Raw genomic sequence first — 55,712 nt, forward strand, 5'->3', positions numbered from 1 at the left:
GGCCGCCGAGGACAAGAAGATCGCCGACAACGAGGAGTTCAAGAAGCGCCTGGCGTTCGCCCGCAACCGGCTGCTGATGGACAGCCTGCTCGCCCAGGAAGGCAAGGCCGCGAACACCCCCGACGCCATGAAGAAGGTCTACGAGGAGGCCTCCAAGCAGATCACCGGCGAGCAGGAGGTGCATGCCCGCCACATCCTGGTCGAGACCGAGGACGAGGCCAAGGCGGTGAAGGCCGAGCTCGACAAGGGCGCCGATTTCGCCGAGCTCGCCAAGAAGAAGTCCAAGGATCCGGGCTCCGCCGACGGCGGCGACCTCGGCTTCTTCACCAAGGAGCAGATGGTACCGGAGTTCTCCGCGGTCGCCTTCGCGCTCGAGCCGGGCAAGATCTCCGACCCCGTGAAGTCGCAGTTCGGCTGGCACATCATCAAGGTCGAGGAAAAGCGCAGCCGCAAGGCGCCGGATTTCGACCAGGTCAAGGCCCAGATCGAGAACTACGTCACCCGCAAGGCCCAGGCCGATTACGTCGCAAAACTCCGCGCGGAGGCCAAGGTCGAGCGGCTCGACCAGCCGGCGGCGGACGCCAAGCCGGCCGATGCGGCGAAGCCCTCCGACAGCAAGATGGCTCCCCCGGCGAAGAAGTAAGAATTCGCTGTCACTTCGCTGACGCCAAGAGTATCTAAGCATCGCAATGGCCGGGCATCGCCCGGCCATCTGCATATTCAGACCCCACCAAGGCGCTCGGCGATGTCCTCTTCCGTCTCCCCCCTCGCCCCGAAAAACGTTCCCGACATGCCCGCCATCGCAGGCGTCAGGTTAGCGACGGCCGAGGCCGGCATCCGCTACAAGAACCGCACCGACGTGCTGCTCGCGCTGCTGGACCCGGGCACCGCGGTCGCCGGCGTCTTCACCACGTCGAAATGCCCGTCCGCGCCGGTGGAATGGTGCCGCGCCAAGCTCAAAGGCGGCAAGGCGCGCGCCCTCGTCGTCAATTCCGGCAATGCCAATGCCTTCACCGGCAAGACCGGCCGGGCGTCGACCGCGCTGACCGCGAAGATCGCGGCCAAAGCCGTCGGCTGTAGCGAAAGCGAGATTTTCCTGGCCTCGACCGGCGTGATCGGCGAGCCGCTGGATGCGACCAAGTTCGACGGCGTGCTCGGCCGCCTCGCCGAGAGCGCCGCGCCCGCCGACTGGTTGAGCGCCGCCAAGGCGATCATGACCACCGACACCTTCCCGAAGGTCGCGACCGCGACCGTGAAGCTCGGCAAGGCCAAGGTCACCATCAACGGCATGGCCAAGGGCGCCGGCATGATCGCCCCTGACATGGCCACGATGCTGTCCTTCATCTTCACCGACGCGCCGATCGCGCCTGCCGCGCTGCAAGCGCTGCTCAAGAGCGGTGTCGAGGATACGTTCAACGCGGTGACGATCGACGGCGACACCTCGACCTCCGACACGTTGCTGGCCTTTGCTACCGGCGCTGCCGCCGAGCACGGCGCGCCGAAAATCAGCCGTGCCAGCGACCCGCGCCTGAAGGCCTTCACCAAGGCGTTCCACCAGGTGCTGGCCAACCTCGCCGAGCAGGTTGCCCGCGACGGCGAAGGTGCGCGCAAGCTGGTCGAGATCACCGTCGAGGGCGCCAAGACCAAGGCTTCTGCGCGCAGGATCGCGATGTCGATTGCGAACTCGCCACTGGTGAAGACCGCGATCGCCGGTGAGGACGCCAATTGGGGCCGCGTGGTCATGGCGGTCGGCAAGGCCGGTGAGCCCGCCGATCGCGACAAGCTGTCGATCTCCTTCAACGGCATCCGCGTTGCGAAAAGCGGCGCGCGCGATCCATCTTACGACGAGGCGCAGGTGTCGGAGGCGATGAAGGCGCCTGAGATCGCAATCAAGGTCTCGCTCGGCCTCGGCAAGGGCCGCGACCGCGTGCTGACCTGCGACCTCACCAAGGAATATGTCGCGATCAACGGCGACTATCGGTCGTAAGTTCAGGCATGGCCGAACTCAAGCTGACATTGGTGGTGGCCTGCGCCCTTGTTGACGCCGACAAGCGCGTCCTGATCGCGCAACGCCCCGAGGGCAAGACGCTCGCCGGCCTCTGGGAGTTTCCCGGCGGCAAGCTCGAGCCCGGCGAGCGGCCGGAGCAGAGCCTCATCCGCGAGCTGCACGAGGAGCTCGGCATCACCGTCAGCGAGCCGTGCCTGGCGCCGCTGACCTTCGCGAGCCACGCCTACGAGACATTCCACCTGTTGATGCCGCTCTACATCTGCCGCCGCTGGGAAGGCACGGTGACGGCACGCGAAGGCCAGACCCTCGCCTGGGTCCGCGCCAACAAGCTGCGCGATTATCCGATGCCGCCGGCGGACATTCCGCTGATCCCGCATTTGATCGATTTGCTGATGTGACCCAGGACACGACTTCATCCTGAGGAGACCGCGAAGCGGTCGTCTCGAAGGATGGCCGCGCGCGGGCCTTCATGGTTCGAGACGCGCGCTCCTCACCATGGGGGTCAGGCCTAAGTCTTCCCCGCCTTCCGCACCGCCTCCGCAAGGCTCGCCTTGGCCGAGCCGGGCTTGAGCGGCTGCTGCTGGCTGGCATGCGGCGCCCAGCCGGAGAGCCAGATGATGTCGAACGTCGCGCGGATGCGGCCATCGGGATCGGCAAAGCGCTCGGCATAGATCTCGGCCATTCGCAGCATTGTCGCGCGCCGCGTCGGCGTGCGCCGCCTCTCGATCAGCACGTTGGCTGCGCCCATGCGCCGCAAATCCTGCATCAGCGCGAAGGCATTCGCGTAACGCACCACGATGCGATCGACATCGGTGACCGGCAATGCAAAGCCCGCCCGCTGCAACAGCGCGCCGATGTCGCGCAGGTCAGCGAATGGCGCGACGCGCGGCGACACGCCGCCCTCGCATTCGGCCTCAGCCGCCGCAAAGGCCTGGCGCAGCTCGGTCAGGCTGTCACCGCCGATCATTGCGGCGAGCAACAGACCGTCAGGCTTCAACGCACGACGGATTTGCGCGATCACGCCCGGCAAATCGTTGACGAATTGCAGCGCCAGCGCCGACGCCACGAGATCGAGACTTTCCGGTGCCAGTGGCAGCTTCTCTTCGCCCGCAGCATCGAGCTCGATCCGCTGCACCGTGCCGAAGCGTGCGCGCAGCGCTGATAGGCCCTCGCCGGGAGTCCAGAGATCGGCAATTGCGCCGAATTCGCGCATCACCGCGGCCAGCCGATCGGCCATGTCCTCGTCGACGCGGTCGAGCAGGAAGCTGGCAGGCCCCTGCACGCGCGCACGCCGCTGCCGCATATGCAGCAGCGCGCGATCGAACAGGGCGGGCGGGGTTTGGGGGTTTTGCGCCATGCCGCTGGTTACGCCGATCCGAGTCGTTCTGGCAATCTCTCCTCTCGTGCCCCGGACGCTGCGCAGCGCGAAGCGGTGCGCTGCAGAGCCGGGGCCCAGAGAGGCTGGGTCCCGGCTCTGCGGCGCGTCACGACGTGCCGCACCGCGTCCGGGACACGAGACCCAAGCGCGGCTTGAGCAACTCGCGATGCGGCGCTAGCCTTCCCTCATGGAAGCCGAAACCGCCCCGTCCCGTTCCATCTCCGCCCATTGGCGTGGCGCGCTCGCGGCCGGCCACCACATGCTCGCGCGCGCGGCGCGGCTTGCGCTCGACATTGCGCTGCCGACCTTGTGCGTATCCTGCCGCGAGCCGGTTGATGGCGAAGGCGTGTGTGCGGCGTGCTGGGCGAGACTGTCGTTCATCGCCCCGCCCTACTGTCCGCGGCTCGGAATCCCTTTCGTCTACGATCCGGGCCCCGACATGCTGTCGATGAAGGCCATCGCGAGCCCGCCCGCCTACCATCGGGCCCGCGCCGCGGTGCGCTATGACGACGTCGCGCGCACGCTGGTGCATTCGCTGAAATACCAGGACCGCACCGATCTGGCGCCGGCCATGGGCCGCTGGATGGCGCGCGCGGGACGCGAGCTGCTCAGCGAGGCGGACATGCTGGTGCCGGTGCCCCTGCATTGGCGGCGGGCCTGGCGACGCCGCTACAACCAGTCGGGCGCGCTGGCACGCGTGATCGAGCGGCAGACCGGGGTCAAGGTGAAAGGCGACGTCTTGCGCCGGCTCCGCGCCACCGAGCAGCAGATCGGGCTGTCGCGCGCCCAGCGCGCCACCAATGTGCAGGGCGCATTCCAGGTATCTGCCGACCGCCAAGCCGAGGTGCAGGGCCGGCGTATCGTCCTCATAGATGACGTCTTGACCTCCGGTGCGACACTGGACGCCTGCGCCCGGGCCTTGCTCCGCGCCAAGGCGGCGCAGGTCGACGCACTGGTCTTTGCCCGGGTTGTGGAGACCGGGTCACGTCCCATATAATTCAATCAATTCATGAATGAGAGCGCCACCCGACATGACTGATGCTGTCGAGATCTACACCCGGCCGGGCTGCGGCTATTGTTCCGCGGCCAGGTCGCTGTTGACCCGCAAGAAAGCCGCCTTCACCGAGTTCGACATCGCCAAGAACCCGTCGTGGCGCCAGGAGATGTATGACCGCGCCGGCGAGGGCTCGACATTCCCGCAGATCTGGATCGGCGGGAAGCATGTCGGCGGCTGCGACGAGCTCTATTCGCTCGATCGCGAAGGCAAGCTCGATGCACTGCTCGAAAGCGTCAAGGCCGTCTCATGAGCCAGAATCAAGCTCAAGCTCAGGATCGTACCTTCACCGCCGCCATGGTGCAGATGCGCACCGGCCTCCTGCCTGAACCGAGTTTCGAACAGGCGAGCAAGCTGATTCGAAAGGCGGCGGCGAACGGCGCGAACTACGTGCAGACGCCCGAAGTCAGCAACATGATGCAGCTGAACCGCAAGGCGCTGTTCGACCACCTCGCCAGCGAAGAGGACGACAAATCGCTGAAAGCCTATCGCGCTCTCGCCGCCGAATTGAAGATCCATCTGCACATCGGCTCGCTGGCGCTGCGCTACTCGCCGGAGAAGGCGGTCAACCGCTCCTTCCTGCTCGGGCCCGACGGTAAGCTGCTGGCGAGCTACGACAAGATCCATATGTTCGACATCGAGCTGCCGGACGGCGAGAGCTATCGCGAATCCGCCAACTACCAGCCGGGCGAGACGGCGGTGATCTCCGACCTGCCCTGGGGCCGTGTCGGGCTCACGATCTGCTACGACGTGCGCTTCCCCGCGCTCTATCGCGCGCTCGCCGAGGCCGGCGCGTCGTTCATCACCGTGCCCTCCGCCTTCACCCGCAAGACCGGCGAAGCGCATTGGCATGTGCTGCTGCGCTCGCGCGCGATCGAGACCGGCTGCTTCGTGTTTGCCGCGGCGCAGGCCGGCCTGCATGAGAACAAGCGCGAGACTTTTGGTCACTCCCTGATCATCGATCCCTGGGGCGAGATCCTCGCCGAGGGCGATGTCGAGCCCGGCATCATCATGGCCAAGATCGATCCGGCCAAGGTCGAGACCGCGCGCAGGGCGATCCCATCGCTGCAACACGGCCGCCGCTTCGGCGTCGCCGATCCGAAGGCCGGTCCTGATCATCTGCATCTGGTGCGGGGATCGGCATGATCCGCTATGCGCTCCGCTGCGAGCGGGACCACGAGTTCGAAAGCTGGTTCCAGAGCTCGTCGGCTTACGATCAGCAGGTCAAGCGCAAGCTCGTGACCTGCCCGATCTGCGGCTCGGCCAAGGTCGACAAGGCGATCATGGCGCCGCGCATCGTCGGCAAGAAGGGCCGCGAGCGCGCCGCACCCGAGCCGACCGCGCCCGCGCCGACGACGGAGGTCGCGCAGCAGACGCCGACGTCGCTGATGCTGGCGCAGGAGCGCGAGCTGCGCACCAAGCTGAAGGAATTGCGCGACCACATCGTGAAGCATGCCGACAATGTCGGCGAACGCTTCCCGAACGAAGCCCGCGCCATGCATTATGGCGACAAGGAGCACCGCCCGATCTACGGCGAGGCCTCGCCCGATGAGGCCAAGGCGCTGATCGACGAAGGCATCGAGGTGTCCCCGCTGCCGGTGCTGCCGGAAGACCGGAATTAGGCGCCGATAAGTACCGCAACACCGATCACGATCAGCACGATTCCTGCGAGCTCGCGCGGTGAGACCGGCTGCTTGAACGAGTAGTAGGCCACGCCCTGCGCGAACAGCACCTCGATCAGCGCGAGCGTGCGCACATTGGCCGCGGCCGTCAGCGCGAACGCCAGGAACCAGAATTGCGAGGCGAAGGCGCCCATGAAGCCGGCGAGCAGCGACGGCTTCCAGAGGCCGAGGATGGCCTGCAAGATTTTTGGTGCGCGCCAGAGCAGGTAGACCGTCAGGATCAGCGTCTGCACGAACAGGCCCAGCACCAGCGTGAACGAGGACGCCGTCACGAAGGAGACGCCGGGCACCGTGATGATCGCGCCGCGGAAGCCGACGGCTGACAGCGCGAACGCCGCCGCGGCAACGAGGCCGATGATGGTCGGCTTCAATTCGGCAAAGCTCTTCTCGCCGCCGGGGCGCAGCGCTGTGATGACGACACCGACGGTCGCGATCACGATCGCCAGCACTTTGAGCCAGGTCAGGTGATCGCCAAGGAAGACGAAGCCGAAGATCGCGGTCTGGATCGCTTCGGTCTTCAAATAAGCCGTCGTCACCACGAAGGAACGGTCGTTCATGGCAAGCAGCATCAAGCCGGTGGCGACGATCTGGCTGAGCGCACCGAGCAGGAGCCACGGCCAGAACTCGGATGGCGGCATGCTGAGATGATCGCCGGAAACGACCAGCACCAGGCCTAAGAACAGCACCGAGAACGGGAAGCCGAAGAGGAAGCGGATGTTAGTCGCGCCCCAGGTGCCCAGCGGCTTCGTGAGCGACCGCTGCATCGCATTGCGCGCGACCTGCCCGAGCGCAGCAATGACGGTGAAGGGAATCCAGAGGCTGGTGACGGTGAGCATGGGCGGGGGAGGACACTAGAGCAATATTCGTTGCTCAAACTGCCGACACGGCCTCAAGAGGTCAATTGGGGCCGAGTCATAGGAGCGATGCTTTCGGACCCAATTCTGTCGTCGTCCTGGACAAGCGAAGCGCAGATCCAGGCCCCATATGTGGACGGCCCCGTCTTTGTTGCTGCAGCGGGCCTCTTGCAGGCAGCTCGGCCTGTACGGGCAATCCCCTCACACCATCCCTTCCGCCACGACCATGTAGTTCACGTCCATGTCGGAGGAGAGGCCCCATTTGTCGGCGAAGGGCGAGTAGACGACGCCGGTCTGCTCGGTGATGACGAGGCGGTTGTCGAGGAGATGTTTGGCGAGCTCGTCGGGGGTCACGAACTTGTTCCACTCATGGGTGCCGCGCGGCAGCCAGCGCAGCACGTATTCGGCGCCGACGATGGCGAGCGCAAAGCTCTTCCAGTTGCGGTTCAACGTCGAGACCACCATCAGCCCGTTCGGCTTCAGCATGGAAGCACAGCGGCTCAAGAACATGCCGACGTCGATGACGTGCTCCACCACCTCCATCGCCAGCACGATGTCGAAGCGCTCACGCGGATCGACCTCCTCCACCGTGGTGCAGCGATAGTCGATCGACAAATGCCCCTTGTTGGCATGCAGCTTTGCGGCCGCGATATTGCTTGCCGAGGGATCGATGCCGATGACCTGCGCCCCGAGCCGCGACAGCGGCTCGCAGAGCAGGCCCGCGCCGCAGCCGATGTCGAGCACGCGCAGGCCTCCGAGGCAGTTGAGGCTGCGCACGTTACGCTCGAACTTGCGGCAGGCCGCGTCGCGGATATAGCCGAGCCGCAGCGGATTGATCTTGTGCAGCGGCGCCATCTTGCCGTTGGGGTCCCACCACTCGGCCGAGAGCTTCGAGAACTTGGCGACCTCGCCGGCGTCGACGCTCGAGGCCTGGCTAACAATCGTGGGGGCGGAACTATTCTGCTGCATGTTCATGACAATGCGCCGTCCTACCGCACGGTGATCGAATTGCGGAAGGCGAGTGGAGACGAGATGGTCCGGATCTTCTCGACCCCCTCGCCCACGCCGCGGATCGTCACATCGCCGTAGTTCAAGATGCGGCCCAGAATCGTCTGGTCGACATCGACACTTTCGACCTTGTCGAGGCTCATTTCAAAGGTCTTCCGGGTGATGAACCCGGTCTTATGCACAACCCTGAAATTGGTCACGTCGGTCTCGGTGGTGAAGCGGTGGAACCAGCCCTTCAGCGTCCAATAGAGGGCGCCCAGCGCCACCAGGCCCGAAGCCGCAAGACACAGCAGCACGAGGCCCTCTGTGGTCGTCTGCCGAGACATCAGAAGCAGAACCAGGGCCACGATCCAGGCCAGAATCGCCGGGAAATAGAAGATCCAGTGCGCATTGGTCGAATACAGCACCTTCTCGCCGGGCTGCAGGATCTCGTCGATATAACGCGCCATAACCTCGATTAACCCATTCCCCGCCCCAGCGGGTCCGTCAGGAACCGGCTTGCCCCCGGCGCCGCCGCTCTGTATACGCGCGGTCGGTAGCTACCCGCCCAGCGCGGGCCACCATACTGATCCTCAAGAGGGAATGCACGCGTCGTCATGAGCCGCCTCGTGATGAAATTCGGCGGCACGTCCGTCGCCAATATCGAACGTATCCGCAACGTCGCACGCCATGTGAAGCGTGAGGTCGACGCCGGGCACGAGGTTGCCGTCGTGGTCTCGGCGATGTCCGGCAAGACCAACGAGCTGGTCGCCTGGTGCACCGAAGCGTCCCCGATGCACGATGCGCGCGAATACGACGCCGTGGTCGCCTCCGGCGAGCAGGTGACGTCGGGCCTCCTGGCCATCGTGCTCCAGGGCCTGGGCATCCAGGCCCGCTCCTGGCAGGGCTGGCAGATCCCCATCAAGACCAGCGACGCCCATGCGTCGGCCCGCATCGAGGACATCGACGGCACCGAGATCATCAATCGCTTCAAGGAGCGGAAAGAGGTCGCGGTCATCGCCGGCTTCCAGGGCATCAATCCCGAGACCGGCCGAATCACCACGCTCGGCCGCGGCGGCTCCGACACCTCCGCGGTCGCGATCGCCGCCGCCGTCAAGGCAGACCGCTGCGACATCTACACCGACGTCGATGGCGTCTACACCACCGACCCGCGCATCGTGCCGAAGGCGCGCCGGCTCGACAAGATCGCGTTCGAGGACATGCTGGAACTGGCCTCCCAGGGCGCCAAGGTGCTCCAGGTCCGCTCGGTGGAACTCGGCATGGTCCACAACATGCCGATCTTCGTCCGTTCGAGCTTCGACAAGCCCGAGGACATCGACCCGCATGCCAACCAGCCGCCCGGCACGCTGATCTGCAGCGAGGAGGAGATCATGGAAAACCACGTCGTCACCGGCATCGCCTTCTCCAAGGACGAGGCCCAGATCTCGGTGCGCCAGATCGAGGACAAGCCGGGTGTCGCCGCCTCGATCTTCGGGCCGCTCGCGGATGCCAACATCAACGTCGACATGATCGTGCAGAACGTTTCCGAGGACGGCAAGACCACAGACCTGACCTTCACGGTGCCGGCGACCGACTATGCCCGCGCCAGGGACACGATCACCGCTGCCAAGGGCAAGATCGGCTACGCCCGGCTCGACAGCGCTACCGACGTCGCCAAAATCTCCGTGATCGGCAGCGGCATGCGCAGCCATGCCGGCGTCGCCGCCCAGGCGTTCTCGGCCCTCGCCGCGCGGAATATCAACATCCGCGCCATCACAACGTCCGAGATCAAATTCTCGGTTTTGATCGACACCGCGTATACCGAGCTTGCGGTGCGGACCCTGCACACGCTCTACGGTCTCGATCAGGTTTAGACGAATTTTCTGTTAGCGGCCGCAGCAAACGCGAAGGTGTACACACCTTCGCGTTTGGCAGGCGTTTTGCTTGGCAAAACAAGCCTCAATTCGCTATACGGCGAACAGGGTGGGCTGCCGCAGACTGTGCCCCAGTCCAGGCGGTGCCGACTCGGCACAAGCGCCAAGTCAAAGAAGATTTGGGCTTGCGTCGACGCCGGACGAGCAAATTTGTTGTTTCTCTGGAGTTTTGGGCCAGCCGCCGGCTACCCCGCCGGGCCAGGCAGATGGAGGAGATTGACGGCACATGCGGAGCGCGTCGGGAGGTCCCCGCGTCTTGTTGAGACGGCTCCGCGAAACCATGGCGGAGCAGGTCTCGGCCCAGGAGCGGCTGGACAAGATCGTGGTGCTGATCGCCGCCAACATGGTGGCCGAGGTGTGCTCGGTCTATGTGCTGCGCGTCGACAACACCCTCGAGCTCTACGCCACCGAAGGCCTCAATCGCGAGGCGGTGCACCACACGGTGCTGAGCGCCCATGAGGGCCTGGTCGGCCTCGTGGCCAGCGAGGCGACGCCGCTCAACCTGAGCGATGCGCAGAGCCATCCGGCCTTCTCGTTCCGTCCCGAGACCGGCGAAGAGATCTACCACTCCTTCCTCGGCGTGCCGATCCTGCGCGCCGGCAACACGCTCGGCGTGCTGGTGGTGCAGAACCGCGCCAAGCGCACCTATGTCGAGGAGGAGCTGGAGGCGCTGCAGACCACCGCCATGGTGCTGGCGGAGCTGATCGCCTCGGGCGAATTGTCCGCGCTGGCCCAGCCCGGCCTCGAGCCGGCGGCGCGCACCGCCATGCAGAAGGTCGGCGCCATCCTGTCCGAAGGCATTGCGCTCGGCCACGTCGTGCTGCACGAGCCGCGCGTCGTCATCAAGGATTACATCGCCGAGGATCTGCAGAAGGAAATCAAGCGGCTCGACACCGCGCTCGCCAAGCTGCGCTCCGACCTCGACCGCATGCTGGAGCGCGGCGACGTCGCCGAGGGCGGTGAGCATCGCGACGTGCTGGAAGCCTATCGCATGTTCGCCAACGACCAGGGTTGGTCGCACAAGCTGCATGAAGCGGTCGCGACCGGCCTCACCGCGGAAGCCGCGGTCGAGCGCGTGCAGTCCGACACCCGCGCGCGCATGCTGCGCTCCACCGACCCCTATTTGCGCGACCGCCTGCACGATCTCGAAGATCTCGGCTATCGGTTGATGCGGCAGCTCGTCGGCCAGGATCACGCGCCGTCGCGCGAGCAACTGCCCGACAACGCCATCGTCATCGCGCGCGCGATGGGGCCGGCAGCGCTGCTCGACTACGACCGCAAGCGGCTGCGCGGCATCGTGCTGGAGGAAGGCACCGCCAACTCGCATGTCTCGATCGTGGCGCGCGCGCTCGGCATCCCCGCGGTCGGCGAGGTGCCGAACGCGCCGGGCATCGCCGATCCCGGCGACGCCATCATCGTCGACGGCACCTCGGGCTCGATCTATGTGCGGCCCTCGCAGGAGATCGAGGCGGCCTATGCGGAGCGCGTGCGCTTCCGCGCCCGCCGCCAGGCGCAATATCTGGCCCTGCGCGACCGGCCCTGCGTCACCAAGGACGGCGAGGCGGTCGAGCTGATGATCAACGCGGGTCTGGCGATCGACCTGCCGCATATCGACGACACCGGCAGCGCCGGCATCGGCCTGTTCCGCACCGAGTTGCAATTCATGGTCGGCCAGAGCCTGCCGCGCACCAGCGACCAGCTCGCGCTCTACCGCACCGTGCTCGATGCCGCCGGCACCAAGCCCGTCACCTTCCGCACGCTCGACATCGGCGGCGACAAGGCGCTGCCCTACATGGAGGCGGTAATCGAGGAAAATCCTGCGCTCGGCTGGCGCGCGATCCGGCTCGGCCTCGATCGCCCCGGCCTGCTGCGCGGCCAGATCCGCGCGCTGTTGCGCGCCGGCGGCGGCCGGGCGCTGCGCGTGATGTTCCCGATGATCTCCGAGGTTGCCGAATTCGATTCGGCGAAGGCGCTGGTCGAGCGCGAGCTGACATATTTGCGCCAGCACGGCCATACCCTGCCGGAGCGCATCGACATCGGTACCATGGTCGAGGTGCCGGCGCTGCTCTATCAGCTCGACGAGCTCCTGAAGAAGGTCGACTTCATCTCGGTCGGCTCCAACGATTTGTTCCAGTTCCTGTTCGCGGTCGATCGCGGCAACGCCAAGGTCTCGGAGCGCTTCGACACCATGTCGGCGCCGATCCTGCGCGTGCTGCGCGAGATCGTACGCAAGTCCAAAACCGCGAAGAAGTCCGTCTCGCTGTGCGGCGAGATGGCGTCCAAGCCGATCGGCGCGCTGGCGCTGATCGCGATGGGCTACCGCTCGCTGTCACTGTCGGCGACCGCGCTCGGGCCGGTGAAGGCGATGATCCTCGACCTCGACGCCAAGAAGGCCGGCGCGATGCTCGATCCGCTGCTGGACGCGCCGACCGGCACCGTCTCGATCCGGCAGAAGCTGACGCAATTTGCCGAGGCCGAAGGGCTGTCGTTGTAGCGGGCCGGTCCGAAAGCCGACCCGCCCCGCCCCTTTTTGCATCTGAGACTTGAACGATGTCGTCACTCCCTGAAGCCAAACTGGACGTCCTGCTTGCGCATCACGCTTCCCTCGAAGCCGAGTCGCTTGGTCAGCTCTCCTCCGAGCGCTATGTGCAGGTCACGCGCGAGCTCGCGGAGATCACGCCGCTGATCGACGCCGTGAAGACCTATCGGTCTGCGGTGAAGGAACTCGCCGACGCCGAGGCGCTGATCGCCGATCCTGCAACGGACGCCGAGATGCGCGGCATGGCGGAGGCCGAGCGCGACGAGCTCTCGCCAAAAATCGAGGATCTCGTGCAGAAGATCCGCGTAGCGCTCCTGCCAAAGGATGCCATGGACGACCGCAACGTGGTGCTGGAAATCCGCGCCGGCACCGGCGGCGACGAGGCCTCGCTGTTCGCCGGCGACCTGTTCCGGATGTACGAGCGTTTTGCCGGCTTGCAGGGCTGGAAGGTCGAGGTGATCTCGGCGAGCGAAGGCACCGTCGGCGGCTACAAGGAGATCATCGCCGAGGTGCAGGGCCGCGGCGCGTTCTCCAAGCTGAAGTTCGAATCCGGCGTGCACCGCGTGCAGCGCGTGCCCGACACCGAGACGCAAGGCCGCATCCATACCTCCGCTGCCACGGTCGCCGTGCTGCCGGAGGTCGAGGATGTCGACGTCGACATCAAGAACGAGGATCTGCGCATCGAGACCATGCGTGCGCAGGGCGCGGGCGGCCAGCACGTCAACAAGACGGAATCGGCGATCCGCATCACCCACATTCCGACCGGCATCGTCGTGATGATGCAGGACAGCCGCTCGCAGCACAAAAATCGCGCCTCGGCGATGAACATCCTGCGCTCGCGCATCTACGACGCCGAACGCCAGCGCGTCGAAGCGGCGCGCTCGGCCGACCGCAAGGAGAAGGTCGGCTCCGGCGACCGCAGCGAGCGGATCCGCACCTACAACTTTCCGCAAGGGCGCGTCACCGACCATCGCATCAATCTGACGCTCTACAAGCTGCCGCAAGTGATCGCGGGAGAATCGCTCGGCGAACTGGTCGACGCGCTGACCACGGAGCATCAGGCCGCCCAGCTCGCGGCGCAAGGCGCTGCGGCGTGACGGGCTCGTGAGCAACTCCTTCACCGGACAATCGATCGAGAGCGCACGGCGCGTGCTGGCGGCGCGGCTGAGATCGGCCGCCATCGACGAGGCCGAGATCGAGGCGCGCCTGCTCGTTGGGGCTGTGCTGGGCCTCGACCTGACGGGGCTGATCACGCAAGCGGCGCGGCGACTCAAGGCGACCGAGGCCGCGCAGCTCGAACGATACGCGCAGCGGCGCCTCGTGGGCGAACCGGTCGCGCGCATTCTCGGGTCCAAGGAATTTTGGGGCCTCAGCTTTCAGCTCTCGGACGCAACGCTGGTGCCGCGGCCCGACACCGAGACCGTCGTCGAGCTGGCGCTGGAGATTTTTCGCGAAAGTCCCGTCTCTGGAAGAGCGCCGCGGATCGTCGATATCGGCGTCGGTTCGGGCGCGATCCTGCTTGCACTGTTGCATGAGATTCCGGATGCATTCGGGGTCGGCACCGATGTCAGCCTGACCGCGCTCGGCACCGCAAAGAGCAATGCCGCAGCGCTTGGCCTTGCCGACCGTTCCGCCTTCATCGCCTGCTACTATGCGGCCGCACTCGCGGGTCCCATCGATCTGATCGTGTCGAACCCGCCCTACATTCCCTCGGGCGACATCGCGAATTTGAGCGTCGAGGTCCGCGACTACGATCCGCGCCTCGCGCTCGACGGCGGCAATGATGGCTTCGACGCCTACCGCGCCCTGATCCCGCAGGCGGCCCAGCTTCTGGCCCCCGGCGGAGCCCTGGTGGTGGAGGCCGGACAAGGTCAGGCACGCGGCATTGAAACCTTGATGGCGGCTGCGGCGTTAGAGGTGGAGAGACCGCCCAAGGCTGATCTGGCGGGCGTCTTAAGGGCCGTGTCGGCCCGAAAAATGCCCCCATAAAAGCCCGATTGGGCTGCAAAAACCTCTTGGAATATCCCGTGGGAACGACTACGTTCCGGTCAAACATCGGTGCCGGCCCCGTTGACCTACGGGCGAAAGCCGGGCTCTCGAGGCGAGAGCTGCACTGGATTGAAGGTTCCAAGCCGCAGGTCCTGTTAAGCGCGATGGCCCGTGGAGCTGCGCCGCTTTCCGACCGCAAAGTGAACGAAAGCCTGATATTGCGCTTGAAGATTTACGCAAGAAACCAGGGCTTGTTTCGGCAGGCAGGATAAACGGGTTCGCTGGCGATAGGCGCTGGCGGGTGGGGAACGCGTCTTGGTTGAACGCGAAGGTCAACGACATCGGCAGGGACCTTGGTCGGGACTCGGGCATGGATGCGCGCGGCGCGCGTGCCAGACCTGCGCCGCAGCAATTTAGGTCACTCTCAACAGCGGTAACGCGTACGAAGTTTTCAAGGGCTGGAATTAAAGGCAGGACATGAGAAACGGTCAGAACAAGCAGCGGATGCGCAACCGGAATAATAACAACAACAATAATAACCGGCGCGGCCAGAACCCGATGACCCGGGTTTACGAATCCAACGGACCCGACATCAAGATCCGCGGCACCGCCTCGCACATCGCTGAGAAATATCTCCAGCTCGCGCGTGACGCGCGCTCCTCCGGCGACCCCGTTGCGGCCGAGAACTACTACCAGCACGCCGAACATTATTTCCGCCTGATTGCCGCGGCCCAGGAGCAATTCCGCCAGAACCAGCAGCAGCCGCGCGGCGGTGAAGAAGTCGTCGTCAGCGACGACAGTGATGACGATGGCGAGACCTTCTCCAATTTCGGCCAGGAGCCCGGCTTCGTCCCGCAGCCCCAGCAGCAGCAACCCTATATGCGCGATCGCGACCATCAGCGTGACCACCAGCGTGGCGAGGGCCAGCCCTATCAGCGTGACCAGCAGCAGCCGCGCGAGCATCGCGATCGCGACCACCGTCCGCAGCCGCAATATCAGCCCCAGCCGCAACCGCAGAACCAGCCGCAGCCGGTGATTGCTGATGCCGGCAGCGTCGATCGCCTGCCGTCCTTCATCACCGGCGCGCAGCCACAGATCAATGGCGGCCAGGGCGGCTTCGAAGGTAGCGGCGGTGGTGGTGGTGAGCGCTATCCGCGGCGGCGCCGACGGCCGCATGGCCCGCGCCCCGAACGCGAGGCAGCGCCAGCCGCCTCGAGCGACGATCTCGCGCCCGGCGAGTAAGCCGCAAAGCGCGCTTCGATTTATCCGACACGAAAAACGCCCCGGCCCGCCGGGGCGTTTTGCTGTCAGCTCCGTGTCGCCGCCGTCGAGGACGGCACCAACACGGGCTTGAGCGAGGGGATCAGCCGCGCGCGTTCGCGCTTCGCCGGGATCACGCGGTAGACCTGCTTGGTCGCTTCCACGATGTGCACGCCGGCGAACGGCAGCGACAGTGCGACGCCTGCGCGCTCCCACATCAGCGCCGACTTCAACAGCCAGCCGCCGGCATAGGGCGGCATGAACAGCGCCTCGCCCCAGGCGGTCGGCGTGAACCAGGTCTGGCGCAACAGGTCGGTGATCTGTGCGCGCGAATACGGCCGGCCATGGCCGAACGGCGTATTCTCGGTGCGCGTCCACACTCCCCGCCGGTTCGGGATCACCGCAATCACGCGGCCCGATGGCGCCAGCACCCGCCACACCTCGCGCAGCAGCGCCGCCGGGTCGTCGCAGATTTCCAGCGCGTGGACCAAGAGGATGCGATCGACCGCGGCATCCGGCAACGGCAGCGAGAACTCATCGACCAGCGAGGCCAGCGCGGGCCGGCCGGTCGGCCATTTCAGCACGCCCTGGGCGGCCGGCATGAAGGCGATGCACCGCTCCGCATCCTCGCGGAACAGGCCGAGATAGGGGGTGGGATAGCCGATGCCGAGCACTCGCTGCCCTTCGGCACCCGGCCAGCGCTCCTTGATCCCGCGATTGATCAATTGGCGCGCCACGATTCCGAGGCGGCGCGAGTAGAAGTCTCGCAGATCAATGACATCGATGCTCATGACCGCAATGTACCATGCGCCCGGCAGCCTGGGCGCGCGGAATATTGCATTGCCTGCGCAACGTTAACGCCATATCTGTTTGGCGGGGCTGAGCGCGATGGAGATGTCATGGCCGCCGAAATTCGTACTTTCAACTGTTTAAACGACAATTTCGGTTATCTGATCCACGATACGGAAACCAAGGCAACCGCGTCGATCGACGCGCCGGAAGCCGGGCCGATCCTCAAGGCGCTGGAGCGCGAGGACTGGACGCTCACCGACATCCTGATCACCCATCATCATGGCGACCATGTCGGCGGCGCCGCGGAGCTGAAGCAGAAATATAATTGCCGCGTCGTCGCGCCGCATGACAAGACGACGAAAATCGCCAATGTCGATTTGCGCGTCGTCAATGCCGATATCGTCAAGGTCGGCAGCCTGCTCGCGCGTGTGCTGGAGACGCCCGGTCATACGCTCGATCACATCTCCTACGTGTTCGACGCGGAGAAGACGGTGTTCGCCGCCGACACGCTGTTCTCGATCGGCTGCGGTCGCGTGTTCGAAGGCAACTACCCGATGATGTGGGATTCGCTCCTGAAGCTGCGGGCGCTGCCCGACGACTTCAAGCTCTATTGCGGCCACGAATACACCGCCTCCAACGTCAAGTTCGCGCTCACCATCGAGCCGGACAATCAGGCGCTTCAGGCCCGCGCGGCGGAGGTGACGAAGCTTCGTGCCGAGAACAAGCCCACGATCCCCTCACTGCTTGGTGATGAGAAGCGAGCAAATGTGTTCCTCAGGGCTGATGAACCCTCGGTCGCAGCCAGGCTACACATGAAGGGCGCGGACGGCGCCGCGATATTCGGCGAATTGCGCGAACGCAAGAACAAGTCCTGACGGGGATCGATGCCGACCGCAGCCGAGATCATCGCGCGCCTGGAGCTGAGACCGCATCCCGAGGGCGGGCATTACCGCGAGACGTTTCGCGATCAGGCGACCGACGCGCAAGGGCGCTCGCGCTCGACCTCGATCTATTTCCTGCTGGCGCGCGGCGAGCGCTCGCACTGGCATCGCATCGATGCGGTCGAGGTCTGGCACTATTATGCCGGCAGCCCCTTGACGCTACGCATCGCGCATGAGGGCTGCTCGCAGCACGAGGTGCGGCTCGGCACCGATCTTGCGCACGGCGAGCGGCCGCAGGCGATCGTGCCCGCGCAGGCCTGGCAGATGGCGGAGACGACCGGCGAATGGACGCTGGTCGGCTGCACCGTGGCACCGGCCTTCGAGTTCGCAAAGTTCGAGCTCGCACCGAAGGGCTGGGAGCCTTAAGGGCTCGCCAACGCCCTCACCGCTTCCGCAACACCATGTCCTTCGCCGCAATCAGGCCGCCGCCGGCGATCAGGACCGCGGCGATCGCGATGCTGGCGCTGGCTTTCGCAAAGCCGGCCGCAATCAAGAATGCCGTCGAGAGCAGCGGCGTCGCATAGGACGCAGCACCGAGCACGCGGATGTCGCCACGCTTCATGCCGATGTCCCAGGCGTAAAACGCGGCGCCCACAGGGCCGACGCCGAGCGCGATCACCGAGAGCCATTGCAGCGTGGTCTCCGGCCACACCGTGGTCTCGAGCGCGGCATGCATCAGCGCGGCGAGTAGCGCGGTGGCAAGGCAGAAGCCGGCAACCGCATCGGTCGGCACCGCCTTCAGCCGGCGCGACAGCACCGAATAGCTGGCCCAGACGAAGGCGGCGATGAAGGCCGCGATCAGCCCGGGCAACTGGCCCTGCGCGAAGCCGGATGCATTGCCGGCGAACAGCAGCACGGTGCCCATGAGGCCGAGCACGGCTCCGACGACGTGATGCACGGCGAGACGCTCGCCCGGCAGGAAGGACGAGAACAGCACGATCAGCAATGGCCAGAGATAATTGAGCAGACCTGCTTCGGCTGGCGGCGCGAATCGCAGCGCGAGGAAATAGAGCGCGTGGTAGCCGAACAGGCCGCCGACTCCGACGACCCACACCACCGGCGGCTGGCGCAGGCTCGCCGCCGCTTCGCTGCGGCCGATCCAGGTCAAGAGACCGACGAGGCCGCCGATCGTGAACGTCATCGCGGCGAGCTGGAACGCGGGAATCTTGCCGGTCGCGACCGTCATCACCGCAAGCAGGGACCACATCAGGATTGCGGTCAATCCGATCAGCGTCGCAGTGCGGGGAGTCATCGAAAAGGATACCTCGTCATTCCGGGGCGATGCGCAGCATCGAACCCGGGATGACAGTGCATAGCAGCGAAGCCCGGGACAAGCCCGGGCATGACGACACCGGCGTTATGATAGGGCGTGATGCTTGCGCATCACACCATGTACTGGCCGCCATTGACCGACAGCGTCGAGCCGGTGATGGCGCCGGCTTCATCCGCTGCGAGGAACACCACCGCGCGGGCAATCTCCTCGGGCTCGCCGAGACGACCGATCGGGATCAGCGGCAGGATCGCCTTCTCCAGCACGTCCTTCGGCACCGCCTGCACCATCTCAGTGTTGATGTAGCCCGGGCAGATCGCGTTGACCGTGACGCCGCCCTTGGCGTTCTCCAACGCCAGCGCCTTGGTGAAGCCGATCTCGCCAGCCTTTGCGGCGGAATAGTTCACCTGGCCGAACTGGCCCTTCTGGCCGTTGATCGAGGAGATGTTGATGATGCGGCCGAACTTGCGCGCACGCATGCCCTCGATCACCTGGCGCGACATGTTGAACAGCGAGCCGAGATTGGTGCCGATCACGGCGTTCCATTGCTCGACGCTCATCTTGTGGAAGGCGCCGTCCTTGGTGATGCCGGCATTGTTGACGAGCACGTCGACCGGGCCGACCTCGGCCTCGACCTTCTTCACGCCCTCGGCGCAGCCGTCGAAGGAACTGACGTCCCATTTGTAGACGTTGATGCCGGTCTCGGCCTTGAACTTCTCCGCCGCAGCGTCATTGCCGGCATAGCTCGCCGCGACCTTGTAGCCGGCCGCCTTCAGCGCCTTGCTGATCGCAGCACCGATGCCCCGCGTACCACCCGTGACCAATGCAACACGTGCCATATTGTATTCCTTCCCTCGACGTTTCCTTGGACGCTTCTACAGAATTAGTGAACGTTTTACCGACGGATTATGCGGGTGGATTGACGGACATCAAGAACAAAACGCCCGGCGGTGAGCCGGGCGCTTGTCTTTAGTCGAAGCTTACGCGGTTGCGAAGAATATTTGATCTGCAACCGCTGCCTTTTTGGTCGCGTGCAACGCACTCTTTAGTCTCGCGCTACAGTCTCGTGCGACGCAACCTGTGGTTTTCTGCTTCGCCCGCCTTAGTCGCGGGCCACGCACATGGCGATGCCCATGCCGCCGCCGATGCACAGCGTGGCGAGGCCCTTCTTGGCGTCGCGCTTCTGCATCTCGTGCAGCAGCGTCACCAGCACGCGCGCGCCGGACGCGCCGACCGGATGGCCGATCGCGATCGCGCCGCCGTTGACGTTGACCTTCGAGGTATCCCAGCCGAGGTCCTTGTTGACGGCGCAGGCCTGCGCCGCGAAGGCCTCGTTGGCCTCGATCAGATCGAGGTCACCGATGCTCCAGCCGGCCTTCTTCAGCGCGGCGCGCGACGCCGGGATCGGGCCCGAGCCCATGATCTTCGGATCGACGCCGGCCTGCGCCCAGGACACGATGCGCGCGAGCGGCTTCTTGCCTTCCTTGGCCGCCTGCTTCGCGGTCATCAGCACCACGGCCGCAGCGCCGTCATTGATGCCGGAGGCCGAGCCTGCGGTGACCGTGCCTTCCTTCTCGAAGGCGGGACGAAGCTTCGCCATCGATTCGAGCGTTGCGCCATGGCGCGGATATTCGTCGGCGCTGACGACCACGTCGCCCTTGCGGGTCTTGATGGTGACCGGGACGATCTCGTCGTTGAACTTGCCGGCCTTCTGGGCGGCTTCCGCCTTCTGCTGCGAGGCGACCGCGAACTCGTCCTGCTGTGCACGGGTGATCTGCCACTGCCGCGCGACGTTCTCGGCGGTGTTGCCCATGTGATAGCCGTTGAAGGCATCCCACAGGCCGTCCTTGATCATGGTGTCGACGAATTCGAGCGCACCCATCTTGACGCCGCCGCGCAGATACTGCGCGTGCGGGGCCATGCTCATGGATTCCTGGCCGCCGGCGACGACGATCTCGGAGTCGCCGTTGAGCAGCGCCTGATAGCCGAGCGCGACCGTGCGCAGGCCCGAGCCGCAAAGCTGGTTCACGCCCCAGGCCGGGCTCTCCACCGGAATGCCGGCGGCGATCGAGGCCTGGCGGGCGGGGTTCTGACCCTGCGCAGCGGTCAGGATCTGGCCCATGATGACTTCGGAGACCCGGCCGGGCTCGATGCCACCGCGCTCCAGCGCGGCCTTGATGGCGATGGCGCCGAGGTCGTGGGCGGGAAGGGTCGCGAAGGCTCCGTTGAAGCTTCCGACCGGGGTGCGGGCGGCGCTGACGATGACGACATCGTCTGACATGGGCATCTCCTGGGGCTTGAGGTTCTTGTAAGAAGGGGCAGGCGTACCGTCGAAATGGGCTCGCCAGTCTCGCCTGGCATCCTGTTAACGTCGTTGCGGCATGTCAATCGGCCGGGCGGCAGATTCATCCCGCAGCGCATTCAAAATAGCGTTCTTGGCGCTTTCGCAAGCAAGTTTTTGCTCTGCAATTAACCGTGGCGCACAAAACGGTAGCGTGAGCCCTTTGAAAATGCTTATTTTGTTGCGTTGCGTACTCTTCCCGCCCTGCGGCATACCCCCGCCGGGTTCCCGTTCTCAGCGTTTGCAAGTGAGAGCCCATGGCGAAATCAGACCAACCCACCACCATCAAAAAATACGCGAACCGCCGGCTCTACAATACCGGAACGAGCACCTATGTGACGCTCGAAGACCTCGCCGCCATGGTGAAGGAAGGCGAGGATTTCCTGGTTTATGACGCCAAGACCGGAGACGACATCACCCGCTCGGTGCTCGCCCAGATCATCTTCGAGCAGGAGAACAAGGCCGGCCAGAACCTCTTGCCCACCACCTTCCTGCGCCAGCTGACCCGCTTCTACGGCGACAGCATGCAGATGGTGGTGCCGAAATATCTGGAGCAGTCGCTCGCGACGCTGACCCAGGAGCAGGAGAAATTCCGTAAGCAGCTCGCCAACACCCTGTCCGGCACGCCCTTTGCGCCGCTGGAGGAGCAGGTCCGCCGCAACATGGAGCTGTTCCAGCAGACCTTCTCGATGTTCAAGCCGTTCGCGACCCCGCAGCGCTCGACGACGCCGGAGCCCGAGCCGAACGCCAACGGCGAGGCGCCGAAGAGCGACAACATCGACGAGCTGCGCCAGCAGATGAAGGACATGCAGGAGCGCCTCGAGCGGATGTCGAAGAAGGAGGAGTAGGCTCCTCCATAGCGCTGCATCTTCCTGCGCCGCAAATTGCATCGGCCTTGACCACACACTCCGCCGTCATTCCCCGCGAAAGCGGGGAATCCAGTACGCTGCGGCTTATCGATTCACCACGGACGTCTCAGAGTACCGGATCGTCCGATCAAGTCGGGCGATGACACTGAGAGCGTGGCACGCGTGTGCCTCGATCTCCTCATTGCGAGCGCAGACATCGCATTTCCAAAGACTCCGGCAACTTGCCGTTGCTGCGACGTCATTTGCCCGACGATCCGTTGCAGAAATCGCCCCGGCGGTCACGGTCCGTAAACTAAGGCGTTTAAGACAATCTTCCCGGATGGCCGCTAGGCTCCGGTCGCCGATTACACCCGTTCATTGTCCCGCTCCTGACGAAGCGCCCTTGCCGATGACGACGCCCAGCAAGACAGAGCCGCGCGCGAGCGTCCAGCACGGGCCCGAATCCTTGCTCGCGCTGAGCCAGCTTGCGCTCGACCGCATGGAGCAAGGCGTCTGCGTCTACGATTCCGACAACCGGATCGTGCTGTTCAACCGCCGCTATGTCGACCTCTTCGACATGTCGCTCGAGGTGGTGCGCACCGGGACGAGCTATCGCGATGTGCTGGCCCATAGCGCATCGCGCGGCAACTTTCCTACGAGCGAGATCGACAAGCTCTATCAGGAGCGCATCGCGCAGATCGCGAACGGCAAGCGCTTCCGGACCGAGCAGCGGCTGTCCAGCGGACTGGTGCTGGCGCTCGATCTGAAGCCGCTCCCCGAGGGTGGCTGGATGACGATCTGCGACGACGTCACCCGCCTCGACCGGCTCGAGGCGGCGCTGCGCGTGCAGACCGAGCGCAGCCAGCATGCGCTGACCAACATGTCGCACGGTCTCATCATGTATGACGCGCAAGGCAGCGTCGTCGTCTGCAACGAGCAGTTTCTGCGCCTCTACAACCTCGACCCCGACATCGTGAAGCCCGGGGTGTCGCACAGCGCCGTGATCGCGCACTGGGTCTCGCGCGGCAATCTGCCCGGAATGCCCGCGGAGGAATTCCACAACAGGCGAATGAACGATGTGCGCAACAAGAGCTCGGATGCCGTGCTCGTGATGCGCTATGACGGGCGAATGGTGCAGGCGATATCGCGTTTCCTGCCCGACGGCGGCTGGGTGACCGTGCACGAAGACGTCACCGAGCGGCTGCGATACGAGGAAGCGCTGAAGCAGCAGAACCTCATGCTCGACGCCGCGCTGGAGAACATGGCGCACGGGCTCGCCTTCTACGACGGCGACATGCGGCTCAAGGTCTGCAACAACCGCTACCGCGAGATCTACCGGCTGTCGGCCGAGGAGACCAGGCCCGGCACGCATCTCGCCGAGTTGATCGGGCGGTCGATGGCGAACGGCGCCTTTTCGTCCGACTACACGCCGCAGCAGATTCTCCAAGCCGCGCGCGCCCGGATCGAGAGCCGCGACTCCTCCGCGATGCGCCGGCGCATGACCGACGACACCGTCGTCTCGGTGCGCTATTGCACGCTGCCCGAGGGCGGCTTCGTCGCGACCTACGAGGACATCACCGAGCGCGAGCGCGCGGTCGAGGAGCTCAGCGAGCAGCACCGCCGGTTCGACGCGGCGCTGAACAACATGAGCCAGGGGCTGTGCATGCTCGATTCGAGCCTGCGCGTCATCGTCTGCAACACGCGCTATATCGAGATGTATGGCCTGTCGGCCGACATCGTGAAGCCTGGCGTCTCGATGCGCGAGATCATGGAGCACGGCTGCGCGCTCGGCAATCACCCGAACACGACCGGCGCGCAGCTCTATGCCGACTATGTCGAGTGGCTGCGCGAGGACGGGCATACGCTGCATCGCCATCTCAGCGACGGCCGCATCATCAAGCTCAACCACACCCGCATGGCGCATGGCGGCTGGGTCGTCACCTATGAGGACGTCACCGAGCGCCACAAGACGCAGGCCCGCGTGGCGCACATGGCGCGGCACGATTCGCTGACCGACCTGCCCAACCGCGTGCTGTTCCGCGAGAAGATGAGCGACGGCCTGAGCGAGGTGGCGAGCGCCGGCGGCGCGATGGCCGTGCTGTGCCTCGACCTCGACAATTTCAAGACCGTCAACGACCGGCTGGGTCACGCCGCCGGCGACCGGCTGCTGCGCTGGGTTGCAGCCCAGCTGAAAGAGCATGCCGGCGGGCACGCCACCGTGGCGCGGCTCGGCGGCGACGAATTCGCGCTGATCCAGCGCGCGCCGCAGCCTGAATCGGCCGAGTGGCTCGCACGCCGCCTGATCGAGATCATCGGCCGCCCGCCGCCGCTCGAAAACCAGTCGATCCATGTCGGCGTCAGCATCGGCATCGCCCTCGCGCCCGATCACGGGCTGGATGCGGACGAACTGATGAAGTGCGCCGACCTCGCGCTCTATGGCGCGAAGGCCAAGGGACGCGGCGCCTATCAGATCTTCGAGCCCGCGATGGAGGAAGAGGCCCGCGCGCGTCACGCGCTTGAGGCGGACTTGCGCGGCGCGCTCGAAGCCCGCGAGTTTCATCTGATGTTCCAGCCGCAGGTTCGCCTCGACACGTCCGAGTTGACCGGCTTCGAGGCGCTGCTGCGCTGGAAACATCCTTCGCGCGGCATGGTCTCGCCGGCGGAGTTCATTCCGATCGCGGAGGAGACCGGGCTGATCGTTCCGATCGGCGAGTGGGTGCTGCGCACGGCATGCGCGACGGCGGCGAGCTGGCCGGACATGACCATCGCGGTGAACCTGTCGCCGGTGCAGTTCCGCGCGCGGGGCCTCGTCGCCATGGTCACGAGCGCGCTGGCCGAGGCTGGCCTTGCACCGCACCGGCTCGAGCTCGAGGTCACCGAGACGGCGCTGCTTGACGACAGCGAGGCAACGATCGAGATCCTGCACCAGCTCCGCGCGCTAGGGGTGCGCGTCAGCCTGGATGATTTCGGCGTCGGCTATTCCTCGCTCAGCTATCTGCGCAAGTTTCCCTTCGACCGCATCAAGATCGACCGCTCCTTCGTCGGCACGCTCGGCGAAAGCCCGGAAAGCGTCGCCATCGTCCGCACCATCGCCAGCCTCGGCTCGGTGCTCGGCGTCGAAACCACGGCGGAAGGCGTGGAAACCGCCGACCAGCTCGACTTCGTCCGCGAATGCGGCTGCACCGCCGTGCAGGGATTTTATTTCGGCAAGCCATGCCCGACCGCGGAGGTCGGGCGGGTGATCGAGAAGCTGAGTGCGGTTCGGCGCGTGGCGTGATGGCGCGCTACCTACTCAGTCGTCATGCCCCAGCTTGACCTGGGCATCCAGTATTCCAGAGACATCGAATTTCACTACGACAGCCGCGGCGTACTGGATCGCCCGATCAAGTCGGGCGATGACAGCGAGCGTGTGTACGGCGCTAGCCCCAAGGTCGTCATTGCGAGCGCGCCTTTGCTTACTCTTCCGCCTCGCCGCTTCCTTCCAGCCTGCTGCGCAGCGCCGTCACGACGCGGTGGGCCGTCTCGATCTCCTTCACCGATAACCCGTCGGCAAGGCCATTGACCCACGGGATTTGCAGGCGGAGCGCGGCGTCGAACGCCTGCCTGCCTTTGTCGGTGAGAACGACGAGCTGCGCGCGGCGGTGATGCGGGTTGATCTCGAAGCCAACCAGCCCGTCGCGCGCAAGATCGTTGACGATACGCTGCACGTTCTGGCGGTTGGCGCCGAGATTGCGGGCGAGCCAGGCGACCGGCTCGGGCCGCTCGGCGCTGACGATGGCGCCGAGAATCTGCCAGCGGGCGCTGGTCAGCCCGAGCGGTGCCACCAGCCGGTCGCCGGCGGTGAGCACCAGGTTGTTGGCGCGGAACAGGTCGAGAATGAAGTCCGTCAAGGCATCGCCCGCCGGCGTCCGCTTGGTTCTGCTCATATGTCACCATCAACCACTATTGACATTATGATGTCAAATATCTATGCTCTGTTGTACCAAATTGACATCATATACCCAATTTACGGAAGCACATCATGACCCAGTTGCGCCCCCTCGACCCTGCCTTCCCGATCGACCGCCAGATCGCGATCGACGCCGGCCCCGTGGTGCTGGTGAACGTGTTCACGCTCGACAAGGCCGACGAGCAGAGCTTCTTGAAGATGTGGCAGGACGATGCCGCCTTCATGAAGCGGCAGCCCGGCTTCATCTCCACCCAGCTTCACCGCGCCATCGGGGACAGCCCTACCTACCTGAACTACGCGGTGTGGGAATCGAATACCCACTTCCGCGCCGCGTTCACGCATCCGGAATTCCGGGCCAAGATCTCGGCGTATCCGACCTCAGCGGTCGCGAGTCCGCATCTGTTTCAGAAGGTCGCGGTGCCGGATATTTGCGTGGCGTAGCGCGCACGCGATTATGGATCGTCGGGAGGGTTTGCCAACGGCGTAACCCACCATGCCGCGGGCGCGAGACGTGGTGGGTTACGCTTCGCTAACCCACCCCACGAGTTCCTACCCCGCCGCCGGCACCACGCTGTCCGCCGGCGCACCCCACGGCCTTTCGGCTGACGCAAGCCCGATCAGGCGGCCCTGGATGTAGTCGCAGCCCCAGTCGCGCAGCATGTTTGCCGCTTCCTCGTCCTGCACCCATTCGGCGACCGTCTTGATGTCGAGACGGCGGGCGAGGTCGATAAGGGTCTGCACGAAGGCGCGATCGTCGGCGGAACGGGTGATGTTCTGCACGAAGGCGCCGTCGATCTTGACGATGTCGACGCCGAGCTTGCGCAAATTGCGGAACGAGGTGTAGCCGGCGCCGAAATCGTCGATCGCGATGCGGCTGCCGAAATGCTTCAGACGGCCGACGAAGGCACGAACGTCGTCGATGTCCTGGATCGCGACCGTCTCAGTGATCTCGACGATCAACCGCTCGGCGACGCCGGGGTGGGCCTGCATCAGCGTTTCGATCGAGGCCCACCAGTCGGGATCCATGGTGGTGTCGGGCGAGATGTTGAGGCTGAGCCTGACCTCGGGCGAAGCGGCAAGCTCGGCGACCACGAGTTCGAGCACGCGATGATCGACGAGGCGGATCAGGCCGAGCCGCTCGGCGACCGGCACGATGTCGGGCGCGAGCAGCGTCCGCCCGTCGCCCTGCTCCATCCGCACCAGGCATTCGTAGAATGCGCCGGCGCGCGTCGCGGCCGAGACCACCGGCTCATAGGCGAGCACGATGCGGCGATCGTTCAGCGCGGTGACGATCTCGTCGGTGACGCGGATGTTGACGCGGCGCTGCGCGTCGCGCTCGGCATTCGGCCGCCAAGTGCCGAACGAGCCGGCGCGGCGGCGCTTGGCGGCGTCCAGCGTCTCATGCGCGCGGTTGATCGCTTCATCGGTGTTGCGGGTATAGCGGGGCACGCTGACCGCGCCGATCGAGGCGGTAACCGAGACAGGGCCCGACTTGGTCGGCACCACCTCGTCGCGGATGCCGGCGAGGAAGCGTTCGGCGGCGACGTTCATGTCGTCAATGGTGCAGTTCTTCAGGATCAGACCGAACTTGTTGCCGGAGAAGCGGCCGAGCACGTCGCCGCCGCGAAGGCGCGCGCGGATGCGTCGTGCCACGTCGAGGATCACGGCATCCGCAACATCGAAGCCGAAGGCGTCGTTGACGCGGGCCAGATGATCGATGCCGACCAGCATGAAGGCCGCGGCCGAGCGGAAACGCGTCGACTCTTCGATCGCTTCCGCGAGCGCCGCGATCAGATGGGTGCGGTTGAGCTCGCCGGTGAGGGGATCGAGCCGGGCGAGCTTTGCCAACTCTTCGTCCCGGGCGTGGCGCTCATTGTTGATGCGGACGGCGCCGATCGCACGGACCGGCCGGCCGTCGGGACCTGCGAACCAGCGGCCGGTCTCCTCGATCCAGACCACGGGATCGGAGGCGCTCAGGCGCACGCCATATTCGGCCCGGTAGGGCGTGCCGTCGGCGCCGTGCACGGCCGGCGACTGGGCCAGGGCGGCCGTGCGCAGCGATTGCGACGGCTCGATCAGCCGGGCGAATTCCGCACCGGTCGCCAGCCGCTCGGCGCGGATGCCGGGGAAGACGGAGCCGACCTGCTCGCCCCAGGCGATCGCATCGCTCGCGATATCCCAGATGAAGACCGCCTCGCCGAGCGAGGCCAGGATGTCGGAGGCTTGCGGCACAACAGCGGTCAAAGGCGCCTCGTTTCGGGACAGCGGAGACGGTCTCGCAACCTGAGGATAGAGCGAGATTCGGCTTTGACCCTAGGCAAAGTTCATAAACAATTTGGAAACCACGTTTCAACACGGCCTGGAACCAGATCGGGCCGGCCGGCATAGGCCTTGCGAGTAACTCCCACGCACGGCTGCCCGCGTCCCGAAACGCGACAGTTCTGCCGAATCAACGGTGTTTGCGATGGTGAGTGCGGATCGAGCAGGAGAGGCAGACGGCGGTGGCGGGACCGCCCTGGTCCCGCTGACCCCGACGCTCGCATGGGCTCACAAGGTGGCGGCGCTGCCGCGCCCGGACCCGAGCTTCGTCACCCAGCTCATCGCCAATGCCGAGCACCTGCCGCAGACGAGCCGGCTGCGCCGGGCGAGCCCGGCCGATGCGAACATGGCCTATGGCAACAAGCGCCCGCTGGGAAGCGTGAGCGCCAGGACGCGCCAAGTGGCGTGAGCTTCTTACCTCGCCCCGCTTGCGGGGAGAGGGAGCGCACCATCCAAGCGGATACAGATTAGCGTTGCGGCGTATCCGACGACCCCGGCGTGCCGTTGCTCGGCTGCAAATGCGGCGAAGGGATTTCCGGCGAGGGCGCGGCTTGCGGTGCCTTCGGCGCGGGGGGATCCATCAGCACGGATTCGGCGACCGACTGCGCGGAGGGCGCGGGAGGCGCGACCGGTGCGGGCTGTGGTGCGGGGGCCATGCGCGGCTCGACGACAGGCTCGTTCGCCTCTTCCTCGACCTGACGGCGCGCCTTGCGCGGTGCCGGTGCGGCCTCGGTGACATAGGCGCGGCGACGCGTGCGCTGGGCGACGCCGCCGATGAAATCGGCCATCGCGAGCAGCACCAGCAGGAAAAAGATGGAGTTGCCGAATTTGGGCCACATCACGAATTCGGCCACGGCCGCGCCGAACACGATCAGCGACAGCAGATGATCCATCAGGAACTTTGCGCCGGGCCGCGCGCCCTTCACGACCTCGAGCAGCAGCAGCACGATTCCGAGCGCGAGCAGGAGATCGCCCAGCGTGACCGGCCACGGCTCGCCCGTGATCATCGGCACCTTGAACAGCACATCCGTGAAGGACACGGTGGGCATCAGAAAGACGATGATGTTGTAGACCGCGAGCGGAATGAGAAGCAGCGGGAAACCGACCATCGCGTGTGCGCCTTCCTGATCGAGACGTCCGGGCAGGACAATGCGGCGGCGAAGCGTTTGCTCCGCCGCCGTCACCGTCTTAACTCACTGATTGGCCGAATCCAGGCTGGCGAAACGCCCCGCCTGTCGATACGCCGGCCTCAGGACTCTTTCTTCTTCAGGACCTGCCGGCCCTTGTACATGCCGGTCTTGAGGTCGAGATGGTGCGGGCGGCGGAGCTCACCGGAGTCCTTGTCCTCGACATAGGTCGGCTTCTTGAGCGCGTCAGCAGAGCGGCGCATGCCACGGCGCGACGGCGAGGTTTTTCTTCTCGGAACGGCCATTATCAATATCCTCTAGGGATTGGTGTTCGGGGCATCGTCCGGCCTTCCGGACGGCTCAGCACCCGCAATCGGGGCGAGCTGAATGCCGATCAAGGCCGGGCTTATAGAGGAAGGCTGTCCGTAAAGCTAGGGTTTTGGGCCGGAAAAAGTGCCCGAAATCGGCTCAAAATCCGCGATTTTCCCGCCAACAGGTCTGGACGGCCTGCCCCCGCGCCATATAGGTCACCGCCAGCCGCCGCACCCCCGGTCCTGGGGTACGGGCGCTGCGCTTGACCGGATTTGGCAGGATCGAGGCCAAAAGTCCCGCCTCCCGGGGCGAGAGGCTGGCCGCGGACTTGCCGAAGGCATAGGCGCTGCCCGCTTCGACGCCGAACTGGCCCTGCGGCCCGAGCTCGGCAATGTTGAGGTAAATCTCCAGAATCCGCGGCTTGGGCAGAACCAGGTCGATCCACAGCGCCAGCGGAAACTCCAGCACTTTCCGGATGGGATCCCGCCCCTGCCAGAGGAACAGGTTCTTCGCCACCTGCTGGGTGATGGTGGAGGCGCCGCGGAACGGCGTCCCGTCCTCCTGCGCATCGTCGATCGCCTCGCGCAGCGCGCCCCAGTCGATGCCGTGATGCTTGCAGAAATGGGCGTCTTCGGCGCCGACCACCGCACGCGGCAAATAGGGCGACATCGCCGCCAGATCGATCCACTGCCGCTGCATCGGCCCGCCACGCAAGCTGCGCCAGGCCATCAGCGTCGAAACCGGGTGGCCGGTGCGGTAGAATGGTGCGATTGCGTAGGGCAGGAGCGCCGCGACCGTAAGCACCAGAGCCAGGATTTTGACGATGCGAAAAATCGACCTTGTCCTGCGCCAAAATGGAAGTGATGAACGGGGTGGGCGATTAAGCCTGTGATAATTCGGGCCTTTTCCAGCAGTTTTAAGGCGTTCCAAGTGATTGACGGAAGCGCCTGCATAAAGGATTGTCCGGCCGAATTTTAGTTCTGGAGCCCTTCTTGATGACCGGCACGACCCCGCCCGATTTCGCCAAACGCCTGGACAAGACCGCTGACGATACCGAGGCGCTGCTCGCCAGGCTGTTGTCGGACGACATCCTGCCTGATGAGATTGCCCGCCCCAAGCGGCTGATGGACGCGATGCGCTATTCGAGCCTCGGCGGGGGCAAACGCCTGCGGCCGTTCCTGGTGGTCGAGAGCGCCGCGGTGTTCGGCGTGCCGCGTGAAGCCGCCCTGCTGGTCGGCGCCGCGCTCGAATGCATCCACTGCTATTCGCTGATCCATGACGATCTGCCGTCGATGGACAATTCCGACCTGCGCCGCGGCCGCCCGACGCTGCACAAGAAGACCGACGACGCCACCGCGATCCTCGCCGGCGACGGGCTTTTGACGCTCGCCTTCGATATCGTCACCCGCGACGAGATCCATCGCGACGCCAATGTCCGGCTCCTGCTGACGCGCGCGCTGGCGCGCTGCGCCGGCATCGGCGGCATGGTCGGCGGGCAGATGCTCGATCTCGCCGGTGAAGGACGCTTCGGCGATCGCGAGCCGGTCGACGTCGCACGGCTCCAGCAGATGAAGACCGGCGCGCTGCTGCGCTATGGCTGCATCGCCGGCGCGATCCTGGGCCAAGCCTCCGCGAAGGAGTATCAGGCGCTCGACGATTACGGCCGCGCGCTCGGCGAAGCCTTCCAGATCGCCGACGACCTGCTCGACGTCGAGGGCGATGCTGCCGCGCTCGGCAAGCCCTCCGGCCAGGACGCAGCGCTCGGCAAGACCACCTTCGTCACCCAGCTCGGCATCGAGGGCGCCAAGCAGCGCGTGCGCGACCTGCTCGCGCGCGCGGACGCTGCCGTCTCGATCTTCGGCGACCGCGCCGCCGTGCTGCAGGCTGCCGCGCGGTTCGTGGCGGAGCGGAAGAGCTGATCGCGCCATGACGGGCATCGACAAAAACGATCCCGTCCTTGTCCGCTTCCGCAAAATGTCGCGGCCGATGCGCCTTGTCTATGCGCGGCCGCGGACGTTCATTGCGCTCGCCGCCGGCATCCTGGTCTGCCTGGCGCTGCCGGGCTCGCACCGGCTGGTGACGCGGCTTCTGATCGGCTGGGATGCGCTGATCGCGGTCTACCTCGTGCTGGTCTACGGCATGATGCTGAACAACGATCCCCTGCACATTCGCCGCGCCGCAGTGATGCAGGACGATGGCCGCTTCGTCATCCTGCTGGTGACCGCAGTGGGCGCGTTCGCGAGCATCGCGGCCATCGTCTCCGAGCTCGGCACGCCGCATCACGGCGTCATCGAGCTGTCGCTCGCGATCACCACCATCGTGCTGTCCTGGGCCGCGGTGCATACCACCTTCGCCCTGCATTACGCCCATGACTATTATCGCCACACCAAGCCGGGCGGCCTGCAATTTCCAAGCGGCGACGAGCACGACCACGCCGACTACTGGGACTTCGTCTATTTTTCCTTCGTGATCGGCATGACCGCGCAGGTCTCCGACGTCGGCATCACCGACAAGACCATCCGCCGCACCGCGACCGCGCACGGCATCGTCTCGTTCATCTACAACACGGCGCTGCTGGCGCTGACGGTGAACATCGCGGCAAGCGCGATCGCGACTTAGGCTGCATCCTCGAAGTCGTCATGGCGAAAGCCAGGACGACTTCGGGGAATTCTAGTCGCAGACCTCCGGGTTGGGGTCGGCCCCGTAGCCGCCACCACCGCGGAAGCCGAGATGACAGCCACGCTTGACCGGGCGGCAGAGGAGGTCGTTGCAATAGATCTGACCGCCACCTCCCGAAGCGCGGCCTCCGGCCGCCGCAGCTGCGGCGCCGGCCTGCGGACGCTGTCTAGCTGGGCGATCCTGCTGCTGGCCGTCATCGCGCTTGGCGGTGCTCGCGGGCTTCGCGGCGCGCTTCTTTTCGCATTCATTGTCGTCGTTCAGCACATAGCCGTCGCCGCAGACGATCTTGGTGCACTTGTCGCCGTCGGCCTTGAAGCCGCGATCGCAGACCAGCGGGCAGACCCGCGACGGCTTGGCCTTGACCGCGTCGAGCGCATCGGTACTTGCAACCTTCGTATCAAGCTTGGTGCCGGCATAGCGGTTGAACTGCGACAGCGAGCGCTGCGAGGCCGTAGTCCAGTTGCCGTCCGCTTGTCCTGAGAAGCAGCCGACACGGCCAAGCTCGCTCTGCACCGATCGCGTCAGATCGGCCGGCGTCGTCGTGGGCGTCAGCGCGGCGACATTGGTGGCTGGCGCCTTGGCGGGCTGCGCAGCGGAGCTGTTCGGCGTCGCTGCGGCCAGATTCACGCGCTGCTGCTCGGCGGCGGCCGCCTGCTGCTGCGCCTGCTCCTTGGCCTTCTGGGCGGCGAGCTGCGCCTGTTCGGCGGCCTTCGCATCGGCCTCGGCCCTGGCCTGCGCATCCTTCTGCGCCCCGGCTGCGGCAAGACGATCGCGCTCGGCTTCCGCCTGCTTCGCCTTTGCGGTCGCCACCGCATGCGCTTCTTCGGCCGCGATCTTGTCGATCTGAATCTTGGCGAGATTCGAATAGAAGCCGTCCGGGTGCTGGGCGAGGAACGCGTCCCACGCTGCCTTGTTGCCGACCTGGAGCGCGAGCTCGTAGTCACGCCGTATCTCGGCCTGCGGATTGACGACAGGCTGGGCCGGCGCCACCGCGACGGCCTTTGCCGGCACCAGCGGCACGTCGTCGCCGCCGAGCGAGCCGTAGACGAACGGCTCCTGCTTGTTGTTGGTGGTCTTCAAGACGTCGTCGCGCACGAAGCCGAAGGCGCGGCGGACGTCGAGGCCGGGCGTCGTCAGATGCTTCGACAGCGCGATCGTGAACGGGCTGTTGCTGCCGTCGCCGTCCTGGGCGGTGGAGCCGGCCTTGGCCGAATAGGCGATCAGCGTATTCGGGCTGGTCGGCTCGACCTGGGCAAGGCCGCGCCCGATGCCGCGCGAGGCGATCGTGCGCTTCATGGTCTTGCCAAAGGGATTGTCGCGGCAGGCGTCGAGAATGACTAGGCGAAGCTGCTTGGCCGGCTCGATCGCGACCAGGACGCGGTCGAGCGACAGCGCTTCGTCATAGACGTCGGTGTCGCGCTCGAGCTTGGCGTCGACGGGGATCAGATAGTTCGCGCCGTCGACCTCGATGCCGTGGCCGGCGTAATAGACAACGGCGATATCGGCATCGCGCGCAGAATCGGCGAATTCGCGCAAGCTACGGCGCGTCTCCAGCGCCGGCAGGTCGTGGCGGGCATCGACCACATCGAAGCCGGCCTCCTTCAGCGTCTTCGCGATGACAGCCCCGTCATTGTCGGGGTTCGCAAGCTGCGGCGCATTCTGATAGGCGGAATTGGAGAGCACCAGCGCAACGCGCTTGGCGGCAAAGGCTGGCCCGGCGCCGATTAGCAGCGCGAGCGCGAGGAGAAGTGGGCAGAATCTGAACAGGCTGCGCATGACGGAACTTCCAGCTCAAGGGAGAATTCGACACCCTTTTGGACCTACCTAGCAACATCCACGTCGCCCGCTTGTGACCGAGATCACAGCTTGTGACGGAGGTCACGAAGGGCAATGCGACAGCTCGCGGGCAAATCCCTTTTTGTTAGTCTCACCAGAAGGGTAGCGGTTCGCCGGACGGGGCGCGTTTCCGGCCCGCTCAGCCGGCTCCGACATGCCCGCGGTGCTGCGGCAGATTGTCCGTGATCTCGTACCAGGGCGCCTTGGAGCCGACGAACATATGCGCGGTGGGGCGGATCGAGGGATCGTCGAACAGGGTTCCCAGGGTGACGTGGACCCATTGGCCCTCGCGCACCACCGAATAGAGCAGCGAGCCGCATCGCCCACAATGCGCGTCATGGGTGGCGGCCTCGTCGCCATAGATCAGCCGCGCATCCTCGCCCGCGACCACGCGGAATTTGTGCCGCTCGATCCCGGCGAACGGCTTGAAGGCGGAGCCGGTGGCGCGCCGGCAGTCCGAGCAATGGCAATTCAGCGCATAGACGAATTCATCCGCGACGTCGTACTGCACGGCGCCGCAGTAACATTTTCCGGTGAGGCGGCGACGGCTTGTCGTGCTGGTCACGATCTTTCTCCAACGCGGAATGCGGCGAGACAATCTAGCGGGTCGGCCAGCCGCTGCCGATCAGCTTTTCGCGACCAAGGCGCTGGCGGTTTGGCCAGCCGCGCTCTACCTTGCCTCGTCGCGCCAACCTGCCGGAGAAGGAGAGAAGCATGGGGTATGACCGTTCGAGTGTCGAGGCCGTGGTGCAGGGCTATTTCGATGCGCTCTATGAAGGCGATGCCGACAAGCTCGGCGCGGTGTTCCACTCTTCCGCCGATCTGCGTTGGGTGGAAAAGGGTGAGCTCAAAATCCTGACCGTGCCGGACTGGCTCGCCTGGGTGCGCAAGCGGCCGTCGGCGAAGGCCGAAGGCAAGCCGCGCGAGGATTTCATCGTCACCATCGACCGCTCGGACGACAAGACCGCTTTCATCAAGGTCAAATGCCAACTGCCACCCCGCTACTTCACCGACTATCTCGTGGCGATGAAGCTCGCCGACGGCTGGCAGATCGTGTCGAAATCGTATCGATATGATCTGAAGGAGTGAGGAAGCGCCTGCTGTAAGGCAATCACTTGCCATGAATCGGCTGCGTTCCCTCCCCCTTGCGGGGGAGGGAGCACACCGCAATTTGCGGCGGCATGTCGCGTCACAAATTTGTCGAAGCCGGAGAGGAAACCGGAGTCCGCGTCGGATGGCGCGCGCCACCACCAAATGTCCCACTGCCAAGGATTCCCATGCTGTTCGATCGTCGTTCGCTGCTCGCCTCGCTGTGCGCGCTGGCCGCAGGTCCCGTATTTGCTGAGGGCGCACCGCCTGCGCTTGAAACCTATGAACGCGAGAGCGGCGGGCGGGTCGGGTTCTATGCTGAAAATCTCAGCTCCGGCAAAAAGCTCGCCTGGCGCGCCGACGAGCGATTTGTCATGTGCTCTACGTTCAAGGCGTCGCTTGCGGCCTGCGTGCTGGCGCGCATCGATCGCGGCGAAGACCAGCTCGCCGCAACGGTCGGCTATGGCAGGGACGACCTGCTCGACTATGCGCCGGTGGCAAAGGAGAACCTTTCGAAAGGTGCGATGTCGGTCGGCGACATGTGCAAGGCCAGCGTCGAGCTCAGCGACAACACCTGCGCCAACCTTTTGCTGGCGCGAATCGGGGGACCGGCGGCACTCACCGCGTTCTGGCGCTCGCTCGGCGACACCATTTCGCGGCTCGACCACAACGAGCCCGAGCTCAACCGTTCGCCGCCGGGCGACCCGCACGACACGACCACGCCCATCACCATGGCCGGCAATTTTCGCCACCTCGTGCTCGGCGAAGCCTTGTCCGCGACCTCGCGCGCGCAACTCACCGAGTGGATGGTGAACTGCAAGACCGGCGCAAAACGACTGCGCGCGGGCCTCCCGGGAACCTGGAGGATCGGCGACAAGACCGGCAACAACGGCAAGGATGCTTCCGGCGACATTGCGGTGGCCTGGCCGAAGCCCGATACGCCGATCCTGATTGCGGCCTACACCCAGGGCGGCACGCCGAACGCCGCGCAGATCGACACCGTGTTCGCAGCCATTGGCAAGCTGGTCGCCGAGCGGCTGGGATGATCGGGCCGCATTGACCCGCGCCGCGCTTCCGGGGCAAGTGAAAGCATGGTGGAAGCGCGATTTCAGATCTTTCTGATCCTGCTCACCGTGCTGGCAGGCACGGCGCTTCTGGCGCGGCGCTTCAACATTGCGCCCGCCATCCTGTTGATGCTGGCGGGCGTGGGCCTTGCCTTCGTGCCGGGCATGCCGCAGGTCGAGCTGCCGCCGGAACTCGTGCTGCTGCTGGTGCTGCCGCCGCTGATCTATTCGGCGAGCGTCGCCATGAGCTGGCGCGAGTTCAGGAACAACCTGCGCCCCATCGTGCTGCTCGCGGTCGGCGCCGTGATCTTCACCGCGGCGATGGTCGCAACCGCCGCGCATTTCCTGATCGGCATGCCCTGGACCGTCGGCTTCCTGCTCGGGGCCATCGTCGCGCCGCCCGACGTGGTGGCGCCGCTCGCGATTGCGCGCAGGCTGCACATGCCGCGCCGCATCCTGGTCGTGCTCGAAGGCGAAGGGCTTGCCAACGACGCCACCGCGCTGATCCTCTACCGCTTTGCGCTCGCCGCGATCATGACCGGCAGCTTCTCGCTGCCGCTTGCGACCGGCGAGTTCTTCCTCATCATTGCCGGCGAGGTCGCCTATGGCGTCGGGGTCGGCTGGCTCTCCTTGCGCGCCCGCAAATGGGCGCGCGATCCGCAGGTCGAGATCACGCTGTCGCTGATCACGCCCTACCTCGCCTATTGGCTGCCCGAACATGTCGGCGGAAGCGGCGTGATCGCCACCGTCGCCTGCGGCCTCTATGTGAGCTGGAACGGGCCGTTGTGGATTTCCTCGGCGACGCGCCTGCAGGGCATCTTCTTCTGGGACCTCGTGATCTACCTGATCGAGGGCATCCTGTTCCTGCTCACCGGCTTTCAGATGCGCGCGCTCTACGAGAAATCGAAGGCGTTTCCGCTCGACGAGATCCTGATCGCGACCGGCGTGGTCGTGGTCATCGTGGTGATGGCGCGCTTTGCCTGGGTCTATCCCGCGACCTATTTGCCGCGGATATTGAGCCCGAGCCTGCGCCGGCGCGATCCCTCGCCGCCCTGGCAATGGGTGTTCACGCTCGCCTTCACCGGCGTGCGCGGTGCGGTGTCGCTCGCGGCCGCGCTGGCGCTACCCTTCGTGCTGCCGGGCGGCGAGGCCTTCCCCTATCGCGACCTGATCCTGTTCGTCGCCTTCGGCGTCATCTTCATCACGCTGGTCGGCGTCGGCCTCGGCCTGCCCAAGGTGGTGCGATGGCTCGGCGTCGCCGAGGCCGGCCGCTCCGAGCACGTCGCCGAGCATGAGGCCGAGATCGCCGCGCGGCGCCAGGCCCTCGATGCAGCGCTGAGGTCGCTTGATGCCCTGGCCGAGGAGAAGGAGCTGTCCGACGAGGTCGTGAGCCTGCTGCGGGCACGGCACGATATCCGCGTCAATCAGCTCCCCTGCTCGCTCGATCCGGCCAGCCTCGGCCTCTCCGCCGCCGGCACCAGGCTGACGCGCGAGCTGATCGCCGCAGAGCGCACGTTCATCCACGAGCTATTGCGTGACGGCAAGATCACCGACGAAGCGAGGCGCCGGATCGAGCGCGATCTCGATCTGGAGGAAGCGAGTCTTGCGAACCGGGAGTTTCAGCGAGTGCCGTTGTAGCGGCATCCTCAACTCGTCGTCCCGGACAAGCGAGCGGAGCAAGCGCCGATCCGGGCCCCATAACCACAGGGAGAAGTTGTGGCGCGAGATGGTGGTTGCCAGTCGTCGCCAAACCACACCTTGGGGTTATGGGTCCCGGCCTTCGCCGGGACGACATCGGAGAGTGGGCAAGGCCTGCCCACATCGTCATCGCTCAATGACACACTAATGCTTCTCGCAAAACTCCTTCATCGCCCCTGCCACCGCCGTCGCAATCACCTCTTGCCGCTCCGGCGAATTCATCGCCATCTCCTCGTCGCGATTGATGATGGAGCCCGCCTCCAGCAGCACCGCGGCGCTCTTCGTGCGTGAGAGTACCACGAGCTGGTCGTAGCGATAGACGCCAAACTCCTTGTCCAGCAGATCGTGACGATAGCGCCCCATCAGCGGCAGCGTGTACTGCTGCGCATAAGTCAGGTCCTGCGCCTTCAACTCCCTGCCGAGAAGGCGCGCGAACGCAAGGCTCGCCGCGTATCGCGGATTCTGCCGCGAGACGAACAGCGAATGGCCGGAGAAACGGTCGCTGAAATGGCTTCTTGCGCCCTCGAACTCCCACTCCTCGAGGAATTTGTCCGGCACGGCGTCGTGATGGATCGAGAGAAAGAGATCGGCTCGCCAGTCGTTGGCGGCGTTGACGCGCTTGAACAGGCTCGGCCTCGCCCTGCCCTCCGTCACCAAGAGACGCGTCGTGGAAAAGCCTTCCGACTTCAGCTTCGTAGCGATGAGCCTGGCAAGCCGCAGATTGAACGCGAACTCGGGATCGTTGCGCGCGCTGTCCGCACCGGGCGATTCGGCGGTGTGGCCGACATCCACGACGATGCGGAAATTAGCCGGCTCGCATTTTTCAGGCGCGAGCTTAGCATTGGGCTTGGGCTTCGCGCGCACGATCTTCCGCTTCGGCACGGCATGGCTTGAATCGATCGGCGCGAGCGGAAGCAGCAAAGCAACGACGATTGCAACGATGCTCCGCGCCGATGGCCGCTTCGCTTTGCCCACGCTACCGCACCGTTGACTACACCGGCCGCTCGCCCTTCACCGTCACGCGCGTCCCTGACCGCGTGTGCGGCCAGTAATCCCACATCGCGCGATGCTGGGTGCAGCGATTGTCCCAGAAGGCGATGGCGTTCTCGGTCCAGCGGAAGCGACACTGGAACAGCGGGTTTTCGGCGTGCTGGTAGAGATAGGCCAGCATCGCGTCGCTCTCGTCGCGGGGAATGCCGTTGATGTAGCGGGTAAAGCCGCGGTTGACGTAGAGGGCCTTCTTGCCCGTGACCGGGTGCGTGCGCACCACCGGGTGCTCGGCATGCGGATAGCTCGGCTTGTCGGCGACGCCGTAGTTGGCGTAGAGCCCGCGATAGATCGGCTCGCCGTCATGCAGCGCGGTGAGGCCGTCGAGATAGGCTTTCATGCGGTCCGACAGCGCCTCATAGGCCGCGTACATGTTGGCGAACAGAGTGTCACCGCCACGCGGCGGGCATTGCTTGATGTAGAGGATCGAGCCCATGGGCGGCTCGAGGTCGCAGGACACGTCGGAATGCCAGCCCTCGCCATTGGCGCGCGGCGAGTTCGCGTCGGCATAGATCTTCATCAGCGCGGGATCTTCGTCCTCATGCGGAGCCGCGGGGTGAAAATGCAGCTCGCCGAACTTGCGGCCGAAGGCGAGATGCTGCTGCGGCGTAATGTGCTGGTCGCGGAAGAAGATGACGAGGTTTTCGGCGAGCGCGCGATGGACCTCGTCCATCTGCCGGTTGGAACGGGAGTCGTCAGAGACGAGCTTGCCGACATCGACGCCCGTGATTTCCGCGCCGATGATCGGCGTGAGTTTTTCGACGGCGATGGTCTCGTAGGGCGCACCGTCCTCCGCCATGTGGCGATAGCGAGGACCCTGCTTGCCGGCGAGCGAGCTCATGGGTGTTGCTCCCAATCATTGTTGATTGAGGGCATCGTAGCGCGCGGTGATGGATGTGCAATGCGCACCGCAAACACAACTCGTCGTCCCGGGGCGCGCCACCGGGTCCGCGCGAAGCGCGGCCCGATAACAGGCTCCGCGCGAGCCCGGGACTCATAACCACGGAATTGAGTTTGGCGAAGACTTGGAGCCGTCACCCCGCGCCATAACCACGGCCTGTGGTTATTGGTCCCGGCCTTCGCCGGGACGACAACCGAGTACGAGGTGCGAGCGGAGCAAGATTACTCCGTCTCTGGCTACTCCGCCGCAGTCTCCGGCACCTTGGCGCCCTGGCCGTAACGCTGGTCGATGTAGTCGATCACCAGCGCCTTGAAGTCGGCGGCGATGCCGGGGCCGCGCAGGGTGCGGAACTTCTTGCCGTCGACGAAGACGGGCGCGGCGGGCGCCTCGCCGGTGCCGGGCAAGGAGATGCCGATATTGGCGTGCTTGGATTCGCCGGGGCCGTTGACGATGCAGCCCATGACGGCGACGTTGAGCTCTTCGACGCCGGGATATTTCGTCTTCCAGGTCGGCATCTCGTCGCGGATGAAATCCTGGATCGAGCGCGCCAGCTCCTGGAACGTGGTCGAGGTGGTGCGGCCGCAGCCGGGGCATGCCGCCACCAGCGGCACGAAGGTGCGGAAGCCCATGGTCTGCAAGAGCTCCTGGCCGACCTGCACCTCTCGGGTGCGGTCGCCGCCGGGCTCCGGCGTCAGTGAGATGCGGATGGTGTCACCGATGCCCTGCTGCAAGAGGATGCCGAGCGCGGCGGACGAGGCGACGATACCCTTGGTGCCCATGCCGGCCTCGGTGAGACCGAGATGGATGGCGTAGTCGGAACGGCTCGCGAGCACCTCATAGACCGCGATCAGATCCTGCACCGCCGACACCTTGGCCGACAGGATGATGCGGTTCTTGGGCATGCCGAGCTCTTCGGCGCGCGCCGCCGAGAGCAACGCGGATTGCACCATGGCCTCGCGCATCACGGCGCGGGCATCGCGCGGATTGGCCGAGGCCGCGTTCTCGTCCATCAACTTGGACAAGAGTTCCTGGTCGAGCGAGCCCCAATTGGCGCCGATGCGCACCGGCTTGTCGTGCTTGTTGGCGATCTCGATGATGTCGGCGAACTGGGTGTCGCGCTTGTCCTTGAAGCCGACATTGCCGGGATTGATGCGGTACTTGTCGAGCGCTTCCGCACAGGCCGGATAGTCGGCGAGCAGCTTGTGGCCGATATAGTGGAAGTCGCCGATCAGGGGCGTGGTGATGCCACGCTTGCGCAGACCGTCGCGGATGTGCGGAACGGCAGCGGCGGCCTCCTCGCGGTCCACGGTGATGCGGACCATTTCGGAGCCGGCGCGCGAAAGCGCTGCGACCTGGGCGATGGTACCGTCGATATCGGCGGTGTCGGTGTTGGTCATCGACTGCACCACGATGGGCGCGCCGCCGCCGACGGCGACGTCGCCGACCTTGACCTGCGTGGTGTTGTGGCGCGGCTGAGGTCCCGCGATGTCGGAATCGATGGTGTTTTCGGGCTTGTTCATGGGGTCCAAATATCAGGTTTTGGTGACATTCAGCAATGCATCGCGCGGGGCCGCAGCGTCTTGGCTGGGACGGTTAATCAGAAAAAGCCCAGCAATTACAAGGACAGCTGCCGCCCCGAACGTCAGGCTGAGGGTGTCATGCAAGATGAAATAGCTAGCGACGACGCCAAACAAAGGGGTGATGAAGGTAAAAGCCGACAATTTGCTGGCCGAATAGGCCTTCACGAGCCCGAACCAAAGCGTGAACGTGGCTCCGACCACCCAGACCGCCTGGAACACCATCAGTGTGATCGACAGCGGGCGGGGCGTGTGCGGGATGGTTTCGCCCATGAGGTACGCGGCCAGGCCCAGGATCGGGATCGATATCGCGACCTGGTAACCCATCGCCTTTTCCGGCGGGACGAGGCGCAGTCGCGTCGACTTGGCGATCAGCGTAGTCGCCGCCCACAGCGCGGCGCCGCCGACGATGAGGAGATCGCCGAGCAGCACCTGTGAATCCACGTTCGGCTGCGGCACACCGATTGCGAGGGCAACGCCGGCAAAGCTGATGGCGAGGCCGAGCCATTGTGTGCCGCTCAGCCTCTCGCCCAGCACCTGATAGGAGCCGAGCGCGACGAAGAACGGCGCGGTGTAGAGGAACACGACCGCGCGGGACGCCGGGGTGAAGCGCAGGCCCTCATAGATCAGCACGAACTCGGCGCCGAACATCAGCCCGGCGATGAGGCCTGCGGCAAGCGTGCCGTCGCGCTCGAAGAACTTTGCCCCGCGCAAGGTGCCGATCATGAACAGCACCGGCAGCGCGCCCATCGAGCGGATGGTCGCCTGTAGCATCGGCGGAATATCCGGGATGACGAGCTTCACCGCGATCTGGTTAAACCCCCAGGTCAGGCACAGCATGAGCATCAGGGCGATGGCGCCGGCGCTCAACGGGCGGCCGGCGGACGGGCTTGCTGGTTCAATCGACATGTCTTCCCGGGGCCGGCTTTACGCCGTTGTTATCAAGAAGCTTTCTGACAATGGGTGCAGGTGCCCGTGATCTCGACCACGGACAGTTTGGGAGCAAAACCCGAGGCGCGCGCAGCCTGGTTGAGGCCTTGCGCGACGGACGCGGCCGGAATCTCGCCGACCAGGCCGCAGCGCTCGCAGATCAGGAACGCAACCGCCGGGACCGCGTCATGGTCGTGGGCGCAGGCGAGATAGGCGTTGCGACTCTCGATGCGATGCACGAGGCCGTTGGCCATCAAAAAATCGAGCGCGCGATAGACCGTGATCGGCGCCGGCCGCGGCATCGATTTGGCCAGCTCGTCGATCACCTCATAGGCGCCGAGCGGACGGTGGCTGGACAAGAGCGCCTGCAGCACGTGACGGCGGATCGGCGTGAATTTCTGCGCGCGCTGCTCGCAGACCGCCTCCGCATGCGTCAAGGCATCCGCGGTACAGCGGCGGTGATCGTGGTCAGGCGCGGGAAAGGCCGGCTTTGCGAGAGTCATCGCGCTAGTCTTTAGCATTTCCGGACCGGGAACCCAAAGGGCGCGGCTTCGAATGGCTGCCAGCCATGCTTTTGCGGTGGAGCAGCGCCGCGCTAATTTGCCATGAAATAATCATAAGCTTGCTTATTATATGCCAAGCTTATTGGAGACCAAGCTTATGAGCCGCACGTCGGTGGATCAGAACTTCCTGTTCACGCTCGGCGAGCTGTATCGCCTGCTGCGGGTCTATGCCGACAAGGAGGCATCCCGCTATGGCATCACCCGCGCGCAATGGGCGGTGCTGGCCAAGGTCGAGCGCAGCGAGGGCATGAAGCAGTCCGAGCTCGCCGAGCTCCTGGAGATGCAGCCGATTACGCTAACGCGGCTGATCGACAAGCTCTGCGACAACGACTGGATCGAGCGCCGCAGCGACGCCTCCGACCGCCGCGTCAAGCGCCTCCATCTGAAGAAGGCCGGCCGCGCGCTGCTCGGCAAGATGAGCGGCCTGAAGTCGGAGCTCACGGCCAACGCGCTCGACGGCATCAACCCGGCGGACGCCCACCGTCTCCTCACCCAACTCGAAACAATCAAGGAAAACGTGCGTAACGCGATCCAGACCAGCGGCGCGGAACAAACACGTAGGGAGCAGCGCTATGGCTGACCAAGTCCTCAAGTTCCAGCCCGAGCAGAAGGGCGGCCCAAGCGGCAAGCCCACCAAGAAGCTCGCGGCCGAGCCGCGCCGCCGCCTGCTGGCGGGCCTGCGCCGCTACCGCCGCTTCCTCCTGATGGTGGTGCTGCCCGCGGCGGCCGCGATCGGCGGCATCACCTTCTATCTGCATGGCGGACGCTATGTCGGCACCGACGATGCCTATGTCGGCGCGCAGAAGGTGCTGGTGACGCCCGACATCTCCGGCAAGATCGACAAGGTCGTCGTGAAAGAGGGCCAGATCGTCAAGCAGGGCGACGAGCTGTTCGAGATCGATCCGGTTCCGTTCCGCCTCGCGGTGGAGGAGACCAAGGCGCAGCTCGCCCAAGCCAGGACCACCTACGACAACCTCGTCGCCAACGTCAAAATCTACGGCCAGATGCTGGATCTCGCCCAGCAGGGCATGGACCTGAAGCAGCGCGACGTCGAGCGCAAGCAGGCGCTGGTGAAGAACAATTATGGCTCGCAGCTCGACCTGGACAACGCGTCGAACGCGATGGTCACGGCCGGCGCGCAGGCGCAGTTCGTCAAGCAGCAGCTCTCCAACGCGAAGACGCAGCTGCTCGGCAATCCCGACCTGCCGCTGGAAGAGTTCCCGCCCTATGTGCAGGCCAAGGCCAAGCTGGATGACGCCCAGCGCAATCTCGACCACACCGTGCTGCGCGCCCCGATGAGCGGCGTGGCAACCCAGGTCGACCAGATCCAGCTCGGCCGTTTCGTCGCCGCCGGCACGCCGGTGTTCTCCATCGTCGACATCGCCCACCCCTGGGTCGACGCCAATCCGAAGGAGAGCGACCTCACCCATGTCGCGGTCGGCCAGGCGGTCACGCTCGAGGTCGACGCGTTCCCCAACCATGTGTTCAAGGGCAAGATCGGCTCGCTGTCGCCGGGCACCGGCGCGCAGTTCGCGATCCTGCCGCCGCAGAACGCCACCGGCAATTTCGTCAAGGTCGTGCAGCGCGTGCCGGTGCGAATCTATTTCGACGACAACGACAAGTTCGTGAAGAAGCTGAAGGCCGGCATGAGCGTCTATGCCAACATCGACACCGGCCACCAGCGCTCGCTCGCCGGCCTGCTCGGCCTGTCGGCAACGGCCAACCAGGACAAGGAAGACTGACGTCGATGTCCGGGCCCGCCAGCGCAGCAATGGTCCCCGGCCTCCGCCGGAACATGGTGACGATCTGCGCCATGACCGCGACCATCATGCAGGCGCTGGACACGACGATCGCCAACGTTGCCCTGCCCTACATGCAGGGCACGCTGTCGGCTTCGCAGGACCAGATCAACTGGGTCCTGACCTCCTACATCGTCGCCGCCGCGATCATGACCGCGCCGGTGGGGTGGATCGCCAACCGCTACGGCCGCAAGCGCATCTTCATCATCTGCTCGGCCGGCTTCACCCTCGCTTCCGTGCTGTGCGGGCTCGCGCAGGACATCAACCAGATGGTGCTGTTCCGCCTGCTGCAGGGCGTGTTCGGCGCCGCGCTGGTGCCGCTGTCGCAGGCCGTGATGCTGGATTCCTACACGCTCCAGGAACGCGCCAAGGCGATGTCGATCTGGGGCATGGGCGTGATGATGGGGCCGATCATGGGCCCCTCGCTCGGGGCCTGGCTGACCGAGACCTATTCCTGGCACTGGGTGTTCTTCGTCAATTTGCCGTTCGGCGCGATCACCGTGCTCGGGCTGGCAATCTTCATGGACGAGACGAAGAAGGACCTCAGCCTCAAATTCGACTGGTTCGGCTTCACGGCGCTGGCCGTCGCGATCGGCGCGCTCCAGCTCGCGCTCGACCGCGGCGAGCAGCTCGACTGGTTCGAATCCGCCGAGATCGTGACCGAGTTCGTCGTCTCGGCGATCGCCTTCTACTATTTCTTCGCCCACTCCTTCACGACCTCGCGGCCGTTCATCCGCTTCGCGCTGTTCAAAGACCGCAACTTCCTCACCGGCTGCATCTTCATGACGGTGATGGGCCTCGTGCTGTATTCGACCATGGCGCTGGCCTCGCCTTACCTGCAGAACGTCATCGGCTATCCCATCATCACCGCGGGCGAGCTGCTCGCGACCCGCGGCTTCGGCACCTTCCTCGCCATGATGCTGGTCGGACGCATGATGCGCTACTTCGAGGCACGCACGCTGATCATCGCGGGGCTGACGTTGACCGCCGGCTCGCTGTTCCAGATGACCGGATGGACCGACCAGACCCAGGCGCTGGAGATCGTCACCGTCAGCATCTTCCAGGGTTTTGGCTTCGGCCTCGTCTTCGTGCCGCTCTCCACCGTGTCGTTCCTGACGCTGCCGAACGAGCTGCGCACCGACGGCACCTCGATGCTGACGCTGCTCCGCAACGTCGCAAGCTCGGTCGGCATCTCCATCGTCATCGCCGAGCTGACCCAGGGCTCGCGCAAGACCTATGCGATCCTCTCCGAGCACATCAACCCGTTCAACCACGCGCTCCAGATGCCCGATGTGCGCGGCATGATCAACCTCTCCACCGACGCCGGCCGCGCCATGGCCGACAAGATCGTCGCCATGCAGGCGCAGATCATCGCGTTTGCACACGACTACCAGCTCGTGATGATCTTCATCCTCTGCACCATCCCGCTCGCCCTGATGATCGGCTCAACCAAGGCCGCACTGCGCAAGCAGGCGGCGGGGCCGGAGCATGCGGTGATGGAGTAAGTCTCGCGCGCGAGACACACTCGACTCGTCGTCCCGGCCTAGTGCGCAATTGCGCACTAGAGCATGATCCGGAAAAGTGCGAAGCGGTTTTCCGAAAAGATCATGCTCAAACAACAACCTAAAGCGCGATGACGATTCATCCCAATCTCATCGCGCTTTAGGCCGGGACGACACCGAAAATGTTGAAACGCCGTCGCGCCTCACAGTGCACCGAGTGTGCTCCACCTTCACTCCAAAAACTCCTCGCAGCCGAGGTCGTCGACGGCGAGCAGCACGCGCTGGAGGTTATTCCACCAGATCACCGGCGGGATGTTGACGCTCCATTGCCAGACCGGCGTGGTGATGTGCCAGAGCACCGACCGGCGATAATCGCGATGGAGCGCATCGCGGCTGTAGCCGGTCACGCCATACTCGATCAGCGTGTCGTAATAGCTGTCCAGAAGCGGCCGTTCGAGCACCTGCCGAGTCTCGGGATACCATTGCAACGCCATCATATAAGCGAGATCGCTGGTGGGCACATTGATACGCCACTGGTCGAAGTCGAAGATACGCACGGTGTCGCTGACGGCGGCGCGCGGCAGCAGAAAATTCCAGGTATGGGCATCGCCGTGGATGATGGTGACGTCACGCCGCGCATGATAGCGCTGGAACAGCCGATCCCACTGCTCCAGGAAGCGGCGGAAGAGATCGCGGCGTTCGGCGCTGAGGCGGTCGCCCAGCAGATTGGCAAACCGCGCATAGTGCCCGGAGAACACCTCCAGCAGCTTGCTCGTCTCATCGACGCTCATCCAGACGCCGACAGCCTCGCCGAGGCGAGTGTCGTCCCACCACGCAGCATGCAGCCGCGCCAGCGCACGGATGATCGAGAGCGATTGTTCGGCTGACGGCGGCAGCGGCCAGGCGCTCGCTATCTCGTGGCTGTCGGAGAGATCCTCGAGCAGCAGATGCCAGGCGAGACTTTCCTCGTCGAAATTCCCGCCGAAACAGCGCGGCACGAGCTGCGCCGGCATCGCGGGCGCAAGCCTGGTATAGAACGCCACCTCGCGCCGGCCCGCATTCGGCACATTCTTGCCAAACTCCGCATGGGCCGTCTTGAGGATCAGGGACTGCGGCGCGCCGTTGGATTCGCCGACATAGCGCAGGCCGAGGCGCGTGATGTGCGACAGGATCGTGTCGCGCGACGACAGCACCGTGACCTCGCGCACCGCACCGCGGTCCAGCGCGCCGGCCTTGCGCAGCGCAGCGGTGAGATTTTCGGCCTCGACGACCGCCGGCAGTTGTGGAGTTGTCATGAAGCGCGCTCCGGATGCGCGGCCATACTGCCCCATCACCCCCGGAAGCGCCAGCCGCGCCGATCCGCCTTATGGAAAGACGGACGCTCGGGCCTCACACGTCGAAGAACACCGTCTCCTCGTCGCCCTGGACCCGCAGGTCGAGGCGATAGACCGGCTTGGCGGCCTCGCGCCTGGCGATCAGCGTCGCGCGGCGGTCGGCGGGCACCAGCGCCAACACGGGATCGGAGGCGAGGCCCGCATCATCGCTGAAATAGATGCGCGTATAGAGATGCCTGAGCATGCCGCGCGCGAACACCGCGACCAGGAGATGCGGCGCCTGCGGCTTGCCGTCGGGATCCGGCACCACGCCCGGCTTGATGGTGTCGAAGGAATAGTTGCCGTCCTTGTCGGTGCCGCAGCGGGCAAAGCCGCGGAAGCTGGCGTTCGGCAGCGCGCGCTTGTCCTGCGGATCGGCAAAACGGCCCTGCGCATCCGCCTGCCAGATCTCCAGCATGCAGTCCGGTATTGCGACGCCGTCGCCGTCGAACACCTTACCTTCGATGCGCAGGCGCTCGCCGGTGACGTCGGGCGTCAGCGTCGAGTTGGTGAAGGCATCGTTCCACTCATACTCGCCGTTCGGCGTCAGGCCGTATTTGAAGAACGGGCCGACGGTCTGCGATGGCGTGATCCCGTTGGGCTTCACAGAATCCTGCACTTAAGTGTTCTCCATTGGCGTGGCGTTCTTGCCGCGCAGCACGATGTCAAAGCGATAACACAGCGCCCACTCAGGCTGGGTGTTATCGAGATCGAAGGACGAGACCATCCGCATCCGCGCCTTCTCGTCCGGCACCGAATTGAAGATCGGATCGAACGCAAACAGCGGATCGCCCGGGAAATACATCTGCGTCACCAGGCGCGTGACGAAGGAATGGCCGAACACCGAGAGGTGGATGTGCGCGGGCCGCCAGGCATTGTGATGATTGCCCCAGGGGTAAGCGCCGGGCTTGATGGTGACGAAGCGGTAGTAGCCTGCCGCATCGCTCTGGGTGCGGCCGGCGCCGGTGAAGTTCGGATCGAGCGGCGCGGGATGCTGGTCGCGCACATGCACGTAGCGGCCGCAGGCATTGGCCTGCCAGATCTCGACCAGCGAATTGGGCACGCCGCGGCCGTCCTCGTCGAACACATGGCCATGCACGATGATTCGCTCGCCGAGCGGCTCGCCCTTGTGCTGAAGGGTGAGATCGTTGTCGCCCTCGCGCACGGTCTCATGGCCATAGACCGGGCCGGTCAGCTCCGACAGCGTGTGACGCATCGGGATCAGGGGCTTGTGGGGCGCGCGCTTGATCGAGCTCTTGTAGTCGGGCGACAGCGGCAGCGGATGCGCCTTGTTGCTGTCGACGGGATAGATGAATGTCATGGCCAAACTCCTGACGACTTTTGGCGAACTCCTCCCCGGCCATTCTGGTCCGGCAGGTCAACGTTTCCGCCAATCATTATAGTATATAACTAATTGGGGAAAGCGGGTTTAGCGGTCCTCCTACGCCCGGCACCTGGCATATGAGCGCACTACTTGATCGGTGGACGCGGCAGCACGGCCTCGCCGGCCTCGAGCCGGTAGGTATGGTCGAGCGAATACCAGGGCATCGCAACCTCGCGCGCGGTCGGATGCGGCGAATCATGGCGCAGGAACTTGCCGATCAGCGCCTGCGTCACGCCGAACTGCACGTCGCTGTCGATGTGCGGATCGGCGGGGTCGTAGACCTGCGAGATCAGCACCTTGAATCGGGGCTTGAAGATCAGGGCATGCAGATGCGCGGGACGATAGGGGTGCCGGTCCTGCGCCTTGAGGAGACGGCCGACCACGCCGTTGGTCGGGATGGGATAGCCAACCATCATCACCGAGCGGAAGGAGAAACGTCCGTCCTGATCGGTCGTGAACTTGCCGCGCAGGTTCATGTCCGCCTGCTCGGGATCCTGGTTCTCATAGAGACCGACCGGCGAAGCGTGCCAGACATCGACCTCCGCGCCGGCGACGGGACGGCCGTCCCTGTCCACGACGCGGGCGCTGACGAACAGCGGCGCACCCGGCGTCTCGGAGCGGACGATCGATCCGCCATTCTCGACCCGCGGCGAGTTCAAGCGCCAGAACGGTCCGAGCAGCGACTGGTCGGTTTCCGTATTGCCCTGGTCGCCATTGTTCAGCAGGCACACCAGCGGCGAGACGCCGAGCGAGCCGGCCATCAGCACGACTTCATTATGCGTGTCGGTGGTCAGCTTGCCGAGCTCGGCCACGATCGCCGTGGCGTCGCGGAATTCCGCCTCGGTCAGGCGGACATCGCGGACGAAGGCATGCAAATGCTTGACCAGAGAGGCCATGATCTGGCGAAGCCGCGGATCGGATGTCCGCTCCATCACCGCCAGTGCCGCAGCCGTGACGTCCTGCTCACGCTCGATAATCATGGGATGATCCCCTGAAGGCCCTCTCCCCGCAAGCGGGGAGAGGGAGAGGAGCTTAGTTCAGCTTCTCGATCGCGACCGCGACGCCCTGGCCGACGCCGACGCACATGGTGGCGAGCGCGAGCTTGCCGCCGCGCTTCTCCATGCCGTGCACGGCAGTGAGCGCAAGGCGCGCGCCGCTCATGCCGAGGGGATGGCCGAGCGCAATCGCACCGCCATGCGGATTGACGAAATCGGCGTCGTCGGCGACGCCGAGCTGACGCATGCAGGCGATGCCCTGGGACGCGAAGGCTTCGTTCAGCTCGATCAGGTCGAAATCGCTGATCTTCTTGCCCAGCCGCTCCATCAGCTTGCGGGTCGCGGGCACCGGTCCAATGCCCATGATGCGCGGCGGCACGCCGGCCGAGGCGAGGCCGAGGATGCGAGCGCGGGGCGTGAGACCATGCTTCTTCACGGCGGCTTCGGACGCAAGGATCATCGCGGCCGCGCCATCATTGACGCCGGAGGCGTTACCGGCGGTCACCGTGCCGGGATTGCGCACGATCGGCTTCAGTTTTGCGAGGCCTTCGAGCGTAGTCTCGGGGCGCGGATGCTCGTCCTTGTCGATCGTGATGGGGCCGGCCTTGCCGCCGGGAATGGTGATCGGCGTGATCTCCTCGGCGAAATAGCCGGCCGCGATCGCAGCGCCCGCGCGCTGCTGCGAGCGGATCGCGAAAGCGTCCTGATCGGCGCGCGAGACCTGGAATTCCTCGGCGACGTTCTCGCCGGTCTCCGGCATCGCATCGACGCCGTATTGCGCCTTCAGCAGCGGATTGATGAAGCGCCAGCCGATGGTGGTGTCAAAGATTTCCGCGGAGCGCGAGAAGGCTTCCTGGGCCTTACCCATCACGAAAGGCGCGCGCGTCATGGATTCGACTCCGCCCGCGATCGCGAATTCGATCTCGCCCGAGCGGATCGCGCGGCCAGCCGCGCCGACGGCATCGAGGCCGGAGGCGCAGAGGCGGTTCAGGGTCTGGCCGGGAACCGAATCCGGCAGACCTGCGAGCAGCAGCGCCATGCGCGCGACGTTGCGGTTGTCCTCGCCGGCCTGGTTGGCGCAGCCGAAGAACACCTCGTCCACCTGCGACCAGTCCAGCTTGGGGTGCTTGGCCATCAGCGCCTTGATCGGGGCGGCGGCGAGATCGTCGGCGCGCACCTTGGCGAGCGAGCCGCCGAAACGGCCGATCGGGGTCCGGACGGCATCGCAGATAAACACATCACGCATCGTTGTTCTCCCTGAGTGCCGCGGTTCGGCCAAAATTCTTCAATGTCGGCGGAGTTTTAGGAGGGCGCCCGCGGCAGGTCAATTGACGGTTTCGCAGGCCGCGCGTGGCCTGGCGCATGAGTCGCTCGCCATGAAACCCCGGCCGTCATTCCGGGGCGCCCGAAGGGCGAGCCCGGAATCCATAACCACGAGCAGGGGTTATGGATTCCGGGCCTGCGCCTGTCGGCGCATCCCCACTGCGCAATCGCGCAATGGGGAATGACAACGGAAAATGGGGCAGCCGTTTGCGCAATACGGACAACGTGGAAAACCCGCCTTGCCCGGCTAAAGCGATAGGACCGCAGGGCGAAATTTTGTAGGTTGCGCCGCTCATGACGATGCAACAGCCGATCCCAGCGCCAGCACCTGACCCCGCGCCGCAGGCGGAAGCCGCCGCGCGCGTCACGCCGATGATGGAACAGTATCTGGAGATCAAGGCGGCGCATCCGGGCCTGCTGCTGTTCTACCGGATGGGCGATTTCTACGAATTGTTCTTCGAGGACGCCGAGATCGCCTCCAACACGCTCGGCATCGTCTTGACCAAGCGCGGCAAGCATCAGGGCGCGGATATCCCGATGTGCGGCGTGCCGGTCGAGCGCTCCGAGGATTATCTGCATCGCCTGATCAGCGCCGGCCACCGGGTCGCGGTGTGCGAGCAGACCGAGGATCCCGCCGCTGCGAAGGCGCGCGGCAACAAGAGCGTCGTGCGCCGCGGCGTGGTGCGGCTGGTCACGCCGGGCACGCTGACCGAGGACACGCTGCTCGATGCGCGAGCCAACAATTATCTGCTGGCGATCGCACGTGCGCGCTCCTCTTCCGGCGGCGACCGCTTTGGCCTCGCCTGGATCGACATCTCGACCGCCGAATTCATGGTGACGGAATGCACAGGCGGCGAGCTTGCCGCGACGCTCGCACGCATCAACCCGAACGAGGCGATCGTCACCGACGCGCTCTATAATGACAGCGAGCTTGGACAAATCTTGCGCGAGCTGCCGGCGGTGACGCCGCTGACGCGCGACGTCTTCGACGGCGCCACGGCCGAGAAACGTCTCTGCGATTACTTTGCCGTCGCAACCATGGACGGGCTGGCGCAGCTCACGCGCCTCGAAGCCACGGCCGCGGCCGCGGCCGTCACCTATGTCGACCGCACCCAGGTCGGCAAGCATCCGCCGCTGTCGCCGCCCGCGCGCGAGGCCTCGGGCGCGACCATGGCGATCGACCCGGCCACCCGCGCCAATCTCGAGCTGACGCGGACGCTCGCCGGCGAACGCCGCGGCTCGCTGCTGGACGCCATCGACTGCACCGTCACCTCGGCAGGCTCGCGCCTGCTGGCGCAACGCCTCGCCGCGCCTTTGACCGACGCGCCGGGAATCGCGCGGCGGCTCGATGCCGTCAGCACGTTCGTCGCGGATTCCGCCGCGCGCGAGGACATCCGCAGCATCCTGCGCGGGGCGCCCGACATGTCGCGGGCGCTGGCGCGACTCTCAGTTGGCCGCGGCGGACCGCGCGATCTCGCCGGAATCCGCGACGGCATTTTGGCCGCCGACCAGGCGCTGGCGCGGCTCAATGAAATCGATCAACCGCCGCAGGAGATCGCCGCGGTGATGGCGGCCTTGCAGCGACCGTCACGCGAGCTCGCGGCGGAGTTTGCAACTGCGCTCGCCGAGCAACTGCCGCTGATCAAGCGCGACGGCGGCTTCGTCCGCGAAGGCTATGAGCCGGCGCTCGACGAGGCGCGAAACCTGCGCGACGCCTCGCGCCTGGTGGTCGCCTCGATGCAGGCGCGCTACGCCGACGATACCGGCGTGAAGGGCCTGAAGATCCGGCACAACAACGTGCTCGGCTATTTCGTCGAGGTGACCGCGCAGCATGGCGACAAGCTGATGTCGGCGCCGCTGAACGCGACCTTCATCCACCGCCAGACACTGGCGGGGCAGGTGCGCTTCACGACGTCCGAGCTCGGCGAGATCGAAGCCAAGATCGCCAACGCCGGTGACCGCGCGCTGGGGCTCGAGCTCGAAATCTTCGAGCGGCTCTGCGCCAAGGCGCTCGATATCAGCGAGGATCTGCGTGCCGCCGCGCACGGCTTCGCGCTGCTCGATGTCGCCACGTCGCTGGCAAAGCTCGCGATCGACGAGAACTATGTGCGGCCCGAGGTCGATGGGTCTCTGGGATTTGCGATCGAGGCCGGCCGCCATCCGGTGGTCGAGCAGGCCTTGAAGCGCAATGGCGAGCCGTTCATTGCCAACGCCTGCGACCTGTCGCCGGCGCCCACCCAAAAATCCGGGCAGCTCTGGCTGCTCACCGGTCCCAACATGGCCGGTAAGTCGACCTTCCTGCGCCAGAACGCGCTGATTGCGCTGATGGCGCAGATCGGCAGCTTCGTGCCGGCCTCGCGCGCGCGGATCGGCATCGTCGACCGGCTGTTCTCGCGCGTTGGCGCTGCCGACGATCTCGCCCGCGGCCGCTCCACCTTCATGGTGGAGATGGTCGAGACGGCGGCGATCCTGAACCAGGCCGGCGAACGCTCGCTCGTCATCCTCGACGAGATCGGGCGGGGAACTGCGACCTTCGACGGCCTCTCGATCGCCTGGGCGGCGATCGAGCATCTGCACGAAAGCAATCGCTGCCGCACATTGTTCGCCACGCACTATCACGAGCTCACCGCGCTCTCGGCAAAACTGCCGCGGATGTTCAACGCCACGGTGCGGGTCAAGGAGTGGCAGGGCAACGTCGTGTTCCTGCACGAGGTGCTGCCTGGCTCGGCCGACCGCTCCTACGGCATCCAGGTGGCGAAGCTCGCCGGCCTGCCGCCGGCCGTGATCACGCGCGCCAAATCCGTGCTGGCGAAACTGGAAGCGCAGGACCGCGGCCAGACCGCGCGCGCGCTGGTCGACGATCTGCCGCTGTTCGCCGTGCCCTCGCGCGCCGCAGCCGAAGCCGCGCCGCCGAGCGAGACCGAGCTGCTGATGGAAGCGGTAAAGGCGCTGCATCCCGACGAGATGACGCCACGCGAGGCGCTGGATGCGCTTTATGCGCTGAAGGCGAAGTTGCCGAAGCAGTGAGGCTTCCTAGCCCGAATGAGCGAAGCGAGATCCGGGGAGGCATCGACCCGCATATCGCTGCGCTCATGCGGGCTACGCACTGTGGATGCAGTGAAGCCGAGCGTCCCGCTACACCCGCGCCGCAATCGCCGCCGCCTCCGCCGCGGCGCGCTGCATGCTGGTCGACATCTCGTTGGTGACCGTGCTCTGCTCCTCGATGGCGGCGGCGGTCGAGGTCACGTATTCGCTGACATTGTTGATCGCCTGCTTGATCGAACCGAGCGCGCTGACGACGTCGCCGGAGATGCCGTTGAAGCTGCCGATTTCCTGACCGATCTTGTCGGTGGCCTGCTTGGCCTGGTTGGCGAGGCTCTTCACCTCGGAGGCAACCACCGCAAAGCCGCGGCCGGCCTCGCCCGCGCGCGCGGATTCGATGGTGGCATTGAGCGCGAGCAGGTTGATCTGGCCGGTGATGCTGTTGATCATCTCGACGATGCCGCTCATCGCCTGCGCGGCTTCGGTCAGGCGCTGGGCCTGCGCGTCGGCGGAGGCGACCTGCTCCACCGCGCCGAGTGCAGTCTCGCGGGATTTGGTCATCGCTTCCGAAATCTCCCGCACCGAGGCGTTGAGCTCCTCGGAGCCGGCGGCAACCGATTCCATCATGCCGCGGACGCGCTCATTGCCCATGCGGACCAGCACCTGCTTGGTGGTGTCTGTCGCATATTTCACGACCTTGAACGGTTTGCCGTTGAGATCGAGGATCGGGTTGTAGGAGGCCTGGATGTAGACCTCCTTGCCGCCTTTGCCGATACGCTTGTATTCGGCCGCCTGGTACTGGCCGCGGTTGAGCGCGGCCCAGAAATCGCGATAAGCCGCGCCTTCGCGCTCCGACGGGTCGACGAACATGCTGTGATGCCTGCCCTTGACCTCGGAAAGCCCGTACCCGAGGGCCGCAAGGAAATTGTGGTTGGCGGTGATGATCGTGCCGTCCATGCTGAACTCGATCACCGCCTGCGCCTTGTCGATCGCCGCGATCTGGCCGGCGAGATCGGCGGTTTTCAGCTTCTCCGCGGTGACCTCGGTTGCGAATTTGACGACCTTGAACGGCCTGCCCTTGTCATCCACAACCGGGTTGTAGGATGCCAGAATCCAGACTTCCCTGCCGCCCTTGCCGATGCGCTTGTATTCGGCTGCCTGGTACTCACCACGGTTGAGAGCGGCCCAGAATTCACGATAGGCGGGGCTGTCGCGCTCGGCCGAAGGCACGAACATGCTGTGGTGCTTGCCCTGGATTTCCACGAGCGAATAGCCCAGCGCCTTCAGGAATTTTTCGTTGGCGGTAAGCACCGTGCCGTCGAGGTT

Annotated in this window: 53 protein-coding genes (2 of these 53 running past the window's edge); 27 read left to right on the forward strand and 26 right to left on the reverse strand. The window is 65.4% G+C overall.

Annotated elements, in window-relative coordinates; genetic code table 11:
- The 3 genes from QQL28_RS03095 to QQL28_RS03105 all read left to right on the forward strand — a co-directional run.
- Window positions 1-643 carry the 3' portion of a peptidylprolyl isomerase gene (locus tag QQL28_RS03095; RefSeq protein WP_284260900.1) on the forward strand. It extends 266 nt beyond the left edge of the window, so only the last 643 of its 909 coding nucleotides appear in the window; its start codon lies off the left edge, out of view; its stop codon occupies window positions 641-643.
- A 102-nt stretch (window positions 644-745) separates the two neighbouring features.
- On the forward strand, window positions 746-1,987 hold the full coding sequence (gene argJ / locus QQL28_RS03100) for a bifunctional glutamate N-acetyltransferase/amino-acid acetyltransferase ArgJ (protein WP_284260903.1): 1,242 nt from the start codon (window positions 746-748) through the stop codon (window positions 1,985-1,987).
- A gap of 8 nt (window positions 1,988-1,995) precedes the next feature.
- On the forward strand, window positions 1,996-2,406 hold the full coding sequence (locus tag QQL28_RS03105; protein ID WP_283038658.1) for a (deoxy)nucleoside triphosphate pyrophosphohydrolase: 411 nt from the start codon (window positions 1,996-1,998) through the stop codon (window positions 2,404-2,406).
- A 110-nt stretch (window positions 2,407-2,516) separates the two neighbouring features.
- Here QQL28_RS03105 and QQL28_RS03110 read toward each other — a convergent pair whose 3' ends face one another.
- Window positions 2,517-3,365 carry a methyltransferase domain-containing protein gene (locus QQL28_RS03110; RefSeq protein ID WP_284260907.1) on the reverse strand — a complete coding sequence of 283 codons (849 nt, stop codon included), beginning with the start codon at window positions 3,363-3,365 and terminating at the stop codon, window positions 2,517-2,519.
- A gap of 208 nt (window positions 3,366-3,573) precedes the next feature.
- On the opposite strand from QQL28_RS03110, the gene QQL28_RS03115 reads away from it, so the two are divergent.
- The 4 genes from QQL28_RS03115 to QQL28_RS03130 are packed head-to-tail and all read left to right on the forward strand — an operon-like array spanning window position 3,574 to window position 6,062.
- Complete coding sequence (locus QQL28_RS03115; protein WP_284260909.1) at window positions 3,574-4,383, forward strand: ComF family protein; 810 nt, start codon at window positions 3,574-3,576, stop codon at window positions 4,381-4,383.
- Between the two features lie 34 nt (window positions 4,384-4,417).
- Window positions 4,418-4,693, forward strand: coding sequence for a glutaredoxin 3 (gene grxC / locus QQL28_RS03120; RefSeq protein ID WP_284260912.1), 276 nt, complete (start codon window positions 4,418-4,420; stop codon window positions 4,691-4,693).
- Entirely contained in the window at window positions 4,690-5,586 is an 897-nt protein-coding gene (locus QQL28_RS03125; RefSeq protein ID WP_284260914.1) for a carbon-nitrogen hydrolase family protein, read from the forward strand. The genes grxC and QQL28_RS03125 overlap by 4 nt, the downstream gene beginning before the upstream one ends.
- Complete coding sequence (locus QQL28_RS03130) at window positions 5,583-6,062, forward strand: DUF1178 family protein (protein ID WP_284260916.1); 480 nt, start codon at window positions 5,583-5,585, stop codon at window positions 6,060-6,062. Before QQL28_RS03125 ends, QQL28_RS03130 begins: the two co-directional genes overlap by 4 nt.
- On the opposite strand, the gene QQL28_RS03135 is transcribed toward QQL28_RS03130, so the two are convergent.
- From QQL28_RS03135 to QQL28_RS03145, 3 genes are all read right to left on the reverse strand, one after another.
- Window positions 6,059-6,958 (reverse strand): EamA family transporter, encoded by a 900-nt coding sequence (locus QQL28_RS03135; RefSeq protein WP_284260919.1) that lies wholly within the window; start codon window positions 6,956-6,958, stop codon window positions 6,059-6,061. The genes QQL28_RS03130 and QQL28_RS03135 overlap by 4 nt on opposite strands.
- A gap of 219 nt (window positions 6,959-7,177) precedes the next feature.
- The gene (ubiG, locus tag QQL28_RS03140; RefSeq protein ID WP_284260921.1) at window positions 7,178-7,951 is read right to left on the reverse strand and encodes a bifunctional 2-polyprenyl-6-hydroxyphenol methylase/3-demethylubiquinol 3-O-methyltransferase UbiG; all 774 of its coding nucleotides are present in this window, start codon (window positions 7,949-7,951) and stop codon (window positions 7,178-7,180) included.
- A gap of 14 nt (window positions 7,952-7,965) precedes the next feature.
- The gene (locus tag QQL28_RS03145; protein WP_284260923.1) at window positions 7,966-8,433 is read right to left on the reverse strand and encodes a PH domain-containing protein; all 468 of its coding nucleotides are present in this window, start codon (window positions 8,431-8,433) and stop codon (window positions 7,966-7,968) included.
- A 147-nt stretch (window positions 8,434-8,580) separates the two neighbouring features.
- Here QQL28_RS03145 and QQL28_RS03150 point away from each other — a divergent pair, with 147 nt between their 5' ends.
- From QQL28_RS03150 to QQL28_RS03170, 5 genes are all read left to right on the forward strand, one after another.
- A complete protein-coding gene (locus QQL28_RS03150) occupies window positions 8,581-9,837 on the forward strand; it encodes an aspartate kinase (protein WP_284260926.1) in 1,257 nt (418 codons plus the stop codon).
- A 286-nt stretch (window positions 9,838-10,123) separates the two neighbouring features.
- Entirely contained in the window at window positions 10,124-12,391 is a 2,268-nt protein-coding gene (gene ptsP / locus QQL28_RS03155; RefSeq protein WP_284260928.1) for a phosphoenolpyruvate--protein phosphotransferase, read from the forward strand.
- Window positions 12,392-12,447: 56 nt separating this feature from the next.
- The gene (prfA, locus tag QQL28_RS03160) at window positions 12,448-13,533 is read left to right on the forward strand and encodes a peptide chain release factor 1 (RefSeq protein ID WP_284260931.1); all 1,086 of its coding nucleotides are present in this window, start codon (window positions 12,448-12,450) and stop codon (window positions 13,531-13,533) included.
- 7 nt (window positions 13,534-13,540) lie between these two features.
- Window positions 13,541-14,425 (forward strand): peptide chain release factor N(5)-glutamine methyltransferase, encoded by an 885-nt coding sequence (prmC, locus tag QQL28_RS03165; protein WP_284260933.1) that lies wholly within the window; start codon window positions 13,541-13,543, stop codon window positions 14,423-14,425.
- A gap of 477 nt (window positions 14,426-14,902) precedes the next feature.
- On the forward strand, window positions 14,903-15,667 hold the full coding sequence (locus QQL28_RS03170) for a DUF4167 domain-containing protein (RefSeq protein WP_284260936.1): 765 nt from the start codon (window positions 14,903-14,905) through the stop codon (window positions 15,665-15,667).
- 65 nt (window positions 15,668-15,732) lie between these two features.
- Here the strand turns inward: QQL28_RS03170 and QQL28_RS03175 are convergent, their stop codons facing one another.
- Window positions 15,733-16,476 carry a methyltransferase domain-containing protein gene (locus tag QQL28_RS03175; protein ID WP_284260938.1) on the reverse strand — a complete coding sequence of 248 codons (744 nt, stop codon included), beginning with the start codon at window positions 16,474-16,476 and terminating at the stop codon, window positions 15,733-15,735.
- A gap of 108 nt (window positions 16,477-16,584) precedes the next feature.
- On the opposite strand from QQL28_RS03175, the gene gloB reads away from it, so the two are divergent.
- Both gloB and QQL28_RS03185 read left to right on the forward strand, forming a co-directional pair.
- Window positions 16,585-17,352: a hydroxyacylglutathione hydrolase gene (gene gloB / locus QQL28_RS03180; protein WP_284260941.1), complete on the forward strand. Its 768-nt coding sequence runs from the start codon at window positions 16,585-16,587 to the stop codon at window positions 17,350-17,352.
- A 9-nt stretch (window positions 17,353-17,361) separates the two neighbouring features.
- Window positions 17,362-17,784, forward strand: coding sequence for a cupin domain-containing protein (locus QQL28_RS03185; RefSeq protein ID WP_284260943.1), 423 nt, complete (start codon window positions 17,362-17,364; stop codon window positions 17,782-17,784).
- A gap of 16 nt (window positions 17,785-17,800) precedes the next feature.
- Here QQL28_RS03185 and yddG read toward each other — a convergent pair whose 3' ends face one another.
- The 3 genes from yddG to QQL28_RS03200 all read right to left on the reverse strand — a co-directional run bounded on the left by yddG (window position 17,801) and on the right by QQL28_RS03200 (window position 20,969).
- Window positions 17,801-18,670 (reverse strand): aromatic amino acid exporter YddG, encoded by an 870-nt coding sequence (gene yddG / locus QQL28_RS03190; protein WP_284260945.1) that lies wholly within the window; start codon window positions 18,668-18,670, stop codon window positions 17,801-17,803.
- 131 nt (window positions 18,671-18,801) lie between these two features.
- A complete protein-coding gene (gene phbB, locus QQL28_RS03195) occupies window positions 18,802-19,527 on the reverse strand; it encodes an acetoacetyl-CoA reductase (RefSeq protein ID WP_027524036.1) in 726 nt (241 codons plus the stop codon).
- 263 nt (window positions 19,528-19,790) lie between these two features.
- A complete protein-coding gene (locus tag QQL28_RS03200) occupies window positions 19,791-20,969 on the reverse strand; it encodes an acetyl-CoA C-acetyltransferase (protein WP_284260950.1) in 1,179 nt (392 codons plus the stop codon).
- Window positions 20,970-21,286: 317 nt separating this feature from the next.
- Between QQL28_RS03200 and phaR the strand changes: the two genes are divergently transcribed.
- Both phaR and QQL28_RS03210 read left to right on the forward strand, forming a co-directional pair.
- The gene (phaR, locus tag QQL28_RS03205) at window positions 21,287-21,877 is read left to right on the forward strand and encodes a polyhydroxyalkanoate synthesis repressor PhaR (RefSeq protein ID WP_284260952.1); all 591 of its coding nucleotides are present in this window, start codon (window positions 21,287-21,289) and stop codon (window positions 21,875-21,877) included.
- Window positions 21,878-22,286: 409 nt separating this feature from the next.
- Window positions 22,287-25,154: a PAS-domain containing protein gene (locus QQL28_RS03210; RefSeq protein WP_284260954.1), complete on the forward strand. Its 2,868-nt coding sequence runs from the start codon at window positions 22,287-22,289 to the stop codon at window positions 25,152-25,154.
- Window positions 25,155-25,332: 178 nt separating this feature from the next.
- On the opposite strand, the gene QQL28_RS03215 is transcribed toward QQL28_RS03210, so the two are convergent.
- Window positions 25,333-25,803: a MarR family winged helix-turn-helix transcriptional regulator gene (locus QQL28_RS03215; RefSeq protein WP_284260955.1), complete on the reverse strand. Its 471-nt coding sequence runs from the start codon at window positions 25,801-25,803 to the stop codon at window positions 25,333-25,335.
- Between the two features lie 95 nt (window positions 25,804-25,898).
- On the opposite strand from QQL28_RS03215, the gene QQL28_RS03220 reads away from it, so the two are divergent.
- Window positions 25,899-26,267, forward strand: a complete 369-nt coding sequence (locus QQL28_RS03220) for an antibiotic biosynthesis monooxygenase family protein (protein WP_284260958.1) — start codon at window positions 25,899-25,901, stop codon at window positions 26,265-26,267.
- A 108-nt stretch (window positions 26,268-26,375) separates the two neighbouring features.
- On the opposite strand, the gene QQL28_RS03225 is transcribed toward QQL28_RS03220, so the two are convergent.
- The gene (locus QQL28_RS03225) at window positions 26,376-28,070 is read right to left on the reverse strand and encodes a putative bifunctional diguanylate cyclase/phosphodiesterase (RefSeq protein WP_284260961.1); all 1,695 of its coding nucleotides are present in this window, start codon (window positions 28,068-28,070) and stop codon (window positions 26,376-26,378) included.
- Window positions 28,071-28,290: 220 nt separating this feature from the next.
- On the opposite strand from QQL28_RS03225, the gene QQL28_RS03230 reads away from it, so the two are divergent.
- Window positions 28,291-28,554, forward strand: a complete 264-nt coding sequence (locus QQL28_RS03230) for a hypothetical protein (protein ID WP_284260963.1) — start codon at window positions 28,291-28,293, stop codon at window positions 28,552-28,554.
- Between the two features lie 58 nt (window positions 28,555-28,612).
- Here QQL28_RS03230 and QQL28_RS03235 read toward each other — a convergent pair whose 3' ends face one another.
- The 3 genes from QQL28_RS03235 to QQL28_RS03245 all read right to left on the reverse strand — a co-directional run bounded on the left by QQL28_RS03235 (window position 28,613) and on the right by QQL28_RS03245 (window position 30,418).
- Complete coding sequence (locus QQL28_RS03235) at window positions 28,613-29,254, reverse strand: hypothetical protein (RefSeq protein ID WP_284261539.1); 642 nt, start codon at window positions 29,252-29,254, stop codon at window positions 28,613-28,615.
- A 140-nt stretch (window positions 29,255-29,394) separates the two neighbouring features.
- Window positions 29,395-29,577 (reverse strand): 50S ribosomal protein L32, encoded by a 183-nt coding sequence (gene rpmF, locus QQL28_RS03240; protein WP_024509484.1) that lies wholly within the window; start codon window positions 29,575-29,577, stop codon window positions 29,395-29,397.
- A 163-nt stretch (window positions 29,578-29,740) separates the two neighbouring features.
- Complete coding sequence (locus QQL28_RS03245; protein WP_284261540.1) at window positions 29,741-30,418, reverse strand: transglycosylase domain-containing protein; 678 nt, start codon at window positions 30,416-30,418, stop codon at window positions 29,741-29,743.
- 161 nt (window positions 30,419-30,579) lie between these two features.
- On the opposite strand from QQL28_RS03245, the gene QQL28_RS03250 reads away from it, so the two are divergent.
- Window positions 30,580-31,503, forward strand: a complete 924-nt coding sequence (locus QQL28_RS03250; RefSeq protein ID WP_284260994.1) for a polyprenyl synthetase family protein — start codon at window positions 30,580-30,582, stop codon at window positions 31,501-31,503.
- Between the two features lie 7 nt (window positions 31,504-31,510).
- On the forward strand, window positions 31,511-32,203 hold the full coding sequence (locus tag QQL28_RS03255; RefSeq protein WP_284260996.1) for a DUF1345 domain-containing protein: 693 nt from the start codon (window positions 31,511-31,513) through the stop codon (window positions 32,201-32,203).
- 51 nt (window positions 32,204-32,254) lie between these two features.
- Here QQL28_RS03255 and QQL28_RS03260 read toward each other — a convergent pair whose 3' ends face one another.
- A complete protein-coding gene (locus QQL28_RS03260; RefSeq protein ID WP_284260997.1) occupies window positions 32,255-34,039 on the reverse strand; it encodes a caspase family protein in 1,785 nt (594 codons plus the stop codon).
- A gap of 199 nt (window positions 34,040-34,238) precedes the next feature.
- On the reverse strand, window positions 34,239-34,664 hold the full coding sequence (locus QQL28_RS03265) for a GFA family protein (protein WP_284260999.1): 426 nt from the start codon (window positions 34,662-34,664) through the stop codon (window positions 34,239-34,241).
- A 149-nt stretch (window positions 34,665-34,813) separates the two neighbouring features.
- On the opposite strand from QQL28_RS03265, the gene QQL28_RS03270 reads away from it, so the two are divergent.
- The 3 genes from QQL28_RS03270 (at window position 34,814) to QQL28_RS03280 (ending at window position 37,890) form a co-directional block, all read left to right on the forward strand.
- Window positions 34,814-35,188, forward strand: coding sequence for a nuclear transport factor 2 family protein (locus tag QQL28_RS03270; RefSeq protein WP_284261001.1), 375 nt, complete (start codon window positions 34,814-34,816; stop codon window positions 35,186-35,188).
- Window positions 35,189-35,376: 188 nt separating this feature from the next.
- Window positions 35,377-36,234: a class A beta-lactamase gene (gene bla, locus QQL28_RS03275; protein WP_284261003.1), complete on the forward strand. Its 858-nt coding sequence runs from the start codon at window positions 35,377-35,379 to the stop codon at window positions 36,232-36,234.
- A 48-nt stretch (window positions 36,235-36,282) separates the two neighbouring features.
- Window positions 36,283-37,890, forward strand: a complete 1,608-nt coding sequence (locus tag QQL28_RS03280; protein WP_284261547.1) for a Na+/H+ antiporter — start codon at window positions 36,283-36,285, stop codon at window positions 37,888-37,890.
- Between the two features lie 204 nt (window positions 37,891-38,094).
- Here the strand turns inward: QQL28_RS03280 and QQL28_RS03285 are convergent, their stop codons facing one another.
- The 5 genes from QQL28_RS03285 to QQL28_RS03305 form a co-directional block, all read right to left on the reverse strand.
- Window positions 38,095-38,925, reverse strand: coding sequence for an N-acetylmuramoyl-L-alanine amidase (locus tag QQL28_RS03285; RefSeq protein WP_284261006.1), 831 nt, complete (start codon window positions 38,923-38,925; stop codon window positions 38,095-38,097).
- A gap of 16 nt (window positions 38,926-38,941) precedes the next feature.
- Window positions 38,942-39,838, reverse strand: a complete 897-nt coding sequence (locus QQL28_RS03290; RefSeq protein ID WP_284261009.1) for a TauD/TfdA dioxygenase family protein — start codon at window positions 39,836-39,838, stop codon at window positions 38,942-38,944.
- A 296-nt stretch (window positions 39,839-40,134) separates the two neighbouring features.
- The gene (ispG, locus tag QQL28_RS03295) at window positions 40,135-41,418 is read right to left on the reverse strand and encodes a flavodoxin-dependent (E)-4-hydroxy-3-methylbut-2-enyl-diphosphate synthase (RefSeq protein ID WP_284261012.1); all 1,284 of its coding nucleotides are present in this window, start codon (window positions 41,416-41,418) and stop codon (window positions 40,135-40,137) included.
- Between the two features lie 12 nt (window positions 41,419-41,430).
- On the reverse strand, window positions 41,431-42,384 hold the full coding sequence (locus tag QQL28_RS03300; RefSeq protein WP_431309567.1) for a DMT family transporter: 954 nt from the start codon (window positions 42,382-42,384) through the stop codon (window positions 41,431-41,433).
- A gap of 32 nt (window positions 42,385-42,416) precedes the next feature.
- Window positions 42,417-42,908 carry a Fur family transcriptional regulator gene (locus tag QQL28_RS03305; RefSeq protein WP_284261014.1) on the reverse strand — a complete coding sequence of 164 codons (492 nt, stop codon included), beginning with the start codon at window positions 42,906-42,908 and terminating at the stop codon, window positions 42,417-42,419.
- Window positions 42,909-43,065: 157 nt separating this feature from the next.
- Between QQL28_RS03305 and QQL28_RS03310 the strand changes: the two genes are divergently transcribed.
- The 3 genes from QQL28_RS03310 to QQL28_RS03320 are packed head-to-tail and all read left to right on the forward strand — an operon-like array spanning window position 43,066 to window position 46,272.
- Window positions 43,066-43,548, forward strand: coding sequence for a MarR family winged helix-turn-helix transcriptional regulator (locus tag QQL28_RS03310; protein WP_284261016.1), 483 nt, complete (start codon window positions 43,066-43,068; stop codon window positions 43,546-43,548).
- Window positions 43,541-44,710: an HlyD family secretion protein gene (locus tag QQL28_RS03315; protein WP_284261018.1), complete on the forward strand. Its 1,170-nt coding sequence runs from the start codon at window positions 43,541-43,543 to the stop codon at window positions 44,708-44,710. Before QQL28_RS03310 ends, QQL28_RS03315 begins: the two co-directional genes overlap by 8 nt.
- A gap of 5 nt (window positions 44,711-44,715) precedes the next feature.
- Window positions 44,716-46,272 carry an MDR family MFS transporter gene (locus QQL28_RS03320; RefSeq protein WP_284261021.1) on the forward strand — a complete coding sequence of 519 codons (1,557 nt, stop codon included), beginning with the start codon at window positions 44,716-44,718 and terminating at the stop codon, window positions 46,270-46,272.
- 227 nt (window positions 46,273-46,499) lie between these two features.
- Here QQL28_RS03320 and QQL28_RS03325 read toward each other — a convergent pair whose 3' ends face one another.
- The 5 genes from QQL28_RS03325 to pcaF form a co-directional block, all read right to left on the reverse strand.
- Window positions 46,500-47,564 (reverse strand): phosphotransferase, encoded by a 1,065-nt coding sequence (locus QQL28_RS03325; protein WP_284261023.1) that lies wholly within the window; start codon window positions 47,562-47,564, stop codon window positions 46,500-46,502.
- Window positions 47,565-47,658: 94 nt separating this feature from the next.
- Window positions 47,659-48,261, reverse strand: coding sequence for a protocatechuate 3,4-dioxygenase subunit alpha (gene pcaG, locus QQL28_RS03330; RefSeq protein WP_284261026.1), 603 nt, complete (start codon window positions 48,259-48,261; stop codon window positions 47,659-47,661).
- Window positions 48,262-48,963: a protocatechuate 3,4-dioxygenase subunit beta gene (gene pcaH / locus QQL28_RS03335; RefSeq protein ID WP_284261029.1), complete on the reverse strand. Its 702-nt coding sequence runs from the start codon at window positions 48,961-48,963 to the stop codon at window positions 48,262-48,264.
- 149 nt (window positions 48,964-49,112) lie between these two features.
- Window positions 49,113-50,006, reverse strand: a complete 894-nt coding sequence (locus QQL28_RS03340; protein WP_284261031.1) for a dioxygenase family protein — start codon at window positions 50,004-50,006, stop codon at window positions 49,113-49,115.
- A gap of 52 nt (window positions 50,007-50,058) precedes the next feature.
- Complete coding sequence (gene pcaF, locus QQL28_RS03345) at window positions 50,059-51,267, reverse strand: 3-oxoadipyl-CoA thiolase (RefSeq protein ID WP_284261035.1); 1,209 nt, start codon at window positions 51,265-51,267, stop codon at window positions 50,059-50,061.
- Between the two features lie 371 nt (window positions 51,268-51,638).
- On the opposite strand from pcaF, the gene mutS reads away from it, so the two are divergent.
- Window positions 51,639-54,371, forward strand: a complete 2,733-nt coding sequence (gene mutS, locus QQL28_RS03350) for a DNA mismatch repair protein MutS (protein ID WP_284261038.1) — start codon at window positions 51,639-51,641, stop codon at window positions 54,369-54,371.
- A 108-nt stretch (window positions 54,372-54,479) separates the two neighbouring features.
- On the opposite strand, the gene QQL28_RS03355 is transcribed toward mutS, so the two are convergent.
- A protein-coding gene (locus tag QQL28_RS03355) for a methyl-accepting chemotaxis protein (protein WP_284261040.1) crosses the window boundary here: on the reverse strand, window positions 54,480-55,712 show its 3' portion. The gene runs 444 nt beyond the window's last position; the window shows 1,233 of its 1,677 coding nt (coding positions 445-1,677); the start codon falls outside the window, past its right edge — the gene reads right to left on this strand; it ends in the stop codon at window positions 54,480-54,482.

The organism is Bradyrhizobium iriomotense (assembly GCF_030160715.1).
In the GTDB taxonomy this organism is placed as follows: Bacteria; Pseudomonadota; Alphaproteobacteria; order Rhizobiales; family Xanthobacteraceae; genus Bradyrhizobium; species Bradyrhizobium iriomotense.

What these genes read in the sequence shown, in the direction of transcription:
- argJ (WP_284260903.1), top strand. Translation starts at nt 746, where the DNA reads ATGTCCTCTTCCGTCTCCCCCCTCGCCCCGAAAAACGTTCCCGACATG.
- QQL28_RS03105 (WP_283038658.1), top strand. Translation starts at nt 1,996, where the DNA reads ATGGCCGAACTCAAGCTGACATTGGTGGTGGCCTGCGCCCTTGTTGAC.
- QQL28_RS03110 (WP_284260907.1), bottom strand. Translation starts at nt 3,365, where the DNA reads ATGGCGCAAAACCCCCAAACCCCGCCCGCCCTGTTCGATCGCGCGCTG.
- QQL28_RS03115 (WP_284260909.1), top strand. Translation starts at nt 3,574, where the DNA reads ATGGAAGCCGAAACCGCCCCGTCCCGTTCCATCTCCGCCCATTGGCGT.
- grxC (WP_284260912.1), top strand. Translation starts at nt 4,418, where the DNA reads ATGACTGATGCTGTCGAGATCTACACCCGGCCGGGCTGCGGCTATTGT.
- QQL28_RS03125 (WP_284260914.1), top strand. Translation starts at nt 4,690, where the DNA reads ATGAGCCAGAATCAAGCTCAAGCTCAGGATCGTACCTTCACCGCCGCC.
- QQL28_RS03130 (WP_284260916.1), top strand. Translation starts at nt 5,583, where the DNA reads ATGATCCGCTATGCGCTCCGCTGCGAGCGGGACCACGAGTTCGAAAGC.
- QQL28_RS03135 (WP_284260919.1), bottom strand. Translation starts at nt 6,958, where the DNA reads ATGCTCACCGTCACCAGCCTCTGGATTCCCTTCACCGTCATTGCTGCG.
- ubiG (WP_284260921.1), bottom strand. Translation starts at nt 7,951, where the DNA reads ATGAACATGCAGCAGAATAGTTCCGCCCCCACGATTGTTAGCCAGGCC.
- QQL28_RS03145 (WP_284260923.1), bottom strand. Translation starts at nt 8,433, where the DNA reads ATGGCGCGTTATATCGACGAGATCCTGCAGCCCGGCGAGAAGGTGCTG.
- QQL28_RS03150 (WP_284260926.1), top strand. Translation starts at nt 8,581, where the DNA reads ATGAGCCGCCTCGTGATGAAATTCGGCGGCACGTCCGTCGCCAATATC.
- ptsP (WP_284260928.1), top strand. Translation starts at nt 10,124, where the DNA reads ATGCGGAGCGCGTCGGGAGGTCCCCGCGTCTTGTTGAGACGGCTCCGC.
- prfA (WP_284260931.1), top strand. Translation starts at nt 12,448, where the DNA reads ATGTCGTCACTCCCTGAAGCCAAACTGGACGTCCTGCTTGCGCATCAC.
- QQL28_RS03170 (WP_284260936.1), top strand. Translation starts at nt 14,903, where the DNA reads ATGAGAAACGGTCAGAACAAGCAGCGGATGCGCAACCGGAATAATAAC.
- QQL28_RS03175 (WP_284260938.1), bottom strand. Translation starts at nt 16,476, where the DNA reads ATGAGCATCGATGTCATTGATCTGCGAGACTTCTACTCGCGCCGCCTC.
- gloB (WP_284260941.1), top strand. Translation starts at nt 16,585, where the DNA reads ATGGCCGCCGAAATTCGTACTTTCAACTGTTTAAACGACAATTTCGGT.
- QQL28_RS03185 (WP_284260943.1), top strand. Translation starts at nt 17,362, where the DNA reads ATGCCGACCGCAGCCGAGATCATCGCGCGCCTGGAGCTGAGACCGCAT.
- yddG (WP_284260945.1), bottom strand. Translation starts at nt 18,670, where the DNA reads ATGACTCCCCGCACTGCGACGCTGATCGGATTGACCGCAATCCTGATG.
- phbB (WP_027524036.1), bottom strand. Translation starts at nt 19,527, where the DNA reads ATGGCACGTGTTGCATTGGTCACGGGTGGTACGCGGGGCATCGGTGCT.
- QQL28_RS03200 (WP_284260950.1), bottom strand. Translation starts at nt 20,969, where the DNA reads ATGTCAGACGATGTCGTCATCGTCAGCGCCGCCCGCACCCCGGTCGGA.
- phaR (WP_284260952.1), top strand. Translation starts at nt 21,287, where the DNA reads ATGGCGAAATCAGACCAACCCACCACCATCAAAAAATACGCGAACCGC.
- QQL28_RS03210 (WP_284260954.1), top strand. Translation starts at nt 22,287, where the DNA reads ATGACGACGCCCAGCAAGACAGAGCCGCGCGCGAGCGTCCAGCACGGG.
- QQL28_RS03215 (WP_284260955.1), bottom strand. Translation starts at nt 25,803, where the DNA reads ATGAGCAGAACCAAGCGGACGCCGGCGGGCGATGCCTTGACGGACTTC.
- QQL28_RS03220 (WP_284260958.1), top strand. Translation starts at nt 25,899, where the DNA reads ATGACCCAGTTGCGCCCCCTCGACCCTGCCTTCCCGATCGACCGCCAG.
- QQL28_RS03230 (WP_284260963.1), top strand. Translation starts at nt 28,291, where the DNA reads ATGGTGAGTGCGGATCGAGCAGGAGAGGCAGACGGCGGTGGCGGGACC.
- QQL28_RS03235 (WP_284261539.1), bottom strand. Translation starts at nt 29,254, where the DNA reads ATGGTCGGTTTCCCGCTGCTTCTCATTCCGCTCGCGGTCTACAACATC.
- rpmF (WP_024509484.1), bottom strand. Translation starts at nt 29,577, where the DNA reads ATGGCCGTTCCGAGAAGAAAAACCTCGCCGTCGCGCCGTGGCATGCGC.
- QQL28_RS03250 (WP_284260994.1), top strand. Translation starts at nt 30,580, where the DNA reads ATGACCGGCACGACCCCGCCCGATTTCGCCAAACGCCTGGACAAGACC.
- QQL28_RS03255 (WP_284260996.1), top strand. Translation starts at nt 31,511, where the DNA reads ATGACGGGCATCGACAAAAACGATCCCGTCCTTGTCCGCTTCCGCAAA.
- QQL28_RS03260 (WP_284260997.1), bottom strand. Translation starts at nt 34,039, where the DNA reads ATGCGCAGCCTGTTCAGATTCTGCCCACTTCTCCTCGCGCTCGCGCTG.
- QQL28_RS03270 (WP_284261001.1), top strand. Translation starts at nt 34,814, where the DNA reads ATGGGGTATGACCGTTCGAGTGTCGAGGCCGTGGTGCAGGGCTATTTC.
- bla (WP_284261003.1), top strand. Translation starts at nt 35,377, where the DNA reads ATGCTGTTCGATCGTCGTTCGCTGCTCGCCTCGCTGTGCGCGCTGGCC.
- QQL28_RS03290 (WP_284261009.1), bottom strand. Translation starts at nt 39,838, where the DNA reads ATGAGCTCGCTCGCCGGCAAGCAGGGTCCTCGCTATCGCCACATGGCG.
- ispG (WP_284261012.1), bottom strand. Translation starts at nt 41,418, where the DNA reads ATGAACAAGCCCGAAAACACCATCGATTCCGACATCGCGGGACCTCAG.
- QQL28_RS03300 (WP_431309567.1), bottom strand. Translation starts at nt 42,384, where the DNA reads ATGTCGATTGAACCAGCAAGCCCGTCCGCCGGCCGCCCGTTGAGCGCC.
- QQL28_RS03305 (WP_284261014.1), bottom strand. Translation starts at nt 42,908, where the DNA reads ATGACTCTCGCAAAGCCGGCCTTTCCCGCGCCTGACCACGATCACCGC.
- QQL28_RS03310 (WP_284261016.1), top strand. Translation starts at nt 43,066, where the DNA reads ATGAGCCGCACGTCGGTGGATCAGAACTTCCTGTTCACGCTCGGCGAG.
- QQL28_RS03315 (WP_284261018.1), top strand. Translation starts at nt 43,541, where the DNA reads ATGGCTGACCAAGTCCTCAAGTTCCAGCCCGAGCAGAAGGGCGGCCCA.
- QQL28_RS03320 (WP_284261021.1), top strand. Translation starts at nt 44,716, where the DNA reads ATGTCCGGGCCCGCCAGCGCAGCAATGGTCCCCGGCCTCCGCCGGAAC.
- QQL28_RS03325 (WP_284261023.1), bottom strand. Translation starts at nt 47,564, where the DNA reads ATGACAACTCCACAACTGCCGGCGGTCGTCGAGGCCGAAAATCTCACC.
- pcaH (WP_284261029.1), bottom strand. Translation starts at nt 48,963, where the DNA reads ATGACATTCATCTATCCCGTCGACAGCAACAAGGCGCATCCGCTGCCG.
- QQL28_RS03340 (WP_284261031.1), bottom strand. Translation starts at nt 50,006, where the DNA reads ATGATTATCGAGCGTGAGCAGGACGTCACGGCTGCGGCACTGGCGGTG.
- pcaF (WP_284261035.1), bottom strand. Translation starts at nt 51,267, where the DNA reads ATGCGTGATGTGTTTATCTGCGATGCCGTCCGGACCCCGATCGGCCGT.
- mutS (WP_284261038.1), top strand. Translation starts at nt 51,639, where the DNA reads ATGACGATGCAACAGCCGATCCCAGCGCCAGCACCTGACCCCGCGCCG.